General features: G+C 73.2%; 42 protein-coding genes and 1 pseudogene. 22 read left to right on the forward strand and 21 right to left on the reverse strand.

Annotation, left to right across the window (positions count from 1 at the left end; all coding sequences use genetic code 11):
- Positions 1–474 (forward strand): hypothetical protein (locus J7523_RS15245; protein WP_291888393.1); only part of this gene is annotated, 474 nt, incomplete at its 5' end.
- A gap of 117 nt (positions 475–591) precedes the next feature.
- The gene (gene acs, locus J7523_RS15250) at positions 592–2601 is read left to right on the forward strand and encodes an acetate--CoA ligase (protein WP_291888396.1); all 2010 of its coding nucleotides are present in this window, start codon (positions 592–594) and stop codon (positions 2599–2601) included.
- Positions 2602–2653: 52 nt separating this feature from the next.
- Here acs and J7523_RS15255 read toward each other — a convergent pair whose 3' ends face one another.
- The gene (locus J7523_RS15255) at positions 2654–4312 is read right to left on the reverse strand and encodes a phosphatidylglycerol lysyltransferase domain-containing protein (protein WP_291888399.1); all 1659 of its coding nucleotides are present in this window, start codon (positions 4310–4312) and stop codon (positions 2654–2656) included.
- Positions 4313–4407: 95 nt separating this feature from the next.
- Here J7523_RS15255 and J7523_RS15260 point away from each other — a divergent pair, with 95 nt between their 5' ends.
- A complete protein-coding gene (locus J7523_RS15260; RefSeq protein WP_291888402.1) occupies positions 4408–5520 on the forward strand; it encodes an alpha/beta hydrolase-fold protein in 1113 nt (370 codons plus the stop codon).
- Positions 5521–5720: 200 nt separating this feature from the next.
- Positions 5721–7130: a cellulase family glycosylhydrolase gene (locus tag J7523_RS15265; protein ID WP_291888404.1), complete on the forward strand. Its 1410-nt coding sequence runs from the start codon at positions 5721–5723 to the stop codon at positions 7128–7130.
- A gap of 40 nt (positions 7131–7170) precedes the next feature.
- Here J7523_RS15265 and J7523_RS15270 read toward each other — a convergent pair whose 3' ends face one another.
- Positions 7171–8724, reverse strand: a complete 1554-nt coding sequence (locus J7523_RS15270; RefSeq protein WP_363267113.1) for an NAD(P)-binding domain-containing protein — start codon at positions 8722–8724, stop codon at positions 7171–7173.
- A gap of 110 nt (positions 8725–8834) precedes the next feature.
- Here J7523_RS15270 and mshD point away from each other — a divergent pair, with 110 nt between their 5' ends.
- Genes mshD through J7523_RS15285 form a run of 3 tightly spaced genes read left to right on the forward strand, consistent with a single transcriptional unit; the run spans position 8835 to position 13020 of the window.
- Positions 8835–9815 (forward strand): mycothiol synthase, encoded by a 981-nt coding sequence (gene mshD / locus J7523_RS15275; protein WP_291888407.1) that lies wholly within the window; start codon positions 8835–8837, stop codon positions 9813–9815.
- Positions 9812–12049: an RNA degradosome polyphosphate kinase gene (locus tag J7523_RS15280; RefSeq protein ID WP_291888409.1), complete on the forward strand. Its 2238-nt coding sequence runs from the start codon at positions 9812–9814 to the stop codon at positions 12047–12049. The genes mshD and J7523_RS15280 overlap by 4 nt, the downstream gene beginning before the upstream one ends.
- A complete protein-coding gene (locus tag J7523_RS15285) occupies positions 12046–13020 on the forward strand; it encodes an NUDIX hydrolase (protein ID WP_291888412.1) in 975 nt (324 codons plus the stop codon). The genes J7523_RS15280 and J7523_RS15285 overlap by 4 nt, the downstream gene beginning before the upstream one ends.
- A gap of 56 nt (positions 13021–13076) precedes the next feature.
- Here J7523_RS15285 and J7523_RS15290 read toward each other — a convergent pair whose 3' ends face one another.
- The 3 genes from J7523_RS15290 to J7523_RS15300 form a co-directional block, all read right to left on the reverse strand.
- Positions 13077–14081 (reverse strand): inorganic phosphate transporter, encoded by a 1005-nt coding sequence (locus tag J7523_RS15290; RefSeq protein WP_291888414.1) that lies wholly within the window; start codon positions 14079–14081, stop codon positions 13077–13079.
- A gap of 6 nt (positions 14082–14087) precedes the next feature.
- A complete protein-coding gene (locus J7523_RS15295; RefSeq protein ID WP_291888417.1) occupies positions 14088–14708 on the reverse strand; it encodes a DUF47 family protein in 621 nt (206 codons plus the stop codon).
- 475 nt (positions 14709–15183) lie between these two features.
- Complete coding sequence (locus J7523_RS15300; protein ID WP_291888500.1) at positions 15184–15783, reverse strand: hypothetical protein; 600 nt, start codon at positions 15781–15783, stop codon at positions 15184–15186.
- A gap of 266 nt (positions 15784–16049) precedes the next feature.
- Here J7523_RS15300 and J7523_RS15305 point away from each other — a divergent pair, with 266 nt between their 5' ends.
- From J7523_RS15305 to J7523_RS15315, 3 genes are all read left to right on the forward strand, one after another.
- The gene (locus J7523_RS15305) at positions 16050–17552 is read left to right on the forward strand and encodes a sugar porter family MFS transporter (protein WP_291888420.1); all 1503 of its coding nucleotides are present in this window, start codon (positions 16050–16052) and stop codon (positions 17550–17552) included.
- A 172-nt stretch (positions 17553–17724) separates the two neighbouring features.
- Complete coding sequence (locus tag J7523_RS15310) at positions 17725–18210, forward strand: MarR family transcriptional regulator (protein ID WP_291888423.1); 486 nt, start codon at positions 17725–17727, stop codon at positions 18208–18210.
- 85 nt (positions 18211–18295) lie between these two features.
- Positions 18296–19990 (forward strand): MDR family MFS transporter, encoded by a 1695-nt coding sequence (locus J7523_RS15315; RefSeq protein WP_291888426.1) that lies wholly within the window; start codon positions 18296–18298, stop codon positions 19988–19990.
- Positions 19991–20073: 83 nt separating this feature from the next.
- On the opposite strand, the gene J7523_RS15320 is transcribed toward J7523_RS15315, so the two are convergent.
- The 3 genes from J7523_RS15320 to msrB form a co-directional block, all read right to left on the reverse strand.
- Positions 20074–20535 carry a MarR family transcriptional regulator gene (locus J7523_RS15320; protein WP_291888430.1) on the reverse strand — a complete coding sequence of 154 codons (462 nt, stop codon included), beginning with the start codon at positions 20533–20535 and terminating at the stop codon, positions 20074–20076.
- Positions 20536–20733: 198 nt separating this feature from the next.
- The gene (locus J7523_RS15325; RefSeq protein WP_291888433.1) at positions 20734–21633 is read right to left on the reverse strand and encodes an NERD domain-containing protein; all 900 of its coding nucleotides are present in this window, start codon (positions 21631–21633) and stop codon (positions 20734–20736) included.
- Between the two features lie 185 nt (positions 21634–21818).
- A complete protein-coding gene (gene msrB, locus J7523_RS15330; protein ID WP_291888435.1) occupies positions 21819–22235 on the reverse strand; it encodes a peptide-methionine (R)-S-oxide reductase MsrB in 417 nt (138 codons plus the stop codon).
- A gap of 224 nt (positions 22236–22459) precedes the next feature.
- Between msrB and J7523_RS15335 the strand changes: the two genes are divergently transcribed.
- The 4 genes from J7523_RS15335 to J7523_RS15350 all read left to right on the forward strand — a co-directional run bounded on the left by J7523_RS15335 (position 22460) and on the right by J7523_RS15350 (position 26661).
- Positions 22460–24673, forward strand: a complete 2214-nt coding sequence (locus tag J7523_RS15335) for an EAL domain-containing protein (RefSeq protein ID WP_291888438.1) — start codon at positions 22460–22462, stop codon at positions 24671–24673.
- A 143-nt stretch (positions 24674–24816) separates the two neighbouring features.
- Positions 24817–25494: a TasA family protein gene (locus J7523_RS15340; protein ID WP_291888502.1), complete on the forward strand. Its 678-nt coding sequence runs from the start codon at positions 24817–24819 to the stop codon at positions 25492–25494.
- A gap of 20 nt (positions 25495–25514) precedes the next feature.
- Positions 25515–26243 carry a signal peptidase I gene (locus J7523_RS15345; RefSeq protein ID WP_291888441.1) on the forward strand — a complete coding sequence of 243 codons (729 nt, stop codon included), beginning with the start codon at positions 25515–25517 and terminating at the stop codon, positions 26241–26243.
- Positions 26224–26661 (forward strand): hypothetical protein, encoded by a 438-nt coding sequence (locus tag J7523_RS15350; protein WP_291888443.1) that lies wholly within the window; start codon positions 26224–26226, stop codon positions 26659–26661. Before J7523_RS15345 ends, J7523_RS15350 begins: the two co-directional genes overlap by 20 nt.
- Before the next feature lie 111 nt (positions 26662–26772).
- Here J7523_RS15350 and J7523_RS15355 read toward each other — a convergent pair whose 3' ends face one another.
- From J7523_RS15355 to J7523_RS15390, 8 genes are all read right to left on the reverse strand, one after another.
- A complete protein-coding gene (locus J7523_RS15355; protein WP_291888445.1) occupies positions 26773–28170 on the reverse strand; it encodes an FAD-binding oxidoreductase in 1398 nt (465 codons plus the stop codon).
- 212 nt (positions 28171–28382) lie between these two features.
- Positions 28383–30143, reverse strand: coding sequence for an ATP-binding protein (locus J7523_RS15360; protein WP_291888447.1), 1761 nt, complete (start codon positions 30141–30143; stop codon positions 28383–28385).
- Positions 30144–30211: 68 nt separating this feature from the next.
- Positions 30212–30577: a response regulator gene (locus J7523_RS15365; RefSeq protein ID WP_291888450.1), complete on the reverse strand. Its 366-nt coding sequence runs from the start codon at positions 30575–30577 to the stop codon at positions 30212–30214.
- On the reverse strand, positions 30574–30735 hold the full coding sequence (locus J7523_RS15370; protein ID WP_291888453.1) for a hypothetical protein: 162 nt from the start codon (positions 30733–30735) through the stop codon (positions 30574–30576). The genes J7523_RS15365 and J7523_RS15370 overlap by 4 nt, the downstream gene beginning before the upstream one ends.
- Positions 30732–32216 carry a glycosyltransferase gene (locus J7523_RS15375; protein WP_291888456.1) on the reverse strand — a complete coding sequence of 495 codons (1485 nt, stop codon included), beginning with the start codon at positions 32214–32216 and terminating at the stop codon, positions 30732–30734. The genes J7523_RS15370 and J7523_RS15375 overlap by 4 nt, the downstream gene beginning before the upstream one ends.
- Entirely contained in the window at positions 32213–32995 is a 783-nt protein-coding gene (locus tag J7523_RS15380) for a PHP domain-containing protein (protein WP_291888458.1), read from the reverse strand. Before J7523_RS15380 ends, J7523_RS15375 begins: the two co-directional genes overlap by 4 nt.
- A complete protein-coding gene (locus J7523_RS15385; protein WP_291888460.1) occupies positions 32995–33960 on the reverse strand; it encodes an ATP-grasp domain-containing protein in 966 nt (321 codons plus the stop codon). The genes J7523_RS15380 and J7523_RS15385 overlap by 1 nt, the downstream gene beginning before the upstream one ends.
- Positions 33961–34027: 67 nt before the next feature.
- Complete coding sequence (locus tag J7523_RS15390) at positions 34028–35119, reverse strand: response regulator (protein ID WP_291888463.1); 1092 nt, start codon at positions 35117–35119, stop codon at positions 34028–34030.
- A gap of 205 nt (positions 35120–35324) precedes the next feature.
- Between J7523_RS15390 and J7523_RS15395 the strand changes: the two genes are divergently transcribed.
- Complete coding sequence (locus tag J7523_RS15395; protein ID WP_291888466.1) at positions 35325–36500, forward strand: LLM class flavin-dependent oxidoreductase; 1176 nt, start codon at positions 35325–35327, stop codon at positions 36498–36500.
- A 40-nt stretch (positions 36501–36540) separates the two neighbouring features.
- A complete protein-coding gene (locus J7523_RS15400; protein ID WP_291888469.1) occupies positions 36541–37161 on the forward strand; it encodes an FMN reductase in 621 nt (206 codons plus the stop codon).
- A gap of 60 nt (positions 37162–37221) precedes the next feature.
- Here J7523_RS15400 and J7523_RS15405 read toward each other — a convergent pair whose 3' ends face one another.
- Positions 37222–37527 (reverse strand): adhesin, encoded by a 306-nt coding sequence (locus J7523_RS15405; protein WP_291888472.1) that lies wholly within the window; start codon positions 37525–37527, stop codon positions 37222–37224.
- A 233-nt stretch (positions 37528–37760) separates the two neighbouring features.
- Here J7523_RS15405 and J7523_RS15410 point away from each other — a divergent pair, with 233 nt between their 5' ends.
- Positions 37761–38150 carry a nitroreductase family deazaflavin-dependent oxidoreductase gene (locus J7523_RS15410; RefSeq protein WP_291888475.1) on the forward strand — a complete coding sequence of 130 codons (390 nt, stop codon included), beginning with the start codon at positions 37761–37763 and terminating at the stop codon, positions 38148–38150.
- 57 nt (positions 38151–38207) lie between these two features.
- On the opposite strand, the gene J7523_RS15415 is transcribed toward J7523_RS15410, so the two are convergent.
- Entirely contained in the window at positions 38208–38489 is a 282-nt protein-coding gene (locus J7523_RS15415; RefSeq protein ID WP_291888478.1) for a hypothetical protein, read from the reverse strand.
- 52 nt (positions 38490–38541) lie between these two features.
- Between J7523_RS15415 and J7523_RS15420 the strand changes: the two genes are divergently transcribed.
- The 3 genes and pseudogenes from J7523_RS15420 (at position 38542) to J7523_RS15425 (ending at position 40160) form a co-directional block, all read left to right on the forward strand.
- Positions 38542–38916, forward strand: a complete 375-nt coding sequence (locus J7523_RS15420; protein WP_291888481.1) for an MmcQ/YjbR family DNA-binding protein — start codon at positions 38542–38544, stop codon at positions 38914–38916.
- Positions 38917–39400: 484 nt separating this feature from the next.
- Positions 39401–39841, forward strand: a pseudogene (locus tag J7523_RS20625) (right-handed parallel beta-helix repeat-containing protein); the annotation flags it as partial.
- Positions 39842–39950: 109 nt separating this feature from the next.
- Entirely contained in the window at positions 39951–40160 is a 210-nt protein-coding gene (locus J7523_RS15425) for a hypothetical protein (RefSeq protein WP_291888484.1), read from the forward strand.
- 61 nt (positions 40161–40221) lie between these two features.
- Here J7523_RS15425 and J7523_RS15430 read toward each other — a convergent pair whose 3' ends face one another.
- Both J7523_RS15430 and J7523_RS15435 read right to left on the reverse strand, forming a co-directional pair.
- Positions 40222–42285, reverse strand: a complete 2064-nt coding sequence (locus J7523_RS15430) for a glycosyl hydrolase family 28-related protein (protein ID WP_291888487.1) — start codon at positions 42283–42285, stop codon at positions 40222–40224.
- A 201-nt stretch (positions 42286–42486) separates the two neighbouring features.
- The gene (locus J7523_RS15435; protein ID WP_291888490.1) at positions 42487–43977 is read right to left on the reverse strand and encodes a glycosyltransferase family 39 protein; all 1491 of its coding nucleotides are present in this window, start codon (positions 43975–43977) and stop codon (positions 42487–42489) included.
- A gap of 130 nt (positions 43978–44107) precedes the next feature.
- Here J7523_RS15435 and J7523_RS15440 point away from each other — a divergent pair, with 130 nt between their 5' ends.
- Entirely contained in the window at positions 44108–45433 is a 1326-nt protein-coding gene (locus tag J7523_RS15440; RefSeq protein WP_291888493.1) for an FAD-dependent oxidoreductase, read from the forward strand.
- A 39-nt stretch (positions 45434–45472) separates the two neighbouring features.
- On the forward strand, positions 45473–46255 hold the full coding sequence (locus J7523_RS15445; protein ID WP_291888495.1) for an aldo/keto reductase: 783 nt from the start codon (positions 45473–45475) through the stop codon (positions 46253–46255).
- A gap of 82 nt (positions 46256–46337) precedes the next feature.
- Here the strand turns inward: J7523_RS15445 and J7523_RS15450 are convergent.
- Positions 46338–47153, reverse strand: an 816-nt coding sequence (locus J7523_RS15450) for a M15 family metallopeptidase (protein WP_363267122.1), incomplete at its 5' end; no start/stop codon positions are given.

Genomic DNA, 47153 nt, shown 5'->3' on the forward strand with positions numbered 1-47153 from the left:
CGCAGCACGAGCGTCGGCGCGCACGTGCTCGGCGTGGTCGTGGGCCTGGTGCTCGCGCCGATCGGGATCGCGATCACGCTGCTCGGCCAGTCGCGGATCCTCGCGGCGCAGGTCGACGGCTGGGACGGGTCGACCGAGGTGCTCGGCATCGTCCTCGTCACGCTGGGTCTGCTGCTGCTCGCGGTCGTGGTCCTGCTCGGCCTCTGGACGCCCGCGGTGCCGCTCACGGGGGGCGGGTTCCTCACGCTCGTCGGGGCGGTGTACCTGTATGCGCCAGCGCTCGCGCGTGAGCAGACGCTGAACGTCCTGTCGTCGTCGGGCTGGCGCCTGACGGTCACGCAGGTGACGGTCGCAGGCACGTCGGGCACGCTCATCGTCGCGGGGTTCCTGCTGCTGATGGCGGGGCTCGTCGCGGCGCTGGCCCGCCGTTCCGGCGTGCGACTCGGGGCCTTCCGCGAGCGTCACCGCCTCTGACGTGGCCGTCGCGGGCACCCGTGTGAGGCCCGTCACCCGTCCGGCTAGAGTGCGATGCCGGGTCGGGTCGCTCCCCCGACCTGCCCGCACCGACGTCGTTGCACAGGAGGGTCGCACGTGACCGACACCACCATCCCCAGTCCCGAGGCCGCCGGCGGACTCGAGAACCTGCTCTCCGAGAACCGCCGTTTCCCCCCGTCCGCGGAGTTCGCCGCGCAGGCGAACGCGCAGAGCGACCTGTACGCGTGGGCGGCCGCCGACAGGGTCGGCTTCTGGGCCGACCAGGCCCGCGAGCTGCTCGACTGGTCGACGCCGTTCTCGGAGACCCTGGACTGGTCGGGTGCGCCCGTGGCGCGATGGTTCGCCGACGGCACGCTCAACGCGGCGTACAACGCGGTCGACCGGCACGTCGAGGCGGGCCGCGGCGACCGCGTCGCGCTGCACTTCGAGGGCGAGGGCGGCGACACCCGCACGATCACGTACGCGGACCTGCAGCGCGAGGTGTCGAAGGCCGCGAACGCGCTCGAGGCGCTGGGCGTCGGCACGGGCGACCGGGTCGCGATCTACCTGCCGCTCATCCCCGAGGCGGTCGTCACGATGCTCGCGTGCGCCCGGATCGGTGCGCCGCACTCCGTGGTGTTCGGGGGGTTCTCGGCCGAGGCGCTGAGCTCGCGCATCAACGACGCCGAGGCGAAGGTCGTCGTGACCGCCGACGGCGGCTACCGCCGCGGTGCGCCGTCCGCGCTCAAGCCCGCCGTCGACGAGGCGATCGCGAAGGGCACGCCGTCCGTCGAGAAGGTGCTCGTCGTCAAGCGCACCGGGCAGGACGTCGCGTGGACCGAGGGCCGCGACGTGTGGTGGTCCGACGCGGTCGACTCGGCCTCCGACCAGCACACGCCGGTCGACCTCGAGGCGGAGCACCCGCTGTTCATCCTGTACACGTCGGGCACCACGGGGAAGCCGAAGGGCATCTTCCACACGACGGGCGGCTACCTCACGCAGGCCGCGTACACGCACCGCACGGTGTTCGACCTCAAGCCCGAGACGGACGTCTACTGGTGCACCGCCGACATCGGCTGGGTCACCGGGCACACGTACGTCGTCTACGGTCCGCTGGTCAACGGCGCCACGCAGGTCATCTACGAGGGCACGCCGGACACCCCGCACCGGGGCCGCTGGTGGGAGATCATCCAGAAGTACGGCGTGACGATCCTCTACACCGCGCCGACCGCGATCCGCACCTGCATGAAGTGGGGCGAGGAGATCCCGGCCCAGTTCGACCTGTCGTCGCTGCGGGTGCTCGGCTCGGTCGGTGAGCCGATCAACCCCGAGGCGTGGATGTGGTACCGCCGGGTCATCGGCGGCGACCGCACGCCGATCGTCGACACGTGGTGGCAGACGGAGACGGGCGCGATCATGATCAGCCCGCTGCCGGGCGTCACCGAGACGAAGCCCGGTTCAGCGCAGGTGCCGCTGCCCGGCATCGCGGCCGACGTGGTCGACGACGAGGCCCACCCGGTGCCGAACGGCGGCGGCGGCTACCTCGTGCTCACGGAGCCGTGGCCGTCGATGCTGCGTGGCATCTGGGGCGACCAGCAGCGGTACAAGGACACGTACTGGTCGAGGTTCGAGGGCCTGTACTTCGCGGGCGACGGCGCCAAGAAGGACGACGACGGCGACATCTGGCTGCTCGGCCGCGTCGACGACGTCATGAACGTGTCCGGCCACCGGCTCTCCACCACCGAGATCGAGTCGGCGCTGGTCTCGCACCCGTGGGTCGCCGAGGCGGCCGTCGTGGGGGCGTCCGACGACACGACCGGGCAGGCCGTCGTCGCGTTCGTCATCCTGCGCGGCGGCGGCGGTGGCGCCGACCGGTCCGGCGAGGACGTGCAGAAGGAGCTGCGCGACCACGTCGCGAAGGAGATCGGCCCGATCGCCAAGCCGCGGCAGATCCTGGTGGTCGCGGAGCTCCCGAAGACGCGGTCCGGCAAGATCATGCGCCGCCTGCTGCGCGACGTGGCCGAGCACCGGCAGGTCGGCGACGCGACCACGCTCGCGGACGCGTCGGTCATGGACCTCATCGCGTCCGGTCTCGCGGCCGGGTCGGCGGCGTCCTCGGAGGACTGACACCGACGACGACGAGGGTCCCCGACCGCACAGGTCCGGGGGCCCTCGTCGTTCAGCGCCGCCGCGCGCCGCCCATGAACCGCCCGACGACCGGCAGCTCGGTGACGCCCTCGGCGTCGGCCATGACGAGACCCTGGGCGGCGACGAACTCCACGGCGTCGAGCACCACGTACCGGGGCTCCCACCGCGGCCCGAACTTGTCGTTGAACGACGCGAGGCTCGACATCTGGGTGCGGTGCGAGAGCTGCTGGAGCAGGGGGCGCGTGAGGTCGGCGAGCGCGCCACCGGCCGCGTCACCGTCGAGCCGGCTGCGCATGGGCGCGAAGTTGAGGCTGAGCGACCGGCCGCCCCGACGCAGCACCTCGTCGACGGTCGCGACGACGCACGCGTCGACGACCCCGTTCGGCACGTCCGGCCCGACGCGTCGCCGCATGACGTCGAGCGACCACCCGTCGATCCCCGGCGCGGGCACCCAGTGGATGAACGCGTCGGGGCGGCCGTCGGCGTTCGCGGTGACGCTGAGCAGCAGGCCCCGGTCGTCGGGGTCGAAGAGCCTCGAGAGCGTCATCGAGAACCCGCGCTCGTCCTGCCCGCGCCGGCTGCCGCCGCGCAGCGCCTCGAGCTCGGCCCGGAGCCGGCTGTCGAGGTGCGCGGGGTCGTGGAACGTCGTGGTGTACCCGCTGCGCGCGACGCGTCCGACGGCCTGCCGCAGCGACTTGCGGGCCGCGCCGTCGAGCGTGAAGCGCGTGCAGTCGACGACGGCCTCGTCGCCCAGGTACACCGTCCGCAGCCCGCTCGCCTCGTACAGCGCGAGCCGGTCGGGCTGCGCGCCGAGCACGGCGACGGACCAGCCGTGGCTCTCGACGTGCTCGAGGAACTCGGCCCAGACCTCGGTGCGCTCGTCGGCGGGCCCGATCGGGTCGGGCGAGACGAGGCAGACGCCACCCCGTACGGCGTGCGCGACGACCGATCGGCCGGTGAAGAACCAGTCCTTGTCGTCGCGCAGCGCGAACCAGTCGAGCGTCCCGCTGCCGTGCTCCTCGACGATCGCGCGCGCCCGCTCCCGCTCCTCTCGGTGCTCGACCGGGGTGAGCCGGTGCGGGTGGCGAGGCGACAGCAGCACCCAGGCACCGGCGACGGCGAGCCCGGCGGCGGCCGCGAGCGACATGGGCGTGAGCAGCTGTTCCGCGCGGTGCATGTGACGCAGCGGCACGGCGGCCGTGAGCGCGCGCGCGGTCAGCACGGCCAGCGCACCGCCCGACACCCCGAGCACGAGCGCCCGGCGCACCGCCGCCCGGGTCGGCAGCACCGAGAACACCGTCCGCTGGGACGCCAGCCACCCGGTCGCGACGGCGACCAGCACGGCCTCCTCCACGTCGAGGCCCTTGACGAGGTGCAGCACCGCGGAGACGCCGAGCAGGACCAGCGTGCCGAGCCACGCGAGCCGCTGCCCACGTCGCAGCCCGCGGGCCATGAGCAGCAGCCCGACCGAGACGAGCACCAGCGTGGTGGCCGCCGTCGGCGGCACGGTCTCGGGGAGGACGTCGAGCAGCACGTCGAGCCGTCGCCGCAGCGGCGGTGAGACGGCCGAGAGCAGCCCGACGACGGCCAGCACGGCCACGCCGGTCGCGGCACCCGTGCGGACGCGCTCGCGTCGGCGCCGCGCGGGGAGCGGGTCGACCGGCGTGCGCATCTGCGGGACGGCGGTCACGCGGGCGAGTGTGCCGCGTCTCGCTGGGAGTGCTCCCAGGGAACCGTCAGGCTTCGTGCAGGTGGCGTCCCAGGTGGCCGGTGGACGATGCCGAGGTGCCCGACACGGTTCCGGCGTCCGTCCTGCGCGAGCTCGCAGGTGGCGGCGACGCCCTGAGCTCCTGGTGGACGGTCGTCGCCCTGGGGCTGCTCGCGGTCGCGACGGCGCTGGCCGCGGTGCGCCGTCGGCGCGCGCCGCTCCGGGCCCGGACCTGGCCGCTGTGGTCGACCGTCGCGGCGACCGGAGCCCTCATGTCGCTGCTCGCCGTCAACTGCGTGGTCGGCTACGTGCCCGACGTGTCGGCGGCCCGCACGACGCTGTCGAGCTGGGGACTGCTGCCGCCTCCGCACCTGGCCCACGGCAAGCCCTCCGCGCGGGCGGCCGGTGCCGGGACGGGCGCCGTCCGGGCCGTCCGCGTCCCGGTCGACCGCGACCTGCGCATGCCACCGTCGCTCACCTGGGTGTACACGCCACCGGGCTACGACCCGCAGGGCACGCGCCGATACCCGGTCGTCTACCTGGTGCACGGCTCCCCGGGACGCTCGGGCGACTGGTTCGCGGCGGGGCAGGTGCCGCGCGTGATGGACGTCCTGCTGGCGCACCACCTGGTCCGGCCGATGATCGTGATCGCGCCCGACGTCAACGGCGTCGGGCGGGGCGGGCGCGACACCGAGTGCCTGAACTCGGCGCACGGGGGCTCCCAGGTGGAGACCTACCTGGACGACGTCCTCGTGCCGTGGGTCGACGCGCACTACGCGACGCGCGCCGACTGGCGGCACCGCACGGTCGGCGGCTTCTCGTCCGGCGCGTTCTGCGCGCTCGACCAGGGGCTGCGCCACCCGGACCTGTTCGGCACGATCCTGGCGATCGGCCCGTACGGCGACCCGGGGTCGGGCGGTCGCACGATGCTCGGCGGCGGAGCCGCATGGGCGGCGCACGCGCCGTCGCGGTACCTCCCGACCGTGCCGCTCCCCCATCGGATCGCCGTGTTCCTCGACTCCGCCGGGCGGATGCCTGACGAGGAGACGCGTGCGCGGAGCCTCGCGGACCTGCTGGTCGCGCGCGGGCAGGACGTCGAGAGCCGCACCGAGCCGGGCGCGGGCCACACGTGGCACATGGCCCGTGCCGCGGCCCCGTTCGCGCTCGTCTTCGCGTCGCAGCACGGCTGACGGCACCTGCGTCGAACCGGTTCCGGACGTCAACCACGGCGAAGCGTTTAGGCGATGGAGGGCGTCTACCCGCTCTGGTTGTGTGACCCGCGCACCCGCCCGTCGACCGGCCGGCGGAACGGCGGGCGGGTGCATCCCGCGAGAAGCCTCGAGGCCGTCGCGCGCCCGCGACCGCCCGAAACCCAGGAACGAGGATGTTCATGAGGTCTCGACTTCCCCTGCTGTCCGCCGCCGCGGTGGCGTCCGCGGTCGTCGCACTCGGCGCGGCGTCGCTCGTGCCGACCGCGGCGGACGCCGCCACCCCGCCGGGCCTGCACGTGTCCGGCACCCAGCTCCTGGAGAAGGACGGCACGCCGTTCGTCGCCCGGGGGGTCAGCCACGCGCACACCTGGTACACGTCCCAGACGGCGACGGCGATCCCCGCCATCCGCGCCGCGGGCGCCAACGCGCTGCGCGTCGTCCTGTCGGGCGGCGACCGGTGGACGAAGAACGACGCGACGGACGTCGCCAACATCATCAGCCTCTGCAAGGCCAACAAGCTCATCTGCATGCTCGAGGACCACGACACCACGGGCTACGGCGAGCAGAGCGGCGCCGTCACGCTCGACACGGCGGCGAACTACTGGGTGAGCCTCGCGTCGGTCCTCAAGGGGCAGGAGGACTACGTCCAGATCAACATCGGCAACGAGCCCTACGGCAACACGGCGTCGGTCAACGCGGGCTGGGCGGCGGACACGTCGGCGGCCGTCAAGAAGCTCCGGGCGGCCGGGCTGCACCACAACATCGTCGTCGACGCGCCGTCGTGGGGTCAGGACTGGGCCGGCATCATGCGCGACAACGCCGCGACGGTGGCCGCCGCCGACCCCGACGCGAACACGCTGTTCTCGGTGCACATGTACGGCGTGTACAACAACGCCTCGACGATCACGGCGTACCTCGACGCGTTCAAGGCGAAGAACCTGCCGCTCGTGATCGGCGAGTTCGGCAACATGCACTCCGACGGCGACCCCGACGAGGACACGATCATGTCCGAGGCCGTCAAGCGTGGCATCGGCTACTACGGCTGGTCGTGGTCGGGCAACGGCGGGGGCGTCGAGTACCTCGACATGGTGACGGGGTTCAACCCGGCGCAGAAGACGTCGTGGGGCACACGCATCTTCGACGGCGCGAACGGCATCAAGGCGACGGCCGTGACGGCGAAGATCTACGGCGGCGTCCAGCCCACGCCGACCCCGACGCCCACGGTCACCCCGACGCCGACGCCCACACCGACGGTCACGCCGACCCCCACCCCGACCTCGACGACGACCCCGGGCGCGCGGTGCACCGCGTCGTTCAAGGTCCTCAACTCGTGGCCGGGCGGCTACCAGGCCTCGGTCACGGTCAAGGCCGGCAGCGCGATGATCAGCTCCTGGTCGACGGCGTTCACGCTCCCCTCGGGCGGCACCATCCAGTCCGGCTGGTCCGGCACCTACACCTCGTCGGGCTCGAACGTCACGGTCACCAACGCCGCCTGGAACGGGCTGCTCGGCGCCGGCGCGAGCACCGAGTACGGCTTCGTCGCCGGCGGCAGCGCGCCGACCGGCACCGTGGCGGTCAGCTGCAGCTGACGCGACGGGGCGCCGGGGTCCACGTCGGACCTCGGCGCCCCTACAGCCCGAGCAGCCGGCGCAGGTTCCGCACGGCCTCGCGGCCGGCGCGCGTCGCCCCCACGGTCGACGCGCTGGGGCCGTACCCGACGAGCTGCACCCGCGGGTCGGCCACGACCTGCGTCCCGTCCATGACGATCCCGCCGCCACCGCCGCGCAGACGCAGGGGGCCGAGGTGGTCGAGCGACGGGCGGAAGCCCGTGCACCACAGGATCGTCCGCGCCTCGACGTGCGACGGCCCGTCGACCCACCCGTCGAGCGCGGGCACCGCCTCCGTCCACGTCACGCCGTCGGGGTCGATCCGGTCGAACACCGGCCGCGCGACGAGCACCCCGTCGGCGATGCCCCTGCGGTACGCGTCCGTCAGCGGCAACCCCGTGACGGACACGATGCTCTGCGGCGGCAATCCCGCACGGGTCCGCTCCTCGACGAGCGCGACCGCCTCCCGCCCGACCTCGGGCGTGAACTCCTCGTCGCGCCAGGCCGGGGGCCTCCGCGTGACCCACGTCGTGGTGGTGACGCGCGCGAGCTCGAGCAGCAGCTGGACGGCCGACGTGCCGCCCCCGACCACCACCACGTGCCCGTCGGCGAGCTCGCCGGCCCCGCGGTAGTCGTGCGTGTGCAGCTGCCGCCCGCGGAACGTGCCGCGCCCCGGGTACGACGGCCAGAACGGTTTGCCCCACGTGCCGGACGCGTTGATGAGGCCGCGTGCGCTCCAGACGACGGGCTCGTCCGGCCGGTCGACGCCGTGCGACCTCACGAGCAGCCGCCCGCCCGGCCCCGGCTCGACACGGCTGACCCGCACGGGCCGCTGCACGTGCAGGTCGAACTCGCCCTCGTACTGCGCGAAGTAGTAGGGCACGCCCATCGCGGCCGGTTCGCTCGGGTCGGGGACGACGAGCGGCAGGCCGGGCAGGTCGTGGATGCCGTGCGCGTCCGCCATCGTCAGCGTCGGCCACCGGTGCTGCCAGGCCCCACCGGGCTGCGGCGCGTCGTCGAGCACGACGAACGACGCACCGGCGCGCTCCCAGCCGCGCTCACCGACCGCGACGAGGCCGCGCCGACGCAGGTGGTATGCGGCCGCGAGCCCGGCCTGGCCCGCACCGATCACGACCACGTCGACCTCGACGACCTCGCCGCCGGGACCCGCCGCGGACGACGTGCTCGACGCCGCGGCCCGGCGCCGTGCCGCACGGCCGCCCGTCGACGCCGGCTCGGGTGCAGCGACGATCGACGCCTCGTCCGCCGCGTCCGGCGTCACGACAGTGTCCGACATCTCGACGGTGTCCGGCGTCTCGACCGCATCCGGCGTCTCGACCGCATCCGGCGTCTCGACCGCATCCGGCATCTCGACCGTGCCCGGCGCCTCCGCCGCGTCCGGCGCCGCCGGCACGGCGGGCAGCACGCGGGTCTCGGTCTCGTCCCGCGCCGGCGGCAGGGGGAGCCGGGCGTCGCGGCTGCGCTGCGTGACCGCCAGCTCCTCGGCCCGCCGCCGCTCCCGCCGCGTCAGCGGGGTCCCCTCACCCGCGCGCTGGGTGATCGGGGAAGCGTCCATGACCGACCCAACGTACCTGCTGTCCGGGCGGTGCAGGGCCGGTCGGCCCGGACGACGCCCGACCGGACGAAGGCCTCGGCAGGAGCAGGCGCGCATGGTGGGATGGGCCCATGCCGGACGAGACGACTGCGCAGGTCACGGTGGCGGCGACCGCGGGACCGCTCGACGCGACGACCGCCGACGGCGTGCGTGCCCTCGCGGCGCGCACGGCCGCCGCGGACGGCGTCGCCCCCTTGTCGGAGCAGCCGCTGCTGTGGCTCACCGACCCCGAGGCGTCGGCGGTGCACGTGCGCGCGACGGACGCCTCGGGGCAGCTCGTCGGGTACGCGCAGGCCGACGTCGGCGCCGCGACCTCGGCGTCCGCGGAGCTCGTCGTGGACCCGGTCCACCGGCGCACCGGTATCGGCTCGCGCCTGCTGGAACGGCTCAGGTCGGAGACGGCCGTCGTGCCGGGGCGGACGCTGCGGGTCTGGGCGCACGGCGACCTGCCGTCCGCGCGGGCGTTCGCGGGCCACGCGGGCATGGTCGTGGTCCGCGAGCTGTGGCGGATGAGCCTCGACCTGGCGGTTCCCCGCGAGGCGCGGCCGCTGCCGGCGGGCGTCACGGCCCGCCCGTTCGTCCCCGGCCAGGACGAGGAGGCGTGGCGGCGCGTGAACTCGCGCGCGTTCGCGCACCACCCGGAGCAGGGCCGGATGACGGCGAGCGACCTGCGCGCCCGCGAGGCCGAGCCGTGGTTCGACCCCGACGGCTTCCTGCTCGCGGAGCGGGACGGCGCGCTGCTCGGGTCGGTGTGGACGAAGGTGCACGCGGCCGACGAGGACGGCGGCGGGCATGCGGTCCCGGTGGGCGAGATCTACGTCGTCGGCGTCGACCCCGACGCGCAGGGCCTCGGCCTGGGCGGCGCGCTCACGGCGCTCGGCCTCGACCACCTCGCGGCGCGCGGCCTGCGCACGGCCATCCTCTACACGGGCGCGGAGAACACGGTCGCGATCCGCACCTACACCCGGCTCGGCTTCACGAAGGAGTCGGCCGACGTCATGTTCGGCTCGGGCACCCAGGGTTCACCGGCAGGTGTCACGATGAGCACATGACGGACGCCCCAGCCATCGACCCGTCCCTCGCGGCCCACATCGCCGAGCACATGGCGAGCACGGACGTCGAGAAGACGACACCGGAGCTCGAACCGCTGCCCGACGACCGCTTCCTCGACCGCGAGCTCTCCTGGCTCGCGTTCAACCAGCGCGTGCTGGAGCTCGCGGAGGACCCGGACCTCCCCCTGCTGGAGCGGGTGCGGTTCCTGGCGATCTTCGCGTCGAACCTGGACGAGTTCTTCATGGTGCGGGTCGCGGGCCTGAAGCGGCGGATCGCGACGGGCATCGCCGTGACCGCGGCGTCAGGCCTGTCGCCCCGGCAGGTGCTCGAGGCGATCAGCGAGAAGGCGCACGAGCTGCAGGACCGGCACGCGCGCGTGTTCGCCGAGCAGGTGCAGCCGCAGCTCGCCGCGGACGGCATCACGCTGGTCCGCTGGGACGACCTGGGCGAGAGCGAGCAGGACCGCCTGCGCAAGTTCTTCCGCCGGCAGATCTTCCCGGTGCTCACTCCGCTCGCGGTGGACCCGGCGCACCCGTTCCCGTACATCTCGGGGCTGTCCCTGAACCTGGCCGTGGTCGTGGTGAACCCGTCGACCGGCAAGGAGCACTTCGCGCGAGTGAAGGTGCCGCCGCTGCTGCCCCGGTTCATCGCGGTCGACGCGAGCGGGCGTCCGTCGGCGCCGGACGTGCAGGCCGCGTCCGTCGAGAAGGGCCCGATGTCGTTCGTGCCCGTCGAGGACGTCATCTCCGAGCACCTCGAGCACCTCTTCCCCGGCATGGAGGTCATCGAGCACCACACGTTCCGGGTCACCCGCAACGAGGACGTCGAGGTCGAGGAGGACGACGCCGAGAACCTCCTGCAGGCCATGGAGAAGGAGCTGCTGCGACGCCGCTTCGGCCCGCCGGTGCGGCTCGAGCTGGCCGAGGGCATCAGCCCCCGCATCCGCCAGCTGCTCGTCCGCGAGCTCGGGATGGCCCCGGAGGAGGTGTACGAGCTGCCCGCACCGCTCGACTACACCGGTCTCAACGTCATCGCCGACCTCGACCGCGCCGAGCTGCAGTTCCCGCGCTTCGTCCCGACGACTCCCCGCCAGCTCGCCGAGGTGGAGAGCGCGAAGCCGGCCGAGGTGTTCGCGAAGATCCGCGAGCGCGACATCCTGCTGCACCACCCGTACGACTCGTTCTCGACGTCGGTCCAGACCTTCCTCGAGCAGGCCGCGGCCGACCCCGCGGTGCTGGCCATCAAGCAGACGCTGTACCGGACGTCGGGCGACTCCCCCATCGTCGACGCCCTCATCGACGCCGCCGAGGCCGGCAAGCAGGTGCTCGCGCTCGTCGAGATCAAGGCGCGGTTCGACGAGCAGAACAACATCTCGTGGGCGCGCAAGCTCGAGCAGGCGGGCGTGCACGTCGTGTACGGCATCGTCGGCCTCAAGACGCACTGCAAGCTGAGCCTGGTGGTCCGTCAGGAGGCGGACGGCCTGCGCCGCTACAGCCACGTCGGCACCGGCAACTACCACCCCAAGACGGCCCGGCTGTACACCGACCTCGGCCTGCTGACCGCCGATCCCGAGGTGGGCCAGGACCTGACGCGGCTGTTCAACCAGCTCTCCGGGTACGCACCGAAGTCCCGCTTCCACCGCCTGCTCGTGGCCCCGCGCAGCGTCCGGGCCGGTCTCATCGAGCGCATCGAGCGCGAGGCGGACGCGGCGCGCGCGGGTCAGCCCGCGTGGATCAAGATCAAGGTCAACTCGATGGTCGACGAGGCCGTGATCGACGCGCTGTACCGCGCGTCGCAGGCGGGGGTGTCGGTCGACCTCGTGGTGCGCGGCATCTGCGCGCTGCGTCCGGGTGTCCCGGGCCTCTCGGAGAACATCCGGGTCCGCTCGATCCTCGGCCGGTTCCTCGAGCACTCGCGGATCTTCGCGTTCGCGAACGCGGTGCCCGACCCGGACGCGACGTTCGAGGGCACCGAGGTCTACATCGGCTCCGCCGACCTCATGCACCGCAACCTCGACCGCCGCGTCGAGGCGCTCGTGCGCGTCGCCGACCCGGACCAGGTCACGGAGATCGTCGACCTCGTCGACGAGTCGATGGACGACGGGACGTCGTCGTGGCACCTCGAGTCGGACGGCGCCTGGGTCCGGCACAGCCGCGGCCCGGACGGCCCGCTCGTCGACCAGCAGGAGGCGCTCATCCAACGGCAGCGCCGCCGTCCCGGGACGGGCCGGTGAGGGCTGCGCGTCCGCCCGCCGTCGTCGAGGCGGCCGGTGCGCTGGTCTGGCGCGTCCGCACGGGCCGGCTGCAGGTCGCGCTCGTGCACCGGCCGCGCTACAAGGACTGGTCGTGGCCGAAGGGCAAGCTCGACCCCGGCGAGTCCGTGGTCCAGGCCGCGACCCGCGAGGTCGCCGAGGAGACCGGTCACGACGTGGTGCTCGGCATGCCGCTGCCGAGCCTGGAGTACGACCTGGCCGACGGGCGCCTCAAGCGCGTGCACTACTGGGCGGCGCAGGTGGCGGGACGGCCCGACGCGGCCGCGCTGCAGGCCCGCCCGCCCGTGCCGCGGGCGTCCCGCGAGGAGATCGACCAGGTGCGTTGGCTCGACGTCGAGGTGGCTGCGAAGCGGCTGACCCGGCGCGAGGACGTGGCTCCGCTGGCTGCGCTCGTCGAGGACCACGTGAAGGGTCGGCTCGACACGCGTGCGCTCGTCGTTGCGCGGCACGGCACGGCCCGCCGCCGCGCCGACTGGAAAGGCACCGAGCTCGACCGCCCGCTCACCGACGCCGGACGCCGCCAGTCGAAGGCGCTCGTGCCGATCCTGTCGGCGTTCGGCGTCTCGAAGGTCGTGACGAGCGCGTGGGCGCGGTGCGCCTCGACCATCCAGCCGTACGTCGAGGCCTCCGGTGTGGTGCCGGAGGTGTCGACGGTGCTCACCGAGACCGCGCACTCGTCGTCGCCCGCGAAGGTCGCCGCCGAGATCGCCGAGCTGTTCACCTGGCCCGCCGACTCGGTGGTGTGCACGCACCGCCCGGTGCTGCCGACGGTCGTCGACGTGCTCGCGCAGCACGCGCTGCGCCCGGTGGCCGACGCGCTGCCGCGGCTCGACCCGTTCCTGCACCCTGCGCAGGTGCTCGTGGCGCACGTTGCGCAAACTCCCAAGGGTCCACGCGTCGTGGCGACCGAGACGCACCACCCGGAGGACTGAGCAGGCGGCGGGCGCTCTGCTCCCAGGCGAGGCTCGGTCTCAGCGGAGGACCGGCCTCAGGTGAGGATCGGGCCCAGGATCCAGTAGATGATCGCCGCGACGAGGGCGGCGGCCGGGATCGTGAGGACCCAGGCGGTCGCGATGTTCCCGGCGACGCCCCACCGGACGGCGGACGCCCGCTTGGTCGCCCCGACACCCATGATCGACGCCGTCACGGTGTGCGTGGTCGAGACCGGCGCGTGCAGCACGAACGCGTTCAGGTACAGGATCGTGGCGGACACGGACTCGGCGACGAAGCCGCGGGCCGGGTCGACCTCGATGATCTTGCGGCCGAGCGTGCGCATGATCCGCCACCCGCCCGAGTACGTGCCGGCCGAGATCGCGGCGGCGGCGGAGACCTTGACCCACAGCGGGATGCCGGTCTCGGGGTTCGCCCATCCGACCGTGAGCAGCGCGAGGTAGATGACGCCCATCGTCTTCTGCGCGTCCTGCAGGCCGTGCCCCAGCGCCATCGCCGACGCCGACACCGTCTGCGCGCCGCGGAACCGGCGGTACGTGCGCCCGGGCGCCCGGTTCCGGACGAGCCACAGGACGCCCACCATGATGATGAACGCGACCACGAAGCCGAGGACCGGCGAGACGACCATCGGGACGACGACCTTCTCGTACACCGACGACCAGTAGACGCCGAGGCCGCCCGCGATGCCCGCGCCGACGAGGCCGCCGATCAGGGCGTGCGTGGAGGACGACGGCAGGCCGAACCACCACGTGATGAGGTTCCAGCTGATCGCGCCGATGAGCGCGCACACGATGACGACGAGGGCCTGGTGCGGGGGCGCGTCGCTGAGGTCGACGATCGACGTCGCGATCGTCTCGGCGACGGCGGTGCCGAGCAGGGCGCCGGTGAAGTTCATGATCGCCGCCATGCTGAGCGCGACCCGGGGGGTCAGCGCCCGCGTCGACACCGACGTGGCGATGGCGTTGGCGGCGTCGTGGAAGCCGTTGGTGTAGTCGAACCCCAGCGCGAAGAGGACGACGACGACGACGAGCGCGGTCTCCACCTGAGCTCAGGACTCCTTGAGCGCGATGGTCTCGACGGTGTTCGCGACCTTCTCGAACGCGTCGGCCGCATCCTCGAGCTTCTCGACGATCTCCTTGAGCTTCATCAGCAGCACCGGGTCGGTGATCTCGTCGAACAGCTGGGCGAGCAGCTTGCGGTGCGACTTGTCCGCCTGGTTCTCGAGGCGGTTGACCTCGACCCAGTACTCGGAGAGCGAGTCCATGGAGCGCAGCCGCGGCATCGCGTCGGCCGTGAGCTCGGCGCAGCGCTGCAGGACGGCGACCTGGTCCGACACGCGCGCGGGCAGCTCGTCGACCTTGTACAGGACGATGAGGTCGGCCGCCTCGTCCATGAAGTCCATGCAGTCGTCGAGGCTCGACGCGAGGTTGTAGATGTCGTCGCGGTCGAACGGCGTGACGAACGTCTGGTTCAGCCGCCGCATGATCGTGTGCGTCGCCTCGTCGGCCAGGTGCTCGGCCTCGGCGATCCTCTTGCCGATGTCCTTGCGGGTCGACCGGTCGGCGCCGAGCATCTCGCCGAGGAGGTTCGCTCCGGTGACGAGGTGCTTCGCCGAGTCGGCGAAGAGGTCGAAGTACGTGGTGTCGCGCGGTGTGAGGCGCAGGCGCACAGCAGTCTCCGTGGAGGGGGGGTCGGACGGGGATCAGGCTAGGTCACGGCCGGGGTAATGCCTAACGGCCGACGACGACCACATGGACACATGGTGACAGCACGACGACCTCCCGGTGGACGGTTCCGTACGGCCGGACGAGGTCAGTTCCGACGGACCCGAGCGCCGGGCCCGCCCTCGTCGGAGCACGGCTCCAGGACGACCTCTGGGGGAAACCGCAGCACAACTGCGGGAGACGAGGCGACGCCGGACCGCGGAGCGCCTCTCGGCGCGAGGCCGCTCGAAGCGGCTTGAGATGGAGCCCGGGGCTACCGCGGCCCGACGTCGTCCTCCACCATACGCCGACGACGTGCCGCGCCAGGTGTGCGGCAGATCACGGACGGCCGGACCACCCGGTCGGGCGCACGCCCGACCGGCCCGTCGGCTGCTGCGGCGTGGCGCAGGTCACGCGCGCACCGGCCGCCGAGCCGGGACGTCAGACCAGCCGCCCGGCGCGCCACAGCGACGCGGCGTGGGCGAGCTCCTCGGCGGTCCGGACGAGCGACGCGGCACCCCGGGTCGTGCGCAGCGCGCCGGCGGGGTCGACGTCGTCGAGGTGGTCGGCGTCGAACGCGGCGCCCGTCGCGAGCACCTGGCAGAACGCGGCCGCCCGCTCGAGCGCGACCGCGAGGTCACCGGCGTACACCCCCGACAGGACGGCGTCGGCCACGGCTCGGACGTCGGACGGGCCGGGTGCGTCGGCCACCCCGGCGACGGCGTCGTGCACGGGCGCCGCGTGCACGCCCATCCGGTACCGCTCGGCGACGGTGCGCGGGTCGCGCAGCACCCACTCGCGCAGCACGTACAGCCGCCACAGCGCGCCGGGCAGCGAGTCGGCAGGGCTGTCGGACCACAGCTCCGCGACCATGTCGAGGCCCTCGGTCTCGACGAGCGCGACGAGCCGGGCCACGACGTCGGGCTCGGCGTTCGCGCGGCCCTGGTGGACGAGCGCGGCGGCCGTCGTGTGCGCCACCTCGTCGCGCAGCGCGGGGTCGAGCGCACCCGGGAGCGCGTCGGCCTGCGCGGGGTCGAGCATCGCGGGGCGCCTCGGGCGGCGCGGTTCACCGGTGTCGGTCATCGTGCCCTCCGTCCTGCCGTCGTCGCCCCGCCATCCCGCGGACCGGACCCGTCGTCCCACCCTCGCGCGTGGTGCCGGCCCGCGCTCCTCCGGGACCGACCCGGACGATCCTGCCCCCTGCGGCGGTGCGTCGCGAAACCCTGTTCGACGTGCGTCGTCATGCCCTGCGGGCCACAGTAAGGAAGATCTCCCGGGATGGGCTCGGGGTCCAGGAGGTGCCGATCATGTCCCACGCGTCAACGTCGCCGCAGGGGGCGGCGGCCGGCGGCGGCGAGTACCGCAGCCCGCACCACAAGAAGGCGATCGCGCTGGCCACGGCAGCCGCCGTCGGCGGGTTCCTGTTCGGCTTCGACAGCTCGGTGATCAACGGCGCGGTCGACGCGTTCGGCGTGCACTTCGACATCGGCTCGGCGCTGCAGGGCTTCGCGGTCGCCATCGCCCTGCTCGGCTGCGCGGTCGGCGCATGGGCGGGCGGTCGTCTCGCGGACCGCTGGGGCCGGCCTCGCGTCATGTTCCTCGGCGCGGTGCTGTTCTTCGTGTCGTCGATCCTCACCGGCATCGCGTTCTCGATCTGGGACTTCATGCTGTGGCGCACGATGGCGGGCTTCGGCATCGGCATCGCATCCGTGATCGCGCCCGCGTACATCGCCGAGATCGCACCCGCCGCGCTGCGCGGCCGGCTCGGGTCGCTGCAGCAGCTCGCGATCACGCTCGGCATCTTCGCCGCGCTGCTGTCCGACCAGATCATCGCGTCGTCCACGAACCCCGAGGAGGGCCAGCTGGCCGCGTCCGCGGAGCTCTGGGGCCTGCAGGCGTGGCGGTGGATGTTCATCGTCGCGGTGATCCCCGCCACGGTGTACGGCATCCTCGCGCTCCGGATCCCCGAGTCGCCCCGCTACCTGGTCTCGATGCGGCGCGAGGACGAGGCGCACGCCGTCCTGTCCGAGGTCCTCGGGCCCGACGAGGACCCGCAGGTCCGCATCGACGAGATCAAGAAGACGATCGCGGAGGACAAGGAGCACGCCCAGCACGCGAGCCTGCGGAAGCCAGGCGGCGGGCTGCTGCCCGTGGTCTGGGTCGGCATCCTGCTGTCGGTGTTCCAGCAGTTCGTGGGGATCAACGTGATCTTCTACTACTCGAACACGCTGTGGCAGGCGGTCGGCTTCGACGAGAGCGACTCGTTCATGGTCTCGACGATCACGTCGATCACGAACGTGGCGGTGACGTTCATCGCGATCGCGCTCATCGACAAGGTCGGCCGCCGTCCGCTGCTGCTCATCGGGTCGGCGGGCATGGCGGCGTCCCTCGCGATCATGGCGATCGCGTTCACGCAGTCGACGGGCACAGGCGACGACCTGACGCTCACGGGCTCGTGGGGCACGATCGCGCTGGTCGCAGCGAACGCGTTCGTCGTGTTCTTCGGCGCCACGTGGGGCCCGCTCGTGTGGGTGCTGCTGGGCGAGATGTTCCCGAACCGGATCCGGGCCGCCGCGCTCGGTGTGGCCGCTGCGGCCCAGTGGATCGCGAACTTCCTCATCACGATCTCGTTCCCGCCGCTCCTCGACCGGTTCGGCGCCTCGATCCCCTACCTCATGTACGCGATCTTCGCGACGCTGTCGTTCTTCTTCACGCTGTGGAAGGTGCCGGAGACGAAGGGCGTGCAGCTCGAGGACATGGAGAGCATCCGGGTCGAGCGCAACCGCCGAGGCAGCGCGACGCCTGTCTGACGGACCTCGACGGCCCCCGGTCCCCCGCGCTCGCGGGGTGGCCGGGGCCGTCGTCGCGCCTGCGTCCGAGTCCCGGCGCGTGGCGGACGCCACTGGTACCTGCATCCTGCAGCAGTTGTCTCATGCAACCTCTTGGGCGTACAGTAATTGCTGTAGGCAACCAAGGAGCATGATGAGCGACCCGACCGAGACCCCGCACCGCGAGCTGCTTCGCTCCCTCGAGCGGTTCGGACGTGCGGTCCGTGAGGCGTCCTACCTGCTGGCCAAGCAGTACCCGTGCACGCGCGGCTCGGTGTCGGTCGTCCGGATGCTCGACCGCCGCGGCACGATGCAGGTCGGCGACATCGCGGACACGCTGCACGTCGACATCTCCGTCGCGAGCCGGCAGGTCAGCACGCTCGTCACCGAGGGGTACGTCGAGCGCGCGGTCGCCGGCGACGACCGCCGCGTGCGCACGCTGCGGCTCACCCCGGCCGGCCAGGAGCTCGCCGCCCGGCTGCGTGCGGACACGGACCGACGGATGGCCGAGCTGTTCGCGGACTGGTCCCCCGCCGACGTCGTCGCGTGCGCCGACATGCTCGACCGGCTCACCGGGACGCTCGAGATGTCGGCGCGCACGGACGCCGACGAGCGCACGGGCGAGCTGCTGCTGACCTGACCGGCCCGCCCACCTGCCTGACCTGACCTGCCGACGACGCCGGGTCCCCCACCCACCGTCCGCACCAGCACGAGAGCGAGCCCCCATGAGCCAGACCACCGACGCACCACCCGAGCAGGACGCCGCCACCGGCCGCGCGCCCGCCATGACGCACCGCGAGATCCTCGAGTCGATGTCGGGCATCCTCCTCGGGATGTTCGTCTCGATCCTCGCGACGAGCGTCGTCTCCTCGTCCCTGCCGCGCATCATCACCGACCTGCACGGCGCGCAGTCCGCGTTCACGTGGGTCGTCACCGCGACCCTGCTGACCACCACGATCTCGACCCCGATCTGGGGCAAGCTCGCCGACCTGGTCAACCGCAAGCTGCTCATCCAGCTCGCGCTCGTCATCTCGGTGCTGTCGTCGGCCCTCGCGGGCCTGTCGCACACCACCGGGATGCTCATCGGGATGCGCGCCCTGCAGGGCATCGGCGCGGGCGGCCTGACCGCGCTCGGCACGATCCTCATCGCCGACATCATCAGCCCGCGCGAGCGCGGCCGGTACATGGGCCTCATGGGGGCCGTGATGGGCGTCGGCATGGTCGGCGGCCCGCTGCTCGGCGGCGTCATCACCGACAGCGCGCTCGGCTGGCGCTGGAACTTCTTCATCGGCCTGCCGTTCGCGATCGCCGCGATCGTCGTGCTGCAGCGCACGCTGCACCTGCCCGCACGCACGCGTCGCACCGTGAAGATCGACTACCTCGGCGCGTTCCTCATCTCCGCGGGCATCGCGACGCTGCTGCTGTGGGTCACGTTCGCGGGCGACAAGTTCGACTGGGCGTCCTGGCAGACCGCCGCGATGGTCGGTGGCTCGATCGTGCTGCTCGCGCTCGCCGTGCTCGCCGAGTCGAAGGCCGCCGAGCCGATCCTGCCGCTGCACCTGTTCAAGAACCGCACGCTCGTGCTGTCCGTCGTCGCGTCGATCGCCGTCGGCATCGCGCTGTTCGGCACGTCGGTGTTCCTCAGCCAGTACATGCAGCTCGCCCGCGGCAAGACGCCCACGGTGTCCGGCCTGCTCACCATCCCGATGATCGCCGGCATGCTCGTCTCGTCGACCATCAGCGGGCAGCTGATCAGCCGCACGGGCAGGTACAAGCGGTTCATGATCGCCGGTGCGTCGATCCTCACGGTCGGCCTCGTGCTCATGGGGACGATCCACTACGACACGAGCTTCACCCTGGTCGGCCTGTACATGGTGATCCTCGGTGTCGGCGTCGGGATGCTCATGCAGAACCTCGTCCTCGCGACGCAGAACACCCTGGACATCCAGGAGGTCGGCTCCGGCACCGCGACGGTCGCGTTCTTCCGGACGCTCGGCGGCGCACTCGGCGTCTCGGCGCTCGGCGCGGTGCTCGCGCACCACTCGACGGACCTCATCGTCAAGGGCGTCGCGAAGCTCGGCATCGACCCGGCGGCGCTCGGCAGCTCGGGCGCGCTGCCCGACCTGGCGACGCTCCCGACCCCGATCCGGACCGTCGTCGAGGAGGCGTTCGGCGACTCCATCGCCGACCTGTTCCTCATCGCCGCGCCGATCGCGCTGATCTCGCTCGTCGCGGTCCTGTTCCTCAAGGAGGTGCCGCTCGGGCGCCGGTCCGGCATCGAGCAGCTCGAGAGCCTGACGGCCGAGGAGGAGGCGACGACGGGCGCGGCGCTCCCGGCACCGGTGCCGCACGCCGACGAGGTCGACGAGCCCGTGCTGGGCTCGGAGGACGACAAGGTCGAGGTGCTCGACCCGCGCTGACCCCGCCCGGCCCACCTCGGCCGGGACCGGACGACGCCGCACCCCGGCTCACGGGGTGCGGCGTCGTCGTGCTGTCGGGGCAGTCAGTCCGCGACGTCCTCCGTGCGCCGGACGTCCGCGAGGTCGGCGTTCAGCCGCGCGAGCTGCAGGGCCAGGGCGTCGACCTCGTCCTGGGACCACGACGCGAGCGCGGTGTGCAGGTAGGACCGGCGGGCGGCCTGGGCTGCCTCGAAGCGCTTGTGCCCTTCGTCCGTGAGGTCGAGCAGCTGGCCCCGGAAGTCCTCGGGGTCGGGGCGGCGCGAGACGAGCCCGAGGGCCGACAGCCGGCTGAGCTGGCGCGAGATGGTGCCGCGCCCGACGCCGATGAAGCTCGCGAGGTCGCTGGCCCGGACCCCGGGCGTCGCGACGATGTGCGCGAGCAGCACGTACGCGGAAGGCTCCAGGTCGGGGTGCACACGACGGGACAGCGCCGTCGACGAGGCCTGGGCCCGGCGCAGCAGCAGGCCCAGCTCACGCTCGAGCTGCAGGAAGTTCTCGTCGACCACGGCCACATCCTGACTGACGAGGCCGTCCGGCGGGCTCGTCTCGGGCAACGATCTGTGCACGCGTCCAGTCCGGCCTGGGTGCTGGCACCCAGAGTGCCTCACGGACACGTGTCACTCACCGAAGCGAGATCCGCCCGCCTGCACGAACGTGCGCCGCTGCGGGCGACCGATCGGCCCGCGCGACGCGGAGGCGTGCGCTCAGTGCGACCAGGTGCGGCGGCGACGGGCGATCTGGGCGATCGCGTGCACGCGGGCGGGGTCGAGCCGCACGGGCATCCGGCGGAACAGGCCGGGCACGTCGGTGCGGTGCACGACCAGCGGGTCGTCGTGGCCGGCGGGACCGACCACCTGCAGGTCGCCCTGCACCACGACGACGCCCCGGACGCTGATGCCGGAGATCGCGGCGGCGACCAGGAGGCCGTGCACGCGGGCCGCCTCGAGCCGGGCGACGCGCAGCGCGGCGACGGGGGTCCCGTCGACGATCATCTGGCGTCCGTCCACGACGACGGACGGCTGGCTCTCCGCCGGCGTGGCCGCCCACGACGGGATGCCGGAGTGCGCGGAGCCGGCGGTCGCGCGGTCGGTGGGGTCGTCCGCGGTGCCGGCCTTCGGGCATGCGACCCCGGCGTCCCGCCGCTCGCCCACGGTGAAGATGCCGCCGGGGCCGATGAGCAGGTGCTCGACGACGTCGCCCTGACGGCCGAGCGGGACGTCGCGGACGACCTCCCAGCCCTCGTCGGTCAGCCGGTCCAGACGGGCGCGCAGCGAGCTGGCCCGGCCGGTGCGGTAGCGGTCGTCGGGCACGTCGCGGGAGTCGGGGCCGAGCCAGGCCTGGAGCGCGGCCTCGTCGAGCGCGTCGAGCGCGTCGGGCGGCGTGGTGGGCACAGGGAGCACCAGCTCCGTGACGTCGACGCGCGCGTCGGTGCGGAGCCACGCCTGGGCGGCGCGGCGCAGACCGGCCTCGCGCTCGGGGTCGTCCGCGACGACCTCGCCGGACTGGAGATCCACGGATCCGAGCCGGGCGCCGGTCTCTTCCGTGACGAACAGGCGGTCGGCGCCGTAGCGCCGCCACCGCCGCACAGTCAGGACCTCTTCCACGCCTGCATTATCGGCAGGACCTGCGTCGACCTTCAGTCATGTCAACCATCTGGACGCCCGCTGTCAGCGTGTCGGGTGACGACACGCCGACCACGCTCGAAACGGTTCGAACGGCGGCTCCGCTGGTGAGCGTTCACATCCCCGGGCGCCGTCACCGGGCGGGTGACGGCGCCTGGGGCGTCGTGTCACACCTCCGGCGCAGCGGCGGCCGGCTCGAACGTCAGGCTGACCGAGTTCATGCAGAACCGGTCGCCCGTCGGCGTCTGCGGGGCGTCGTCGAACACGTGCCCCAGGTGCGAGCCGCACCGCGCGCAGCGCACCTCGGTCCGGACCATTCCCAGGCTCCGGTCCGTCAGCAGCTCGACCCGGTCTCCGGCGAGCGGCGAGAAGAAGCTCGGCCATCCGCAGTGCGAGTCGAACTTGGTGTCCGAGCGGAACAGCTCGTTGCCGCACGCGCGACAGCGGTACACGCCCTCGCGCTTCTCGTCGAGCAACGCCCCCGTCCAGGGCCGCTCGGTGCCCGCCTGGCGCAGCACCGCGAACTCCTGCGGAGCGAGCTCGAGCCGCCACTGGTCGTCGGACTTGGTCACCTCGTAGGTCATCGGAGAACCTCCTTCGTGTCGCTCCAACACCACGCACCCGCTCGCCGTTCCCGAGGCCGGCCCGGGGCGCGTTCCTGGACGCTCGACCGGCGCGTCGCACCCGTCGGACGTCCGGCACGCGGCACTCTGACCTGGAATGTCGTGAGTTCCGGTCGTGACCGCCTACCCTTCGCCTTAGCGCATGCCGCCCCGGCGCGCCCCATCCGTCCATCCCGAGGTGCCGCGTGCCGACGTCCGCCGCTCGCCGACGCTGGTCACTGACGCGCTACTTCGCCGTCGTGTCCGTCGTCGCGATGGCCGCGCTCGGCTGCGCCCTCGTGTGGGTCACGTCGAACGTGATGCGGGGGCAGGCGCTGCGCGACGGCACCGCGTCGGCCGAGACGCTCACGGCCTACACCGTCGGCTCCGTGCCGTCCGACGCGTTCGCCGACGGGCTCGTGTCGCCCGAGGAGCAGGCGCAGATCGACAGCGCGGCGACCGGCTTCGGCGACCGGCTCGTCGAGATCCGCCTGTGGAGCGCGACGGGCCTGCTCATGTACTCGTCGACGACCGGGGCGCGACCGGGCTTCCCCGACAACGACCGGTTCGCCCACGTGCAGCGGTCGGGCGCCGCGGACGCCGAGGTGCTCGTCGACCTGCGGGACCACGACGTCCCCGGCGACGGCGGGTCCGCCATGCAGCGCCGGGTGCTCGACGTGTACGTCCCGGTGCGCGCGTCCGACACCGCGGGACCGCGGGTCACGGACGCCGGGGCGGACGGCGCCGCGGCGGACGGCACGGCCGGGGACGGCAGCACCCCGGCCGCCGCACCGCACCCCGACGAGGTCGTCGGCGCCGCGGAGATCCTGCTCGACCACACCGCGTCGGAGGCGGCCCTCTCGGACGCGGTCCGGACCGTGGGGCTCGTCGTCGGCGGCGGCCTCGTCGCGCTGTGGCTGCTGCTGTTCCGCACGGTCTTCACGACGTCGCGACGCCTGCAGTCCACCGCGCTCGAGAACGCCCGGCTCGCGCTGCTCGACTCCCTGACGGGCCTGCCGAACCGTCGCCTGCTGGCCGAGCGCATGCGGCGCACCGTCACGGCGGCGCACGAGGACGGGTCGCGCGTCGGGCTCGTGCTGCTGGACATCGACCGGTTCAAGGACATCAACGACTCGCTCGGTCACGACCGCGGCGACGAGCTGCTCGAGCAGGTCGCCGAGCGGCTGCGCGGCGCGTTGCGCGACGAGGACGTGGTGGCCCGGCTCGGCGGCGACGAGTTTGCGATCCTGCTGCCGGACGTGCGCTCGGTCGCGAACGCCGAGCGGCTCGCCCGCCGGGTCCGGGCGCTGTTCGTGCCGCCGTTCACGCTCGGCGAGCTGTCGCTGCACGTCGAGACGTCGGTCGGCGTCGCGTGCCTGCCCGACCACGCGCACGACTCGTCGTCCCTCATGCGGACCGCCGACGTCGCGATGTACGCCGCGAAGCACCACCGCACGGGCGTGTCGGTGTACTCGGCCGACGAGGACGACTCGTCGCCGGCCCGGCTCGTGCTGCTCGGCGACCTGCACCACGCGCTCGACACGGACGCCGACGCCGAGCCGCAGCTCGAGATGCACTACCAGCCGAAGGTGGACCTCCACAGCGGCAAGATCGTCGGCCTCGAGGCACTCATGCGCTGGCGGCACCCCACGCGCGGCATCCTCGCGCCCGGCACGTTCATCCCGCTCGCGGAGCAGTCGGGCCTCATCCACGACGTCACCCGGTTCGCGCTGTCGCAGGCCGTCGCCCAGCTCGCCCTGTGGCGCGCCGACGGGCGCGTGACCCCTGTCGCGGTGAACCTGTCGGCGCACGACGTCACGTCGTCGACCGTCGTCGACGTCATCGAGGGCCTGCTGGAGCGGCACGGCGTGCCGCCCGAGCTGCTCGAGGTCGAGATCACCGAGACCGCGCTCGTCGCCGACCCGTCCCGCGTGGTGCCCGTGCTCAAGCGGCTCGGCAGCATCGGCGTCAAGGTCGCGATCGACGACTTCGGCATCGGGAACACGTCCATCGCGCAGCTGCGCGACCTGCCCGTCGACGAGCTGAAGATCGACCGGCTGTTCGTGTCGGACCTGCGCGACGGCGGGCGGGCCGGCTCCGAGGTCGTCGTCCAGGCGATGGTTGACCTCGCCCACTCGTTCGACCTGCGCGTGGTCGCGGAGGGCGTCGAGGACCAGGAGACCGCGTCCGCGCTGCGCCGGCTCGGCGTCGACCACGCGCAGGGCTTCTGGTACTCGCCGGCCGTCCCGGCGGCGGCTCTGCCCGCCCTGAGCGACGTGCCCCGGCAGCGCCGGCCGCGCCCGCCCGCCACGGCCGCGGCGCCGGTCGGACCCGGCCGCACCACCACCGGAACGGGTGCCAGGGGCGGCGCCGCAGCGGCGCGATCACCGCGAACCGCCAGTTCAGAGCCCAATTCATGAGAACCTCAGGAAATTCGTGCAGATCGCTCAAGTCCCCCGCCCGACCTGCCGATAACCACCGATGTGCCGAGTCTGTCTCGACACGCACCACCGCCTGATCCCCCCAGACCCACACCAGAAGCCCGGAGGAGCACACCGCCGTGATGGACGACCTGCTGCAGGAGATGATCGACCCCGCGCCTGCGCCCAAGGACGCCCCGCGGCGTCGCAGGCTGTGGATGACGGTCGTGATCGTGGGGCTCGCGGTGGTGGGGGTCACCAAGCTCACGACGGCGGCGCTCTTCACCGACAACGCGACGACGGGCTCGGCGATCACGTCCGGGACGATCGACCTCACGACGGACGAGCTGACGCTGCCCGTGCTCGACGGCGGCATCATGCCCGGCGACGCGGTCGTCGCCCCCGTGAACGTCACGAACGCCGGGACGCTCTCGTACTGGTACGCCGTCACGTACACCGCGACGAACACCGACACCCAGACCGGTGCGGGCACGGGCGCGGACGACGCGCACCTGTCCGACCGCCTCGTGCTCGACGTGTACGCCGACCTTCCGCGCTGCACCGCCCCGTCCGACACCGACGGCGCCACGCCGCTCGCGACGATCACCGGGCTGAGCACGTCGGAGGCCGCGCTGGTCGGCGACCGCACGCTCGAGTCGAACGCGAAGAACCGGGTGCTCGGCTCGACGCAGGCCGAGACGCTGTGCGTCAAGGTGTCGTTCCCGTCGACCGCCGACGACAACGCCTACCAGGGCACGGCCACCGCGGTGTCGCTGAAGTTCTACGCCTCGCAGACGGCCCACGGCTCCCAGAAGTCCTGACCCTGGAGTCGACCCGAGTCATGATCCGCGCCTCGCGACGCGAGCCTGCCGAGCCCGTCGACCGACGGGTCGAGCACGCGACCGTCCTGCACGCCTCGACGCGCCGCACGCCGGTGCCGCCTCTGCGCCGGCTCGTGTCGGTCGCGCTGTGGACCGTCGTCGTGGTGTGCGGCCTGGCGTACGCGACGTCGCTGGCCGTGCCGCTGTGGTTCCAGGCGCACGAGCAGCGGCTGCTCGTGGTGACGTCGGGGTCGATGGCGCCGAAGTTCGACGCCGGCGACGCGGTCGTGATGCGGCGGATCACGGACGCGTCGCAGCTCAAGGTCGGGCAGGTCGTCTCGTTCTGGCCGCTCGGCTCGGAGACGCTCGTGACGCACCGGATCGTCGAGCTGCGCAGCATGCCGGTGCTCACGCAGGACGAGGAGACCGGCCAGATGGTCGCGGCCGGGGGCATCGGGACCGAGCCGGAGATGCGGCAGTACATCATCACGAAGGGCGACGCGAACCCGGTGCCCGACCCGAACGCGACCCCGTACACGCGGGTGCGCGGCGTGATCCTCGGCGTGCACCACGGCTGGGGGTGGGTGCTGCAGTGGGCCGGCTCCGCGACGGGCCGGGCCGTGATGCTGGTGCCGCCGCTGGTCAGCCTCGCGACGCTCGAGGTGCTGTCGATGAGCGACGCCCGCCGGCGTGCGCAGCGCGCGAGGACGAGCGAGGAGAGGCGGCTCGATGCGCTCCTCCTCGGCTGACGCGCTCACGGCCCTCGCGACCCGGGAGACGGGCACGACCGGAACGGCCGGCACGAGCGGCACGACCGGCACGGCCCGGCGGCTCGCGGACCGGGCGGGCTGGACGCGGCTCGGCGCCGCCGTGCTGCTCGGGATGGTCGCCGCCGTGGGGCCGGTCATCGGGCAGACGTCGGCCCAGTTCACCGACACGAGCGAGGTCGCGCTCGTCTCGGTCGGGACCCCCGACGACTTCGCGTCGCCGACCCCGAGCGCGACGCCCGACGGCACCACCGCGAGCACGACGGACCCCGGCACCGGCTCGTCCCCGACGGTCGGGGCCGAGGACCCGACGACCCTGGCACGCCCGTCGGCCGGGCCTGGCCACGACGGACCGTCGCCGGTCCTCCAGCGCCCCCGGACCGCACCCTTCGCCCGCTGAGCGGTCGGCAGGGCAGGTCCGAGCACAGCGGAGCCGGGCACGTCCCTCCCACGTGCCCGGCTCCCCCGTCCCCCTTCCGGCACGTCCACCGCCGCCCGGGCGGCGGACGCGTCAGGACCGCACGCCGCGCGCGGCGAGCAGCACCCCCGCCGGGTCGTATGCGAGCGACAGCGCGCGCAGCCGGCGGGCGACCAGCGGGGTGAACACCCGGTCGGCCCACGCGCGGCCGGCCGTGTCGGTGAAGTTCGGCAGCGCACCGGGACGCGCCCACGGCTCGAGACCCGCGTGGATGCGGGCGGCGTCGCGCGTCACGACCTGCGCGATCTCGGGGATCATCAGCCCGATCGTGAACACCATGAACGCGGCGTCGCGGTGCGCGAACGCGCACGAGTCGCCCTCGCGGACGCGGCCGCCGAGCTGGCGGACCTCGACCATCGCCTGCGCGGTCTGCGCCTGCGTGCCGGCGAGCTCGATCAGGCGGTCGACGCCGTCCGGACCGAGGTCGTCGAGCAGCATCGTCGTCTCGTGCAGCGGCATCGGGTCGACCGGGTCCGCGTGGACGTCGCCGAGCGCGTGGTACGGCATGACGTCGACGGAGTCGAGCACGGCGTCGCCCGCGGAGCGGATCGCCTGGATCATCTCGGCGCCGACGCCCGGGTCACCGGTCCACGCGAACCGCACGTGCAGCGACACACAGCCGCGCAGCGGCCCGGGGAAGGGGTCCATGTCGGGCAGGCGCATGACCGCGACCGACGTGGTGCCCTCCTCGGGCAGCAGCTCGCACCACACGGCCCAGGTGCGCAGCACGCGGTCGACGTCGTCGCCGACGAACCACAGACCGCCGGCGTAGAGCTCGGGCAGGTCGACGAGGTCGATCTCGACGGCCGTGACGATGCCGAGCGACCCCTTGCCGCCGCGCAGGCCCCAGAACAGGTCGGGGTGCTCGGTCGCGGACACGCGCCGGACGACGCCGTCGCCCGTGACGACCTCGAACGCGCGCACCGTGTCGGACGACAGGCCGTGCGAGCGGGCCACCGGCCCCAGCCCGCCGCCGGTGAGCAGGCCGACGACGCCGACGTCGGGCGACGACCCGCACAGCGCGGCCAGCCCGTGCGGCGCGCACGCCTCGAGCACCCGCTCCCACTTCACGCCGGCGCCGACGCGCGCCCAGCGCTCGTCGGCGTGGACCGTGACCTCGTCGAACGCGGTCGTGTGCACGAGGATCGCCCCGCGCATCTCCTCGGTCGCGCCGTGGCCGGTGCCCTGCACGGCGACGGGCGTGCCGAACGCGGCGGCCAGGCGCAGCGTGCGGCTGACGTCCATGGGGGTGCGCGCCTCGACGACCGCGATCGGGCTGATCGCGTGCGTGAGGTTGCTCGTGCGGGTCAGCGCGGCGTAGCGGTCCGACCCGGGCAGGTGCACGTCCGGCACGACGTCCTGGAGCGCGCGGGCGGCGGCAGAGCCGGCGGGACGGTAGTCCGAGCCGATCAGGGAGCTGAGGATGGTCATCGTCGTCCTTCGTCGTCCTGGCCCGGGATGCTCGCGCACGGGTTCCGCGCGCGAGTCCCGGGTGGTGTCCGGGGCGCCGTGTCCCGGCGCACGGGCAGAAGGGGACCTGCACAGCCGTCCAGATACATCGGTCCCGGACGAACCGGGCGGACGTCGTCGGGCGACCTGGCCAGGCGGGACGAGGCCAGGCGGACCAGGTCAGGCGGAGGAGGTCAGGCGGACGGGGTCGCGGGCAGCACGACCGCGAACGTGGTGCCCTCGCCGACGGCGCTGAGGATGTCGAGCGTCCCGCCGTGCGCCTCGACCACGGCCTTGGTGATCGCGAGCCCGAGTCCGACCCCCGGGATCGCCCGGCGGGTCGCCGTGGTCGCCCGGAAGAACCGGGTGGTCAGGCGGCCGAGCTCGTCGGGTGCGATGCCGATGCCGGTGTCGGACACGGCCACCCGCACGCCGCCGTCGACGGTCGGCGCGCACTCGACGACGACCTTGCCGCCCGCGGGCGTGAACTTCAGGGCGTTGGAGACGAGGTTGTCGACCGCCTGCGAGATGCGCTGCGCGTCCGCGACGGTGGGCGACGGCTGTGCGGCGACCTCGAGCGTCACCCCGGCCTGCTCGGCCGCCGGCGCGGCGGACAGGGCCGACGCGCGCACCACGTCTGCGAGGTCCACCGGCTGCGGCGCGATCGCGAACGTGCCCGCGTCGACCTGGGCGGTGAGCAGCAGGTCGCCGACGAGCCGGAGCTGACGGCGGGCGTTGCGCTCGATGACCTCGACGTACTCACGCTGCTCGTCGGTGAGCGGGTCCGTGCCGTCCTGCAACAGCTCCAGGTAGCCGAGCACGGACGTCAGCGGGGTCCGCAGCTCGTGGCTGACGAGGCTGACGAACTCGTCCTTGAGCCGCGCAGCCTCCTGCTCCTCGGTGATGTCGGTCGCGACCACGACGTAGCCCGTGACGGTCCCGTCCGCCTCCGCCCGGCGGGTGACCGCGAGGCGGACGAGCACCTGCGTGCCGTCGCGGCGCTCGTACGTCCAGTTGCGCATCTCGGGGCGGCCGGCCAGCGCGGGTGCGACGAGCGGGGCGAGCAGCGCGGACGGCTCGTCGACCGACGACGTGTCCTGGAAGAGCTGGCGCCGCCGGGCGTCGAGCTCGCTGCGGACGTGGAAGTCCGTGAGGCGCATGCGGTGCACGACCTCGCCCTCGCCGTACCCGAGCAGCCGTTCGGCGCCCGCGTTGAACACCTCGACGAGCCCGGTCGCGTCCGTCGCGATGATGGCCTGCTCGGTGGCGGAGTCGATGACGGAGACGAGCTGGTCACGGGCGGCGCGGCGGGAGTTGGCGACGCGGGCGAGCTCGAGCGCGTCCGCGCGGGTGCGTTCGAGGAGCGCCTCCTGCGAGGCCCGCAACGTGTCGACGGACGCCGTGCGGGCCCGGAGGCGGTCGGTGATCTCGTCGACGGTGACGGCGACGACCACGGCGACGAGCGCGAGGTAGAGGCTGCGGATGACGAGGTTGGTGTTGATCTCGACTTCGTCGTCGACGAGGACCGGCAGCAGCACCACGCCGATCATCCCGACGGCGGAGATCACCACACCGCGACGGCCCGGTTGCGCGGCGAGGGCGATGACCGGCAGGAACACCATCGTCGTGTAGAAGGACCCGACCCCGCCGGTGCCGTAGCGGAGCAGGGCGATGGCGACGATCTGCAGGACGGGCAGGACGTCCTGCCAGGGCACCGGCCACTGACCCCACGGCAGCGCACGGGCGAGCACCACCTGCAGGAGGACGGCCGCGACCGACGCGTCGATGGCCCACGGGACCGTGTGCGGCACGGACGGCGACAGGAGGCTGAGCATCGCCACCGCGTACAGGAACAGGAACGGCAGCTGCCGCTCGACGACGCCCGCGTCCGGGCCGAGGAACCGGGCGATCCGCACGAGGTAGCGCGAGCCGCCCTCGGAGAGGTCGTCGCGCACGCCCGCAGGGCCTCCCGCGCCGGTCGGTTCGGCGGGGTACGCGGCTCGGACGACCGGGACCTCGCCGCTCACCCGGTGCCCCCGTCCGACCAGCCCGGCACCGCCGCGTCGAGCGCGTGCCGCACGCCTGCGCCCGTGAACGGCTTCGGCAGGACGGCCTCGACGGTCGGGTAGTCCTCGGGGTCGAGCACCGACGTCACGACGACGGGCAGCCCGGGTCGGCGCTCGTGCAGCCGCCGGATGAGCGCCCAGCCGTCCATCCCGGGCAGCCGCAGGTCGACGAACGCGACGTCGACCGCGAGGTGGTCGTCGTCGTCCAGCGCGGCCTCGGCGCTCACGGCCTCGACGACCTCGCACCCGGCGCGCCGCAGGTGCGTGGCGAGCAGGGCCAGCTCGTCATGCTCGTCGTCCACGACGAGCGCCCGCACGCTCACTGCACGACCCCGTGCAGCAGCAGCACCGCCACCGTGACGGCCGCGGCGACCAGCCCGAGGAGCAGCAGCCGCCGCTCGCCGCGCGCGTTGTGCCGCGTCTCGTCCTCGAGCGCGTCCGCCGTGAGCGTCGCCCAGCGCCGCTCGTCGTCGGTGCTCATCCCATCACCTTGCCCGTCTTCACGGTCTTGTCCCAGACCTGAGAGGCCCCCTGCCACTCCTTGACGTACGCGTCCAGCGTGATGGCGCAGAGCACGGGCCCGAACCCCACCACGTACAGCAACGGCTTGGTGAGCCACCGCACGGCGGGCACACCTTCCACGGTCTTGACGACCCACGCGAGTCCCATCGCGAGGACCGTCCAGGTGTACAGCAGCAGCGTCCACAGCACGAGACCCGTGTGGCTGAGGGTCAGCCCGAACCAGCCAGGCACCGTCGTCTCCCAGAACCCCGGGAACCAGGCGGCGACCATGACGACGAGTGCGCCGAGCCCCGGGAACGTGAGGCCCTCGAGCCACGACCGCTTCGCGCTGTCCGGGTCGATCAGCAGCGTCATCGTCGTGATGAACACGTACGCGACCACCGCGACCCACCACAGGCTGCGGAACACGTCGGTCGCCGCGACCGCGTCCGAGAAGTACAGCCCCACGAGCCCGACGGCGGCGAGCGTCATCGCCACGGGCAGCAGGTAGATCGAGAACCAGATGACGCCGAACTCGACGGACCCGAGGCGGTGCTCGCGCGAGTGGCGGAACCAGACGCGCCGGAACCGCCGCGTGATGTGCACGTTGCCGCGGGCCCAGCGCACGCGCTGCTTCCACAGCGCCCGCACCGAGTCGGGCTCCTCGGCGAGCACCACGGCGGACCCGTCGAAGACGACACGCCGGCCGTCGAGCTGCGTGAGGAACGTGGTGAACGTGTCCTCGGCGAGCGTGGACGTGTCGATCCGGCCCCCGACGGCCTCGAGGTTGGCGCGCGAGTGGAGCTGGGCACCGCCCGCGAGGCACGCCATGGCGCCCATGACATTCTGCGCGCGCCGCGCCGCCGCCTGGGCCGTCACGTACTCGTAGCCGATGAACCGCGCGACCGCGCCGGGGCGGCCGCTGCCCTCGCGGATGAACGCGGTGACCGCACCGACCCGCTCGTCGGCGAGGTGGCGGGTCATGCGGCGCAGCGAGTCCGGGCGGTAGATGACGTCGGCGTCCATGATGAGCAGCGCCTGCATCCAACCGTCCGCGAGCGCGACCTGGATCCCGTGGTTGAGGGTGTGCGCCTTGCCCTGGCCGCCCTGCTCGCGGCGCAGGTGCACGACGCGGCCGGGGTACTGGGCGGCCTTCGCGAGCACGACGTCGGGGGTGTCGTCGGTGGAGGCGTCGTCGACGACGTACACGCGCAGCCGGTCGGGCGGGTACTCGAGCTGCATGAGCCGGTCGAGCGACGCCCCGAGCACCGCGCCCTCGTTCCAGGCCGGCACGACGATGACGACGTTCGGCAGGTACGGGCGCGAGCGGGACAGGTGGTTGCGGAACGCGTGCACGGGCACGAGCAGGTACTGGTAGACGCCCGCGAGGACGGGCACGACGCCGAGGCCGACGAGCACGACGCACAGCGCGACGACTGCCGCGCGCCACATGTCGTTCATCGGCGCCCGCCCGGGGGGCCGTCCGGGGCCACGGGCCGGACCCACGAGTACACGCCGACGTCGGTCGCGACGTGCGCGTCGGTCGAGGCGACGAGCTCGACGCCCGCGGCGGCCCACCGGGTGGCGATGCGCTCGCGCGGGCAACGCCACTTCTCGTTGACCTCGACGGGGGTGGCCGTGGCGACGAGCACGTCCGCGAGCGCGTCGAGCAGGTCGTCGGGCACGTCGTCCTCGTCGAGGCCGATCTTGGGCAGCAGGGAGAACGGGTGTGCGAGCTGTGCGCGACCCACGCGGCGGACGGCCCGGATGGTGGCGGTGACGAGCATCTCGACGGCGTCGGGCGGGGCGAACCCGTCGGCGATCATCTCGGTGACGACGCGCGGGCTCCACGGCCCGTCGGTGCCGGGGAACTGGTGGTCGGCGAGCAGGACGCGGTCGGCGCCGAGGTCGGTACCGAGCGTCGCGAGGACCCCGGGGGGTGCGTCGACAGCCCCGGTCGCGTCGAGGATCTTCGCCTCGACGCCCGTGAGGACCGTGAGGCCGTCGACGGGCGGCAGCGCGCGCACCACCGAGAGGAAGTCCGGCACGTACGTGGTGGTGAGCCGTACGTGGTCGACCATGCGGATCGTGTCGAGCCCGGCCGCGACGGCGGCGGCGAGGTTCTCGGCGGGCGTGCTCACGGCGTCGTCGGAGAACGACGAGTGCACGTGGTGGTCGCCCCGCCTGGACGGGGCACCCGCGTGATCGGGGGCGACCTTCGGCCCCGGCACGGCGGGCATCAGCCGGGCAGGATCTCGTCGACGGGCAGGAACACGTCCTCGAGGTAGCGCACGTTCGCGACCTCCCGGAAGTCGACCCGGTCGGGCACGGGGCGGCCGAGCACGGCGTCGAGCGTGAGCGACGGCATGTCGACGCCTGACGCGACCGTGAGCGGCATCGCGCCCGGGAAGCGCGGGTTGACCTCGAGGAGCGCGGGCCGCCCGTCGGCGTCGCGCTTGAGCTGGACGTTCGCGACGGTGGTGAGGCCGATCGCGCGTGCCACGGCGGACGCGGTCTCGACGAGCTCGTCGTCGTGCACCGTGACGCCCGCGACGGCCACGCCCGAGTCGACCCGCAGCCGGGCGCGCGGGACGGCCGCGATGACGTTGCCGTCGAGGCCGGCGAGCACGTCGACCGAGAACTCGTCGCCCGGCAGCATCTCCTGCACGAGCAGGTCCTCGTCGGCGTGCACGGCGTCGAGCTCGGTGGCCGTGAACACCGTCCGGACGCCGCGCGAGCCCGCGCCGCGGCGAGGCTTGACGATCACCGGGAAGTCCCAGCCGCTCACGGCCTGCGGCGTGCCGACCAGCTCGGTGCGCGGCACCCGGACGGTCCGCTCGCACGCCCGCGCGAGCGCGAGCTTGTCGAGGCACGTCTCCAGGGTGCTCAGCGCGGGCGACGCGAGCACCGTGCCGTCGGCGGCGAGCTCGTCGCGGACGGCCGCGAGGCGGGGCAGCTCGACGTCGACCGTCGGGAACAGCACGTCGATGCGGTCGTCGCGGCACAGCTGCCGCACGGTGTCGACGAAGTGGTCGGACCGTCCCACCGGGACCAGTCGGCGGTACTCGGGCGGGACCAGGTAGATCGCGCTCGCCCAGCGGTCCATGTCGGCGGCGAACACCTCGACGTCGCCGCGCCGCAGCAGCGACCTGATGACCGCGACCCCGGCGGGGCCGCCCGCCCCTGTGACCAGCACCCGTGTCATCGCACCGTCCCGTCGTCCGTCGCTCTGCTCGCTCTGTCGTGATGGTGCTCGGCGTCGCGTGCAGGCCTCACGTCGCCACGCCGTGCTCGCCGGGGAACTGCGCCTCGGACGCGACCGCGATACCCGCGACGCCCACGGTCGCCGAGCGGCCGCTGAGCATCGACGCCGCGCGGACGGTCTCGAGCGGCTCGGCGTACTTCCCGGTGCCGAAGCGTGACCAGTAGCGGGCGGTGGCCCGCACGAGGTCCGGCTCCATGTAGTCGCGGTGCGACTGCGACGAGAAGGCGGCGAGCATGTCCAGCTTGGTCTCGACGAAGCCGTCGACGGGGACGAACCGGGTGGGCCGGAACTCGACCGTGCAGGACGGGCTCTGGAAGCACGCGAGCGCCGGGACCTTGCGGGCGGCGATCTCGACCGCCTGGTGCACGGCGCGGTGGTCCTGGTGGCGGTCGTGCGACGAGTGCGTGTAGACGATCGTCGGCGACACCTCGCGGATCGTGTCCTCGATCGTCGTGATGAGGCCCGACGCGGGGTCGAGGCGGGTGTCCTCGAAGTCGTGCAGGTACAGGCGCGCGCCGATCACGGCGGCCGACGCGAGCGCCTCGTGCCGGCGGACGTCCGCGTCGCCGCCGACGGCACCGCCGGACAGCGTGAGGATGACGACGGTGTCGCCGGCCGCGCGGTGCGAGGCGAGCGTGGCGCCGACGCCGATCTCGACGTCGTCAGGGTGTGCGCCGACAGCCAGCACGACGTCGCCGGGTCCGGCGGACTCTCGCCGGCGGCGGCCCTCGACGGCGAGCGCGGTGATCTTCTCGAGCAGCGTCGCCGCCGCGACGGGCTTCACGAGGAACTCGTCGGCGTCGCGTCGCAGGGCCTCCACCGCGTAGTCGACGCTGGCGAAGGCCGTCATGACGGCGACGGGCACCCCGGCCGCCCGCGACCGCAGCTCGCCGAGCAGGTCGAGCCCGCTCATGCCGGGCATCTGGATGTCGGTGAGGACCACGTCGAACTGGCGCTTCGCGACCTCCTCGAGCGCCGACATCGGCTCGTGCGTCACGGTGACGTCCATCCCGCCCCGTCGGGCGAGCACCGTGCGCACGTACAGCGCGGTGTCGACGTCGTCCTCGACGACCAGGACCTTGATCTGCTCGTCGGCCACGGCACCGACCTCCCCACGTGCCCGACCCCCGGACGTGACTCACGCTAACCGGATGCCCCGGGCGACGCGCATCGTGGGAGGTTTCGGGCGGCCTCGCGGCCCGCGGAGCTGTGGGGAATAGTCGCAGGGGGTGCTCGGTTGGAGCGGCAGTACATGCAAACGCATGGAAACCTGGGAGCCCAGGACGAGACGAGCGAGGCGCATCATGCAGTTCGGCATCTTCACCGTCGGCGACGTCACCACCGACCCGACGACCGGCCACACCCCGGACGACACCGAGCGCGTCCGCGCGATGCTCACCATCGCGCAGCACGCCGACCAGGCGGGCCTGGACGTGTTCGCGACCGGTGAGCACCACAACCCGCCGTTCGTGCCGTCCTCCCCCACGACGATGCTCGGCTACCTCGCGGGCACGACGAAGAACATCGTCCTGTCGACCGCGACCACGCTGATCACGACTAACGACCCCGTGCGGCTGGCCGAGGAGTACGCGATGCTCCAGGTCATCTCCGACGGGCGGATGGACCTCATGATGGGCCGCGGCAACACGGGCCCCGTCTACCCCTGGTTCGGCCAGGACATCCGCCAGGGCATCCCGCTCGCGATCGAGAACTACGCGCTGCTGCGCCGCCTCTGGGAGGAGGAGGTCGTGGACTGGCAGGGCAAGTTCCGCACGCCGCTGCAGGGCTTCACCTCGACGCCCCGCCCGCTCGACGGCGTCCCGCCGTTCGTCTGGCACGGCTCCATCCGGTCTCCTGAGATCGCCGAGCAGGCCGCGTACTACGGCGACGGGTTCCTGCACAACGCGATCTTCTGGCCCATCGAGCACGCCGCGCAGATGGTCAACTTCTACCGGCAGCGCTTCGAGCACTACGGGCACGGCCAGGCCGACCAGGCCATCGTCGGTCTCGGCGGCCAGGTGTTCATGAACAAGAGCTCGCAGGAGGCCGTCAAGCAGTTCCGTCCCTACTTCGACGTCGCGCCCGTGTACGGGCACGGCCCGTCGCTCGAGGACTTCATGCGGGACACGCCCCTGACCGTCGGCAGCCCGCAGCAGGTCATCGACCGGTACGGCGCGCTGCGCGAGAAGGTCGGGCACTACCAGCGCCAGATGTTCCTCATGGACCACGCCGGCCTGCCCCTCAAGACCGTGCTCGAGCAGATCGACATCCTCGCCGAGGAGGTCGTCCCGGTGCTCCGCCGGGAGGCGGAGTCCGCCCGTCCGGCGCACGTCCCCGCGAACCCGCCGTCGCACGCCGAGCGCGTCGCCGCCGCCCGTGCCGCGGGCACCCTGCCCACGCAGAACGTCACCGCGACCGACCACTGGACCGGCAAGACCGCCGAGGACGACGTGGAAGCAGCCGACGCCGTCACGCGTTGAGCCCATCAGCACCAGCCAGACGCATCAGGAAGAAGGAACGATGAGCGACCGCTCGATCGTCGTCATCTCCGCCGGTCTCAGCCAGCCGTCGTCGACCCGGCTGCTGGCCGACCGGCTGGCCGAGGCCACCGTCGCCGAGCTCGCCGCGCGCGGCATCACCGCGCACGTGCAGACCGTCGAGCTGCGGGACGTCGCCCACGAGATCGTCAACATGACCCTCACGGGCTTCCCGTCCGGGGACCTCGTGCCCGTGCTCGACCAGGTCGCGGCCGCCGACGGCCTCATCGCCGTCACGCCCGTGTTCTCCGCGTCGTACTCGGGGCTGTTCAAGTCGTTCGTCGACGTCCTCGACAAGGACGCGCTCGTCGGGCGACCCGTGCTGCTCGGCGCGACCGGCGGCACCGGACGGCACTCGCTCGCGCTCGAGTACGCGATGCGTCCGCTGTTCGCCTACCTGCGCGCCGACGTCGTGCCGACCGCCGTGTTCGCGGCGACGGACGACTGGGCCACCGCCGGGGGCGACGACGCGAACCCGCTGCCCGCCCGCATCCGCCGGGCCGGCCGTCAGCTCGCGGAGGAGGTCGCGGACCGCGAGCCGTCGGCGCCCGCCGGCCTGTACGACGCGGTGCCGTCGTTCGAGCAGCTGCTCGGCGGCAGCTGACCACCTGACGACGAAGGGGCGAGGAACCGGGTGACGGTTCCTCGCCCCTTCGTCGTGCTGTCAGAGCTCCGGCAGGCCCTGGCGCGCCGCCCACTGCGGGGCGAGCGTGAAGCTCGCGCCCGGCGCGGACTGGTCCACGTCGAGCTCCTGGTCGGCCAGCGCCACGGAGGCGCCCTGGTCCACGTACACGCGTGCGGAGCCGTCGGTCACCACGTCGTCGCCCGGAGCGGGCCGCGCGACGAGGGCGAGCTCGAAGCCGCCCGCCTCCTGCTCGGCGATCCGCAGGCCGCCGGTGTCGTCGGGCAGACCCGCCTGGGTGGTGAGGTCACGGACGGTCGAGCGGGCGTTCTCGGTCAGGGTGAGCACGGGTGCTCTCCTCTCCTCCGGGGGGACGCCACCCTCGCGGGCGGCGCCGTCGGACGCCTCCACCGTCTCCACCTCGGTGCGCGAGCGGCAACCGGGGGCCGCTGGGCGAGACGTCCTGTGAAGACCTCGCGGGAACAGGTGCGGGGGGCCGGTGGTGGCACTACGTTGCGCGCAGCCGACCTCGGTGCAGCCGCGCTGCTGCGGCGCGGGCGGGCCCTCGCTACCGTCGGACGATGCCCATCCCCCACTGGGTCACCGCGGTCAACCGGCGGTTCACCAACCCCCTGCTCGGCCGCCTGTCGGACGACGTCGCGCCGTTCGCGACGCTCCACCACGTGGGCCGCTCGTCGGGCCGCCGGTACCGCACGCCGATCATGGCGTTCCCCACGGCGCGCGGGTTCGCCGTCGCCCTCACGTACGGGCCCGACGTGCAGTGGCTGCGCAACATCGAGGCCGGGCAGCCCGCCCGGCTCGTGCGACGGCGGCGCGTGTACGCGGTCGCGCACCCGGTGCGGCACCACGGGGAGGACGGGCTGCGGTTCGTGCCCACGTGGACGCGCGCGGCGCTGGGGCTGATGCACGTGGACGACGTGGTCGAGCTGGACGTCGTCGACCCGGACTGACCGCGGCGCGCCGTCAGACCGCGCCGCGGGTGCCGTCGGACCGTGCCGTGCACGCCGTCAGACCGTGCCGCGGCGGTCCGGGGTGACGCCGCTCGACACGGTGTGGCCCGACCACAACGTCGTGTTGTCGCACCCCTCCGCGCAGTGCATGCCGCACGTCGGGCACACCCACAGGGTGTGGTGCCGGTCGAGCGTGCAGCCGCACGTGACGAACCGCTCGGACGGGCGGCCCGGGCCGTTCGTCGTCCACCGGTGGCCCGCCGGGCACGCCGCGGGCGGCACACGCACCCAGCCGCGTGGCGTCTGCTGCCACTTCGACCAGTCGACCACCCGGACCATCGAACAAGTGTACGAGTGGCGCCGCGATGCCTCCATCGTCACCATGGGTGACATGGCCGACGCGGGCACGGCGAGAGGCATGGACGAGGACGACGTGCGACGGCTCGCGCTCGCACTGCCCGACGTCACCGAGCGGACCAGCTGGGGGCAGCCCGCGTGGTTCCACCATCACATGGTCGCGAGGATGTGGGACGACGAGCGCGTCACGGTGCGCGTCCAGGACGACGGGGAGCGGCGCGCGCTCGTCTCGCAGGAGCCGGACCTGTTCCAGACGACGGACCACCACGCCGGCACGGCGTACCTGCTGGTCAGGCTCGCGGCGGCCGACGAGGAGACACTGCGGGCCATGCTCGCGGAGTCGTGGTGGTGGGCGGCGCCGCCGTCGTGGCGGCGGACCCGGCCGGAGATGGGACCGCCGGACGGCTGAGCCTCGTCGGGCGACACGGCGCAACGTCGCCTGATTCCGGACCTATGCGGACGAAAGGGTTGTCACCCGTGCGTCGTCGGCGGGACCGTGGACGCACGGCCCGCGCCAGCGGGCCGACGACGCTCCTGGGGGAACCATGCGTCTGCCCGTCCGTCTCCTGCTCGCTGCGGTGACTGCTGCCGCCACCCTCTCGTTCCTCGCTGCGCCCGCGAGCGCCGCCCCGCCGCCGGCCTGCGGTGACACCCTCACGGTCGACACGAAGCTCAGGCAGGACCTCACGTGCCCCGGGGACGGGCTGTTCCTGCGTCCCGGCGTGACGCTCGACCTCGGCGGGCACACCCTGTCCGGGTCGGGCACCGGGACGGGGCTGACGCTCACGTTCTTCGGGGTGATCGAGGTCGTCAACGGCACTCTCGCCCACTGGGGAACGGCCATCGCGACGTCACCGGTCGAGGAGGACCCCAGCAGCGGCCCAGAGCCGCTCATGATCGATCGGGTGACGTTCCGGGACAACGGGCGGGGACTGGAGACGGGCAGCAACTCCGGCCCCGCCAAGGAGACGACCGTCACGCGGTCCACGTTCCAGCACAACGACGTCGGCGTGGTCTGCGCGTGGTGGTCCGGGGCCACGATCGAGCGGTCGACGTTCGCCGACAACCGCCTCGGCCTCTGGCTGCCGGAGGGTGGTGCGACAGTGAACGACTCGACGTTCACCCGGAGCACGGAGGCGGCGATCAAGCTGTACTACGGCCAGGTCGTCGTGCGTCACGGGAGGTTCGTCGACAACGCGCTGGGCGTGACGGCGGGCGAGCTCAGCACTGCGACGATCACGGACAGCCGGTTCGTCGGGGGCGACGTCGCCGTGACGGCTGGGGTCGAAGGCACGCTCCTTGTCAGTGACACCGTCATCACCGGGAGCGGCACAGGCGCGCTCCTCAGTGGCGGTGGGGGCACGCTCGCGCGCAACACGTTCACCTACAACGGCGTCGGTCTCCGGCTCCTCGCACCCCGACCCGTTCGAGCAGGATTCGCTCGTGGCACGCGACAACCGGTTCCGGTTCAACGGCGACGGCATCCTGTCCGACGCAGGCGCGCTGCTGCAGCTCGGCGGCAACGCCGTCAAGCGCAGCACCGGCTGGGGCATCCACGCGCCGGGCGCCACGGATCTCGGCGGGAACACGGCCCGGAACAACGGGAACACCCCGCAGTGCGTGGGCGTCGTCTGCCCGACGATCGTCTCGTGAGCGGCGGGCGCGCCCGGGGGTCCTCGAACCCGGGCGCGCCCGTCGCCGTCCTACGTCCCGCTCACCACGCCGACGGCGGCGGGGGCGTCACCACGGGCGGCCGGTCATCGCACGTGATCGTGTTCGGCAGCTCCCACGGCGCGAACCACGGGCCGGTGGTGCCGCCGCCGTCGTTGCCGCCGCCGTCGAGCACCGTGAACTCCGAGCCGGCCGGCGTGAAGTGGAACGACCCGCAGTTGTTGATGCCGACCGCGCCGACGTTGCGGGCGTCGACGTTCGTGAACGTCGCGGAGCCGGCGGTGCGGGCGCTGAGCACCGAGGTGCCGGTGCCGTCGACCCGCAGGTCGGTGAAGTGGACGTTCGTGATCGAGTAGAGGTCCTTGACGGGCCAGTCGGTCACGAGCATGAGGGCGTTGTACGTGCTGTCGAGGAAGTGGTCGCCGACCACCTGCACGTCGGCATCGATGTTGCGTTCCAGCGCGAACATCCACAGCGCGCCGAGCCCGATGTTCCAGTTGAGCTCGTAGGTGCCCGCCCGGACGGTCGTGTTGTCGGTGAACCGCAGGTACCCGGTGAACGGCTCGGCGCCGAACCGCGAGCCCGCGTGCAGACCGCTGCCCTCCCGGATCGGGTCCGCGACGAGGTTCGCCGAGACGGTGTTGTCGGTGCCGCCGTAGATCGCGATGCCGTTGGCGAGCGTCGGGGTCTGGACCGTGTTGTGGTCGAACGTGTTGCCGGCGTTCTCGGTGCGCTCCGACCACATCGCGAGGCCGTCGTCGCCGGTGTTCCGGAAGAACGAGTTGCGGACCGTCGATCCGGTCACGCCGGTGTGGAAGTTGAGGCCGTCCGCGATCTGGTCGACGACCATCGTGTTCGTGATCGTCGTCCCGGACATGGGCCCGTCGAACCAGAGCCCGACCTTGGTGTGCTGGATGTAGAGGCCGTCGATCGTCGAGTCGCTCATCGCGCCGCCGACGCCGTTGACCTGGTCGGTGTCGATCCGCTCGCGCACGTCGCCGCGGATCGCGAACCCGGACAGGTGCACGTTGCGCGAACCACCGGCGGCGGCGTCCTTGCCGTAGAACCCGACACCGGTGTGCACCGACCCGTCGGGCGCCGGGGTCGAGAGGGCGACCTCGCGGCCCTGGAACACCGTGTACCAGCTGCCGGCGCCCTCGATGGTGACGTCGTCGACCACGATGTGGCGGTTCACCTGGTAGGTGCCCGGCGGGACGTAGACGGGCAGGTCGTGGCGCTGCGCGAACGCGATGGCCTTGTCGAGCGCGTTCGCGGAGTCCTTGCGGCCCGTCGGGTCGGCACCGAACAGCAGCACGTTCGCCGCCTTGAGCCGGACCTTCGGCGGCCCGACGAGCTCGGAGTCGACGAGGTCGACGACCGTCCACGCCGCCGTGCTGCCCTTCGGCACGGTCAGCCGCACCGTCCCGCCGGCCTGGTACGTGCGGCCGAGGAGCAGGCGCTGCTCGTCGTAGAAGTGCATCGGCCGGAACGGTGTCGTGATCGTCGGGACCGGGGTGGTCGCGGCGGGGACGCAGCCGCACTCGGTGATCCACCAGTCGGGGTGCAGCAGGCCCGCGTTCGGGTCGTTCGTGAACGGGTACTGGTTGTAGAGCCACGAGTACTGCGACGTCAGCGTCATCGACTGCTTCCGGCCGCCGTCGACGGTGACGTCGAGCGGTGCGGTGATGCCGCCGCCGCCCGGTGCGTCGGGCAGCGAGTAGCGGACGGTGATCGCGTTGGCTGCCTTGGGCAGGCGGACCTCGACGTACTGGCCGGGGGTGAGCTTGACGGCCGTGCGGCCCGACGCCTCCGCGGGGAGCGTGTACGCGGTGCGATCGGGGCCGATGATGGTGCCGGTCGTGACGCCGTGCTCAGCCTCCTGCTCGACGAAGCCGAGGTCGGCGCCGCGGCCGGCGACGAGCGACGGGTCGAGGGCGGCCCGCGTCACGGGGGTCGGCGGGGCGGCCGGCGGGCGGGCGTGCGCGGACGCCTGGCCGGCCGTGGTCACCGCGAGGCCGGTGGCGAGGACGAGCGCGGCGGCAGCGGCCAGGGGCCGGGGAACCCGGGGGGCGGGGGGACGGGACGAGCGGGTACGCGTGTTCCTCACGGGAGCGCCTCCTTGCGCAGCCGAGCCGGCCCCGCGGTCCGCGGGCGCCGTGCGATCGGGACACACGGTAGGGACTGGACAAACCGGAGGACAAGAGCGAACCGGAGATTGCAAGAACTTACGTGCACAACGCAATCCATCGACTGAGCCACACGCGGGCGTCGAACCATCAGGCCGGGAGTCGTCCGGCGGTCGCGCGCGTCATGCGTCGAGGTGGCGGACCTCGTCCCACACGTCGGCCCACGCACCGCGCGGCCCGGCGCACGCCAGCACCGCGGTCCCCTGCTCCTCGTTGTCGACGTCGACCCCGTTGTCGATCGTCGCGACCTGCTCGCACCCCACCGCCCAGCCCGGCGCGACGTCGTACCCGACGAGCACCACAGGCCCCTCGGCGGCGGGCGGCGGCCCCCAGTCGCCGTACGCGTTGTGCCCGCTGAACACGGGCACGGGCGCCCCGTAGAACTCCAGCGCACCGGCCTCGCCGTAGTTCTGGGCCACGACGAGCGTCGCGCCGGCCGACGACACGGCCTTGTCGACCGTCTCGACGAACCGCGGCCAGCCGATCATCTCCGCCTGGTCCTCGTTGACGGCGGCGAGGAACGACTGCCCGTAGCCCCGCTCGGACAGGATCGGCAGCCCTGCGGGCCACACGACGAGCCCGCTCAGCGCGACGACCGCCCCGGCGACCCACAGCCCGCGCCGGCTCCACCGCTCGGCCAGCCCGCACGCGCCCGCCGCGAACAGCACGGGGACCAGACCGGCCAGGTAGTACGCCTTGCCACCCGTGAGGAAGAACCCGACGAAGAGCAGCACGAACGCGAACGCGAGCGGCCGGGCCCGGACCAGCGAGGGCGTTCGCAGCAGCCGCACCAGCCCGTACACCCACAGCACCGCGGTGACGGGGCTGAAGATGATGAACGTGAGGACGACGTAGTTGATCCGCTCCTCGAGCGTCATGTACTCGTCGCGGATGTCGCGGGCCAGCTCGAGCTGCGGCCACCCGTGCGTCGCCTGCCAGACGAGGTTGGGCGCCCACAGCAGGAGCGCGATCCCCACGCCGGCCCACGCCCAGGGCGACCGCAGGTGATGCCGGACCGCGGGCGTGAGCGCGATCCCGACGACGATGCCGCCGAGCAGGAACGCGACGAGGTGCTTGTCCTCCAGCCCGATCCCGGTGAGCAGCCCGACGGCGAGCCACCCGCGCGGCCGGTCCCGCTGCAGCACGCGCACGACCGCGTAGACGATCGCCGTCCAGAACAGCAGGTCCACGGTCGCGGTCGACAGCATGTGCCCGAGGATCGCCGTCACGGCGCCCGTCGCCGCCGTGACCGCCGTGAGCACCTGCGCGGCCGTCGCGCCGCCGAGCTCGCGCGCCGTCAGGGCCGCCAGCAGGACGAACGCCGCCATCGCGACCGCGCTCGGCAGGTGCAGCACGGTGACCGAGCCGGGCGCGGCGAGGTCCGTCAGGCGTGCGATCGCCGGAGTGAGCGGCGGCTGGTCCGGGTAGCCCCACGCCAGGCGGCGGCCCGCGGCGACGAAGTACAGCTCGTCGCGGTGGGGCCCGTACCGGCCCGCGAACGACACGAGGACGACGAGCAGCGCACCGGCGACGGCGAGGACCGGGGCCCAGGCCACGGCCGGCGGCGACGAGACGGAGAGGGACGTGCGTCGGGCAGCTTCGGTCGCAGCCACCCTCGGAGGGTAGCGACGGGCGACCGCGCACGTCACGCCCCCTTTCTGCCGACCCGTCGCCGTGGGACCGGCCGAGCACTAGCGTCGGCCCGACGGGCGACGACGCCCGCCCGGGCCCCGGGAGGAACGCATGAGCGCTGCACGTCCGCACGTGGTCGTCGTCGGCGGCGGCTTCGCCGGGTTCTACGCGGCACGGACGCTCGAACGCGTCCTGCCCCGCGGCGCCGCCGACCTCACCGTCATCAGCGCCACCGACCACCTCTGCTACTCACCCCTCCTGCCCGAGGTCGCCGCGGGCCGGCTCGACCCCCGCAGGATCGCCGTGCCCCTGCACTCGGCGCTGCGCCGCGCGCGGATCATCCAGGGCGTCGTCGACGAGGTGGACGTGGCCGCGGGCACCCTGAGCGTCACGTGCGGTCTCGCCGACCCGCTCGTCGTGCCCTACGACCGGCTGGCCCTCACGGTCGGCTCGGTGACCCGACGGCTCTCGACGCCCGGCATGGGCCAACGGTCGCTGGGACTCAAGACGCTCGTGCAGGCGGTCTACATCCGCGACCACGTGCTGCGGCAGCTGGAGCTCGCCGATGCCACGCAGGACCTCGCCGAACGTCGCGCCCGGCTGACGTTCGTCGTGGTCGGGGCCGGGTACGCCGGGACGGAGACGGCCGCGCAGCTCCAGGTCATGACGCAGTCGCAGCTCGACCGGTTCCCCCGCCTGCGGCAGGACGACGTCACGTGGATCCTCGTCGACGTCGCCCCCGCCGTGCTGCCCGAGCTCGGCCCGCGGCTCGGGCGGTTCGCGCTCGACCAGATCCGGCGCCGCGGCATGCGCGTGCTGCTGGAGACGTCCGTGCAGGAGATCCTCGAGGACCGCGTCACGCTGTCCGACGGCACCGTGATCCCGTGCCACACGGTGCTCTGGACCGCGGGCGTCACGCCGCCGCCGCTCGTGGGGCAGCTCGGTCTGGACGTCGCGCGCGGCCGCGTCGTGGTGGACGCCGAGCTGCGGGTCACGGGCAGCGAGCACGTGTGGGCCGGCGGTGACGCCGCGTCGACGCCGGACCCGTTCAGCGACGCGGCGCTCCCCTACCCGCCGACCGCGCAGCACGCCCAGCGGCAGGGTGTCGTGCTCGGCCGCAACATCGCCGCGAGCCTGGGGCACGGCGAGGCGGGACCCTACCGGCACCACGACCTCGGGCTCGTCGCCGACCTCGGCCGGCGGCAGGCCGTCGCACGGCCGCTCGGGGTGCCGTTGACCGGCCTGCCCGCGAAGGTCGTCGCGAAGGTGTACCACCTGTACGCGGTGCCCTCGATGGCCAACCGTGCGCGGATCGCCGCCGACTGGGCGCTCAACCTCGTGAGCAGGCCGGTGCCCGCGCAGCTCGGGCTCGTGCGCCCCGACCAGGCGCGGTTCGGGCGGGCGGAGCACACCGAACGGGAGCCGGCGGGAGCCTGACCGGACGCGCGTTCGCCGACCTCGGGTGAGACTGACCCGATGACCATCACCAGCATCCCCACGCTCCCGCTGCCCGGCGGCCGCATCCCCGTGCTCGGCCTGGGCACCTGGCAGTCCGAGGGCGACGAGGCCGAGCGGGCCGTGGTCGCGGCCATCGAGCTCGGCTACCGGCACATCGACACCGCGACCGGGTACGGCAACGAGGCGCAGGTCGGACGCGCGCTCTCCACGGTCGGCGTCGGCCGGGACGACGTGTTCCTCACGACCAAGCTCCCGCCCGACCACGCCGGCCGCGAGCGCCAGACGCTCATGGAGTCGCTCAGCCTGCTCGGCGTCGACCACCTGGACCTGTGGCTCGTGCACTGGCCGCCGCACCGGCAGGCGTCGCCCGAGACGTGGCAGGCGTTCCGGGAGGCGCGTGACGAGGGGCTCGTCCGGTCGATCGGGGTGTCGAACTACTCGATCGCGCAGATCGACGAGCTCATCGAGGTGACCGGTGAGGCGCCGGCCGTCAACCAGATCCCGTACAGCCCCGCCGACCACGACCTGGCCCTGCTCGCGGCGCACCGCGAGCGCGGCGTCGTCGTCGAGGGGTACAGCCCGCTCAAGCGCGTGGACCTCGGGGCGGACGCGATCGTCCGGGCTGCCGAGGCGCACGGGGTCACGCCCGCGCAGGTGGTGCTGCGGTGGCACGTGCAGCACGACGTCGTCGTCATCCCGAAGTCGGTCCGGCCGGAGCGGCTCAAGGAGAACCTCGACGTGCTCGGCTTCACGCTGGACGACGAGCAGATGGCCGCGATCGACGCCCTCGGGCGCTCCTGACCGGCTGACCCGGCCGGAGGCGGCACTCGGGCCGGGTCAGCGGCCCGTCGCGGACCCGGCCGGAGGCGGCACTCGGGCCGGGTCAGCGGCCCGTCGCGGAGAAGTGCTGGTAGTCGATCGGCGACGACCAGTCGCCGCCCCACTCCCAGCCGACCGACGCGAACGCCTGCACGACCACGTCGTCGTCGTGGATCACGCCCGGCGCGTCCGGCCTGTCCGCGAACTCCCGACCCGCGGGCGGGGCGACGTGGCGGCCGAGCACGTACGGGTTCTCGACCGGGTTCACGTCGATCGCCCGGCCGTACGCGTGCTCGGACCAGCGGGTGCCGCCCGTGACGGCCCGGCAGTTGAGGGCCGACGTGTTGTCGGCGGCCATCGACGCGTCGTCGCTCCCGCCGAAGTCGTCGACCAGCCGCAGCGACCGGATCGGGTAGCCCGCGTCCCACAGCGCGTGGAACACGGCGACCATCGCGTCGGCGGAGTCGGCGTGCACCACGAGCTCGCCCTGCACGGCGTCGCCCGCGAAGTCGTGGTGCGTCACCGTCACGTACCGCAGGTCCGCGAGCGGGACCGGGCAGCCCTCGCGCCAGGACGACGACATGCGCGCGGCGAGGTCGGGGGTGATCTCGCTGATCGTCGACGTGAACGCCGGGGGCGGCGGCGGGGCGGGCGCCGGGGGCGCCACCTTGGTCGCCTCGCGCGGCGCGGTGACGACGACCGGAGACGGGGTCGTCGTCCGGCCCGCGTCCGTCGAACGCCCTGCAGGTGCGCAGCCGACGAGCACCGCGAGCACGAGCCACGCGGCGGTCGCCGCGGCGGCGACCCGGCGTCGGCGTCCACGACCGCGAGCGTCCGCTTGCCGCGTCGCAGCACCGCCCACCGCCCGTGCAGCAGGTCG

Origin of the sequence: Cellulomonas sp. (assembly GCF_017744555.1) — a bacterium.
Lineage (GTDB): Bacteria > Actinomycetota > Actinomycetes > Actinomycetales > Cellulomonadaceae > Cellulomonas.

Bases quoted from the DNA above. Each gene is read 5' to 3' on its own strand.
- J7523_RS15265 (WP_291888404.1), top strand. From the start codon at position 5,721: ATGAGGTCTCGACTTCCCCTGCTGTCCGCCGCCGCGGTGGCGTCCGCG.
- J7523_RS15270 (WP_363267113.1), bottom strand. From the start codon at position 8,724: ATGGACGCTTCCCCGATCACCCAGCGCGCGGGTGAGGGGACCCCGCTG.
- mshD (WP_291888407.1), top strand. From the start codon at position 8,835: ATGCCGGACGAGACGACTGCGCAGGTCACGGTGGCGGCGACCGCGGGA.
- J7523_RS15280 (WP_291888409.1), top strand. From the start codon at position 9,812: ATGACGGACGCCCCAGCCATCGACCCGTCCCTCGCGGCCCACATCGCC.
- J7523_RS15300 (WP_291888500.1), bottom strand. From the start codon at position 15,783: ATGCTCGACCCCGCGCAGGCCGACGCGCTCCCGGGTGCGCTCGACCCC.
- J7523_RS15305 (WP_291888420.1), top strand. From the start codon at position 16,050: ATGTCCCACGCGTCAACGTCGCCGCAGGGGGCGGCGGCCGGCGGCGGC.
- J7523_RS15310 (WP_291888423.1), top strand. From the start codon at position 17,725: ATGAGCGACCCGACCGAGACCCCGCACCGCGAGCTGCTTCGCTCCCTC.
- J7523_RS15315 (WP_291888426.1), top strand. From the start codon at position 18,296: ATGAGCCAGACCACCGACGCACCACCCGAGCAGGACGCCGCCACCGGC.
- msrB (WP_291888435.1), bottom strand. From the start codon at position 22,235: ATGACCTACGAGGTGACCAAGTCCGACGACCAGTGGCGGCTCGAGCTC.
- J7523_RS15340 (WP_291888502.1), top strand. From the start codon at position 24,817: ATGGACGACCTGCTGCAGGAGATGATCGACCCCGCGCCTGCGCCCAAG.
- J7523_RS15345 (WP_291888441.1), top strand. From the start codon at position 25,515: ATGATCCGCGCCTCGCGACGCGAGCCTGCCGAGCCCGTCGACCGACGG.
- J7523_RS15350 (WP_291888443.1), top strand. From the start codon at position 26,224: ATGCGCTCCTCCTCGGCTGACGCGCTCACGGCCCTCGCGACCCGGGAG.
- J7523_RS15355 (WP_291888445.1), bottom strand. From the start codon at position 28,170: ATGACCATCCTCAGCTCCCTGATCGGCTCGGACTACCGTCCCGCCGGC.
- J7523_RS15370 (WP_291888453.1), bottom strand. From the start codon at position 30,735: ATGAGCACCGACGACGAGCGGCGCTGGGCGACGCTCACGGCGGACGCG.
- J7523_RS15375 (WP_291888456.1), bottom strand. From the start codon at position 32,216: ATGAACGACATGTGGCGCGCGGCAGTCGTCGCGCTGTGCGTCGTGCTC.
- J7523_RS15380 (WP_291888458.1), bottom strand. From the start codon at position 32,995: ATGCCCGCCGTGCCGGGGCCGAAGGTCGCCCCCGATCACGCGGGTGCC.
- J7523_RS15385 (WP_291888460.1), bottom strand. From the start codon at position 33,960: ATGACACGGGTGCTGGTCACAGGGGCGGGCGGCCCCGCCGGGGTCGCG.
- J7523_RS15395 (WP_291888466.1), top strand. From the start codon at position 35,325: ATGCAGTTCGGCATCTTCACCGTCGGCGACGTCACCACCGACCCGACG.
- J7523_RS15400 (WP_291888469.1), top strand. From the start codon at position 36,541: ATGAGCGACCGCTCGATCGTCGTCATCTCCGCCGGTCTCAGCCAGCCG.
- J7523_RS15410 (WP_291888475.1), top strand. From the start codon at position 37,761: ATGCCCATCCCCCACTGGGTCACCGCGGTCAACCGGCGGTTCACCAAC.
- J7523_RS15415 (WP_291888478.1), bottom strand. From the start codon at position 38,489: ATGGTCCGGGTGGTCGACTGGTCGAAGTGGCAGCAGACGCCACGCGGC.
- J7523_RS15420 (WP_291888481.1), top strand. From the start codon at position 38,542: ATGGCCGACGCGGGCACGGCGAGAGGCATGGACGAGGACGACGTGCGA.
- J7523_RS15440 (WP_291888493.1), top strand. From the start codon at position 44,108: ATGAGCGCTGCACGTCCGCACGTGGTCGTCGTCGGCGGCGGCTTCGCC.
- J7523_RS15445 (WP_291888495.1), top strand. From the start codon at position 45,473: ATGACCATCACCAGCATCCCCACGCTCCCGCTGCCCGGCGGCCGCATC.